Raw genomic sequence first — 50,508 nt, 5'->3', positions numbered from 1 at the left:
GCAAACTCGTCCACACTCTCCTCGAGACGGCCGAGCCCGTCCGCCCCGAGCTCTACCTCACCGCCTGACCATCACCCACCACAGGAAGCAAACGGAGTGACACCACACGACGGGACTTGACCATCATCCCCGCGCGGGCGGGGAGCACTCCGCGCAGCTGGGTGAGCAGCGGCACCCGCGCGGGATCATCCCCGCGCGGGTGGGGAGCACCGATTCGGGCCGGTCGTGGAATTGCGCGGGCAGGGATCATCCCCGCGCGGGCGGGGAGCACGCGCCGATGCGTGAAGGTCTCGGCATGATGGTGGGATCATCCCCGCGCGGGCGGGGAGCACGACGATCCATTGCGCCCCGTCCCGCGCGGGCCGGGATCATCCCCGCGCGGGCGGGGAGCACTGCCCGGAGGATGCGGGGCTGGTGGGGCGCGTGGGATCATCCCCGCGCGGGCGGGGAGCACCCCGCCGCGATCGCGTCGTCTCCAATAGCCATGGGATCATCCCCGCGCGGGCGGGGAGCACCATCACGCGACCGCCTCGACGACAGCGCCGATCGGATCATCCCCGCGCGGGCGGGGAGCACACCGAAGCAACGAACGCACAACTAGCAGAATTGGGATCATCCCCGCGCGGGCGGGGAGCACTCCGCCGCGCCGGGGACTGAGGTCGCGCTGGAGGGATCATCCCCGCGCGGGCGGGGAGCACCGGCGCAGATCCTTGGGGGGGTGCTCTGACGTGGGATCATCCCCGCGCGGGCGGGGAGCACAGCACGCAGGCCGCGTAGAACAGCAGCTGGTCGGGATCATCCCCGCGCGGGCGGGGAGCACGACGAGCACGCCCCCGGGGTTCTCGATCAGGTCGGATCATCCCCGCGCGGGCGGGGAGCACCACGGAGGCCGTAGCGCGTGGTTTCCGACGCAGGGATCATCCCCGCGCGGGCGGGGAGCACGCGGCGCAAGTCCGCGAGTACACGGACAACCTGGGATCATCCCCGCGCGGGCGGGGAGCACGCCATAGCGCGCAGGACGTCCTGCACACCGACGGGGATCATCCCCGCGCGGGCGGGGAGCACTAGCTAGATAATCTGAGCGGGTTTCGTGGGCGGGGATCATCCCCGCGCGGGCGGGGAGCACCCGATATGACGGCGTATTGGCCGCTGGAGAACCGGATCATCCCCGCGCGGGCGGGGAGCACCCTGATTGATCAGGGGTTTATCCGAAAGAATAGAGCATTCGCAATCACTTCTGCTCACGCTTTGTGAGTGCGAACGATCTGCGGTCGTACCGCGCGCAGCCTATTCGGCGCCTCAGGCGGCCAGCGCGTCGTCGATCAGCTGCTGCAGGCGCGCGAGGTCGGTGCCGTCGCCGATCATCTCGAACACCGTGCCGTCGACGACCACGGTGGGCACGTACTGCAGCACCTGCGTGGTGCCCGGGAGCGTGCGGGCGAACCAGAAGTCGCTCGCCCGGTCGGCGAGGTCGCGCCAGGTGTCGCCCGACAGGGCGGCCGACAGATCTGTCTCGATGCCGGCGTCTGCGGCCATCGTCAGCAGCTGCGCGTCGGTCGGCGGGGCAGCATCGCCCTCGGGCTGCTGTTCGAGCATCAGGCGGTAGAGGTCGAGCACGGCATCCGTCTCGCCCGCGTCGGCTGCCGCGAACAGCAGGGCGGCCGAGCGCGTCGAGTATTCGGTCGCGTCGCCATGCTTCTGGCTCACGTAGGTCATGGGGTGAAGCACGAGCGTGATCTCGCCGGCCTCGATGCGCGAGGCAAGGGCCGCTCCGGTGTCGGCCTCGAGCTTCGCGCAGTACGGGCACGACGAGTCGCCGAACAGTGTGACCACGACGGGACCGTCGCCGATGCGGATGCCCGCTTCAATGAACGCGTCGCGCGCTGAGTCCCGCGCGGGGTCGGTGGCGACCGGCGGAGCAGACTCCGGCGCGGCGGCCGAGGCGCAGCCGGCGAGTGAGAGCGACGCGAGGCCGACGACGCCGACCAGCAGTGCGGTGCGCAGGGGGCGTGCGAGTGAGCGTGCGAGCGGCATGTCCCCATGCTAGCGCAAGTGGTCTGACCACACATTTGCAACCCCTCCACATCAGCCGTGACGATGCCGAGACCGCGCCGTGATATGCCCGAGCGGCCATGTGACCTCGCGTACCTTTGACGGATGCTCCGACGACTCGTCTCGCGCGCCTACTGGGCGCTCAGCCGGTGGCGGCTCGTCAGCGAGCCCGCGCCGACCACGCCCACCGTTCTCATCGGAGCCCCGCACACGTCGAACTGGGACTTCGTGCTCATGCTCGGCATCGCCTGGCACCTCGGCATCGACGTGCGGTGGCTGGGCAAGAGCAGCCTCTTCGCCGGATGGCGCGGTCCGATCATGCGCGCGCTCGGCGGAATCCCGGTCGACCGCAAAGACCCGAGCCGCGTCGTCGGCGAGGTCATCGAGCAGGTCCGCTCGGGCGAGGTCTTCGGGCTCGTCGTCACGCCCGACGGCACGCGCGGCGCGAACGAGTACTGGAAGAGCGGCTTCTACCGCATCGCCCGCGAGACCGGCATGCCCGTGACCCTCGGCTACGTCGACCGCACCACGATGACCACGGGCCTCGGCCCGACCCTCGAGCTCACCAGCGACGTCGCATCCGATATGGACCGCATCCGCGCCTTCTACGCCGACAAGGCGGGCTTGCGCCCCGAGCTGCGCACCGAGCCCCGCCTGCGCGACGAGCGTTCGCTCGCGCCCGTCGGCTGAACCGGCCGCCGTCCAGACACGGGGCGGCTGAGTCAGCCGGCTGCGATCACGTCGACGGCGAAGGCTCCGGATGCCGCGGCCCGCCGCTGGTCGTTCGTCCACAGCTCCGCGCACCCGGCGAGCCTGTTGTGCCGGTCAGGCACGTCGACCCGGCCGACAGGCGCGATCCGCGCCACCGGCTTTCGGCGCCGCGTGAGCACGGCTTCCTCCGCTCCGGATTCGACCATCGCGCCGACATGCTTACGACGCCAGCTCCTCGCGAATGATGTTCGTCCCGGCACTGAGCGAGCTCAGCTTCGCCAGTGCGACGTCGCGAGGGAACGGCGCCATTCCGCAATTCGTGCTGGGGATGAGCTTGTCCGCATCGACGAACGCGAGCGCCCTGCGGAGGGTGTCGGCGACCTCCTGCGGGGTCTCGATCGTCTCGCTCGCCACATCGATGGCCCCGAGCATGACCTTCTTGCCACGGATGAGCTCGATCAGGTCCATCGGAACATGGGAGTGCTGGCACTCCAGCGAGACGATGTCGATGGCGGACCGCTGCAGGAGCGGGAACGACTCCTCGTACTGTCGCCACTGCGACCCGAGGGTCGCCTTCCAGTCGGTGTTCGCCTTGATCCCGTATCCGTAGCAGATATGCACAGCGGTCTGCGCGCGCAGCCCTTCTGCCGCTCTCTCCAGCGTCGCGACCCCCCAGTCCTTGACCTCATCGAAGAAGACGTTGAACGAGGGCTCGTCGAACTGGATGATGTCGACGCCCGCCGCTTCGAGCTCTCTCGCCTCCTGATTGAGGATCGTCGCGAACTCCCACGCCAGCTTCTCGCGGCTGCGGTAGTGGTCGTCGTAGAGCGTGTCGACCATCGTCATCGGACCGGGGAGAGTCCATTTGATCGGACGATCCGTCGTTTCGCGGAGGAACCTCGCGTCGTCGACGAACACCGGCCGTTCGCGACTCACCGCCCCGACGACGGTCGGCACGCTCGCGTCGTAGCGATCACGGATGCGCACGGTCTTGCGCTGCTCGAAATCGACTCCGCTGAGATGCTCGATGAACGTCGTGACGAAATGCTGGCGGGTCTGCTCGCCGTCGCTGATGATGTCGATGCCGCGTCGGCTCTGCTCCTGGACGGCGATGAGCAGCGCATCCTGCTTGCCCTCGACCAGCGCGTCACCTTCCAGCTTCCATGGAGACCAGAGCGTTTCCGGCTGTGCGAGCCACGTCGGCTTGGGCAGGCTCCCCACGATCGAGGTCGGCAAGAGCGTGTGCACGGTGGACTCGCCGCTGGTCATGCGACGCGAGCGGCGTAGCCGGCGGCCCACCGCTGGAGTACTTGCCCATGCGGCTTGATGAAGTGCTCTTCGGCGTACTTGCCCTGGGTGATGGCGAGTTGACTGCGTTCGACGCGGTCGTAGCCGATCTGGGTCCGCGAGTAGTCCTGTTCGTTCAGGCTCGGCCGGTAGACGGCGGGGGCGGCGGAGTTCGCGTTGTAGATCTCGGGGCGATAGATCTTCTGGAACGTCTCCATCGTGCTGATCGTGCTGATGAGCTGCAGGTTGGAGTAGTCGCCCAGCAGATCGCCGCGGAAGTAGAAAGCGAGGGGCGCAACGCTGCCGCGAGGCATGAAATACCGCACGCGCAGTCCCATCTTTCCGAAGTATTCATCGGTCAGCGAGAAGGCGTCCTGCTCGTACTCGACACCGAGGATCGGATGATGATTCCCGGTCCGGCGGTAGGTCTTGCTCGTCGAGACGCTGATGCAGATCACGGGCAGTTGCGCGAAGCGCTCCTGGTACGCGGCGGACTCGAGGAAGTGGTTGAACAGCTTTCCGTGCAGGTCGCCGAAGTCCTGGGGGATGACCGACGTGGTCGAGCCGGCGCCGGCTGCGGGCAGCAGCACGCTGAAGTCGAAGTCGCGGATATAGGACGAGAAGTTGTTTCCCACGATCCCGTGGTGGCGGGCGCCGGTCTGCTGGTCGGCGATCCGGGTGTCGAGGACCTCGATCAGCGGGAACTGCTGGTCCTGGCCCTCCGCAGTGAACTGCAGCTGCACGGAGACGATCTCGAGTTCGACCGTGTAGCGGTCCCGGTTGGGGTTGTCCCAGTGTGCGAGGTCGTTGAATCGGCGGTTGATCATCGCCAGTGTGTTGCGGAGGTTCTGCTGGCGGTCCTCGCCTCGGGCCAGATTGGCGAAGTTCGTCGTGAGCCGGGAGTCTTCGGACGGCGAGTAGTTCTCATCGAAGCGGGTGGTGGAGATGCTGAAGGTGAATTCGTCAGCCATGGTGAGCAATCCGGTGGGTGATCGGCCGGGCTCGGCCTGCGAAAGTGGACCCCTCCATGGTGAAGGCGTTCGGAGCATATCGGGTAACTCGGCAAGGCTATGCCTTCATATAGGCTCTGCCTATGGTGCAAATGATGAGCGCGCTGACGCTGCAGCAACTGCGCTACTTCATCGAAGTCGCGGCGGAGGGGTCGATCTCCGCTGCCGCCGACGTGCTCTACGTCGCACAGCCGACCCTGTCCGCGGCGATGAAAGATCTCGAGGCCCGGGTGGGCCGCTCCCTTCTCGTGCGCTCCGCCCGGGGGGTCGCCCTCACTCTCGACGGGGCAGAGTTCCTCGGGTACGCCAGACAGGTCGTCGAGCAGGTGGAGCTTCTCGAGCAGCGCTACCTCGGTCGACCGCCGTCGCGACGCCTGCTCGGGGTGTCGGCGCAGCACTACTCGTTCGCGGTCGACGCGTTCGTCCGCATGGTGAAGGCGACCGGTGCGGCAGAGTATGAGTTCTCCCTTCGGGAGACTCGCACCTGGGACATCATCGAGGATGTCCGGACGCTGCGCAGTGAGATAGGCATCCTCTACCGGAACGACTTCAACCGGAAGGTCATCGACCGGCTGCTGCGCGACTCCGGGCTCGCGTTCCACCGGCTCTTCCTCGCCGAGCCGCACATCTTCATCTCGCGGAACAATCCACTGGCCTCACGAGGGCGTGCGACGCTCGCCGATCTCGAGGGCCTGCCGCGGCTCACCTTCGACCAGGGGGCGAACAACTCGTTCTACTTCGCCGAGGAGATCCTCTCCACCCTGTCGAGTCCGCAGGAGATCCGGGTCTCAGATCGGGCGACGATCTTCAACCTCATGATCGGCCTCGACGGCTACACGATCTCGACGGGCATCATCAGCGACGAGCTCGACCCGGAGATCGTCGCCATCCCGCTGGATGTCGACGAGCGCATCGAGATCGGCTGGATCGGCCACGCCGCGATTCCGCTCACCGAGCAGGCGCGGCGCTACCTCGAGGAGGTGCGGGCTGTCGTCGCCGGTTTCGGCGTAGAGGTGCTCGGATAGCACTCGCCCCGGCATTCGCGCTGTGGGCCGGCGGCAGTGCCGGTTCCGCTGAGATTCTGTGGGCGGTTGCAGGTGCGCGCGGCGATCTGATTGAGTGCGAACATGCCTCTGCCGATCCTGGTCCTGACGCTCGCGACGGGTTTCGCCCTGTGGGTCGGCTCCCTGCTGATCGCGTCGGCGGCAAACCGTGGCATCCGGATGCCGTACTGGACGAACCCGCCCCGCAACCGGCCGCTCGCCATTGCCGTTCGCGCACTCGGCTCGGCACTGCTGGTTCTCGGCGCCAGCTGGCTCGCCGTTGTCGTCGACCCGTGGTGGATGGCGCTGGCTCTGTTCGCGCCGCTGATCGGCATCCCGTTGCTGATCATTCCGCTGCACAACCGTCGGGTGGCCGCGAGAGCGGCGGCGAACGCGAGCGCATAGCTCTGCGCCGGCAGCAGAGCCCTGACGTCAGGCGTCGAAACGCGCGCCCTCCGGCCGTGAGCGGCGGAGTGCGAACAGCAGCAGCAGGACCGTGCCGAGGGGCAGGACGGCAAGCAGCCACCAGAACCCGGACATGTTCGAGTCGTGCAGTCGGCGGATGAGCACTGTGATGCCGGGGATCACGGTCACGATGATCCAGATGCCCGCGACGATCAGAGCGAACGCGGCGACCGGCGAATCCGGTGCGGGTGTGTCGCCGACGGTGAACAGGGGGATGTTCGCGAAGAACAGCGATCCGAACGGGCCGAACAGCATGGTCGGGTTGGGTGTGCGGTCCGAGGTGATCCAGGGGATGACGAACCGGCCGAGACCGACGACCATGAGGTTCACGAGCATCCACCACCAGTATTCGCTGCGGCTGGCGCGCCCGCGGATCCTGAACGCGTGTGAGATGAAGCGCTGCATCGCCTGACCGGCGGATGCGCCCACGAGCGGCTCGCAGTCGAGGTCGGCGGCGCGTACGTCATCGGTCACGAGCGCGAGCCTAGCGTGCTCGCTTGCACGCGCGTTCCCGACAAGAAAGTGCTTGACGGATGCCCCGCCCCGGCCTAACCTACAACCAAATGGTTGTACATACAGAATCCACGAACGATGACATCGACCGCATCTTCCAGGCTCTCGCGGCGGCGACCAGGCGCGACATCCTGGTGCGCACCATCGAGCAGGAGCTCTCGGTGTCGTCTCTCGCGCGTGAGTACGACATGTCGTTCGCGGCGGTGCAGAAGCACGTCGCCGTCCTCGAGGCCGCTGGCCTCGTCGTCAAGCGGGCCGAGGGGCGCGAGCGCCTCGTCCGGGCGGATCCGAACATGATCGTCCGGGCCCGGGCGCTACTGGACCAGTACGAGGCGCTGTGGCGCACGCGCGTCAGCCGCCTCGACGCGATCTTCGCGGCTGAGAGTCCCGCACAGACACCCGCAACAGCACAAGAAACCGCGCAAGACCGCACGACAGAACAAGAAGGAGAGTGACATGCCTGTCACCGCCGTCACCACCGACCCCGAAGCGCTCACCATGACGCTCACGGCCGACTTCGCCGCACCGCCCGAGCGCGTGTTCGCGGCGTTCACCGACCCGCGCCAGCTCGAGCGGTTCTGGGGCCCTCCCGGCTACCCCGCGACTTTCACCGAGTTCGACCTCTCGGTCGGCGGGCGTGCGAGGTATCACATGACCAGCCCGAAGGGCGAGCAGTACCACGGGGCCTGGGAGTTCCTCTCGATCGACGGCCCCGGCAGCCTCGAGGTGCTCGACACCTTCGTCGACGCCGACGGCAACACGGTGCCCGACATGCCCGCGCAGCGCATGACCTTCACGTTCGAGGCATCCGCCACCGGCACCACTATGCGCAACGTGTCGTACTTCACGACCGCCGAGGCGCTCGAGCAGGTCGTCGCCATGGGCGCGGTCGAGGGCTCGACGCTGGCGATCAACCAGCTCGATGCCGTGCTGCAGGGACTGCGCGAGCACGCGCAGGGCAAGGGCACACGCACCGAGATCCTCGACGACCAGCACGTGCGCATCACGCGCCTGATCGACGGGCCGCTCGACCTCGTGTGGCGCGCGCACCAGGAGCCCGAGTTGCTGCAGCAGTGGCTGCTCGGACCCGACGGCTGGGCCATGACCAAGTGCGAGGTCGACTCGCGCGTCGGTGGCCGCTACCTCTACTGGTGGGAGCCCACCGGCGACACCGAGGGCCGGGGCTTCGGCTTCGACGGCGAGACGCTCGTGTTCGAGGCGCCGCGCCGCGCGGTCACGACCGAGCACATGATCGGCACCGACTACCCGTCGACGCTGAACGACCTGAGCCTCTACGAAGAGGACGGCGTCACGCTCGTCACCCTCATCGTCGAGTACGCGAACGCCGAGATGCGCGACGCCGTGCTCGCGACGGGCATGACGGACGGCATGGAGACCAGCTACGCACGTCTCGAAGGCATCCTCGCGACGGTCTGACTCAGACCAGAGGGTGACGGATGCTGCGGCATCCGTCACCCTTGTCTTTGCTGCGGGCGGCACCCGACCGCGGCAGTTTCCTGCGACCGCGCCGTCGCGCGCCGCAGCGCTCGCAGGAAAGTGCCGCGCTCGCCGCCGCCGAGCGAGCCGGCTCAGCGACCCGGACGCGGTGAGGCCGTCGGCAGACCGGCACTGCAGAGGATGTCGTAGAGCCTGCGCGGCGAGCTCAGCTCCGGCATCCGCCAGCGCGAGAAGGCGTTCACCTGGCGGCGGAGCTCGTCCTCGCGATCCTTCTCGGCGATCACGACCTGCTCGGGGGTGCGACCGCGGAGCAGTTGCGGGTCGCGGTACTTGCCGACGCCGTCGAACTCGCCGATGTGGCGGTGCTCCCGCCAGAAGAAGTCCGTGAACGCCTCCCGCCCGTCGGACAGCACGAACCTCGCCTGCAGCTCGGGAGCGGGAAACCCCATGCTCGCGATGAGAACCCGGCTCTGCGACTCGCGAACGCTGTCGGACTTGCTCGATGCGAAGCGCGCGGCGCGCACCGCGCGCGCCGATCCGCGCCCTGTGACACGATCGGATGCCTCGACCAGTTCTGCGGCCGCAACAAGGGCGCCCGAAGGTCGCCTCGCCCACAGCGCCTGATCGGCGACGGCGACGCCCTCGGTGAATCGCAACGCGGCGATGAGGTCGACGGCGGTCTGAAGCGGAGTCGTGACGAAGTGGCGGCCCCAAGGCATGGTGTCGACCAGCGAGAGATCACGAGCATGCCGACGGATGCCGCCGCTGGAACGACCCCCGGAGGCCGACGCGATGCTCACGTCTATCTCTTGCGGCCAGGAACCGAGGATGTCGATCCCGTGCACGGCGGACGCCGCGAAGTGCGACACGAGCGCGCTGTCCCGCATCCGCGCGGCAGCCTCCCACACCCGCTGCGCGTGACGGGCGAGCGGGGTGAGGGACCGCCATTGCGCGCTCGGCGCGAACACGCCGCGCGCGATGCGCTGCACCTCGCCGCTTTCGATTCGCGCGCGCAGCCGCCGGTCGTTGACGGGTTCGCCGTCGTTCTCGCGGCGGCGGAACACGGTCGTAAGCGGAGGGTCGTCGAGCCACATGAACCGAGCTTCGCGCCGCGAGACGAAGCGAGGTCCCCCGAGCCGTCGACTGTGGAATACCCGCGTGACGCGCCGGTCGCCGCCCCGCCTGGGGAGGAGGCGCGTGCAGAGCTGCGTGATACCTGAACGCTGCAGTTTCCTGCGACCGCGCCGTCGCGCGACGCAGCGCTCGCAGGAAAGTGCCGCGCTCGACGCGGATCCGCGCCGGGACGCGGATCCGCGCCGGGGTGCGGCCACGCGTACGCCTGCCGCGGGGTGGTGAGGTTCACGGCATTGAGGATCGGGTTCGCCGTCTGATCGCGATCGGTGAGGGGCCGCCGGCCGTGCAGGCAGCACAGCGAGTTGATGATCGAGCCGTGGTGCATCTCGTCGTGGATCACGGTGCCGGCGTCGGTGTAAGCGCTCACCACGATCGCGGGCACGCGCACTCCCCAGCGGTCGAACGCGAAGCCCTCTCTCCCGGCCGGATGCGTCGTGGCCACCGCAGCGATCGCCGCTCCGGTCGACCCGCCGATCGCGACGCTCGCCGCCGCGACGCTCGCCGCCGCGACGCCCGTCCGCCGCAGGAACTCCCGCCGGGACGTGGTGGCTTCGTCGGGCGGGTGTGCCGCGGCATCCGCTCTGTTCTCGGTCATGACCCCCTCGTACGTGCGCCGATCCCCGCGGGCGGCCATGCACTAGTCTCGCGGCATGGCCCCCGAGCTGAGGTTCGACCGGAGTGCCCGCTGCGGAGCATCGATCGTGGGCATGCTGTTCGCGACCTACCTCGCCATCGCGACCGGCTTCTCGGCCGTCGTGCAGTCGGCGGTGTACGCCGGCACGATCCGCAATGACACCCCGCTGGTGAACATCGTGCAGTTCGTCGTGATCGTGGGGGTCATGGTGACCTCGCTCGTGCGGATGCCTCGGCGCCGGTGGCCTGACGCGTGAACCCGGACTTTCCCCGCGACCTCGTCTTCATCGGCGCGCTGTTCGGGGTGGCCGCCTTCGTGTGGGCGGGCTGGGCGCAGGAGAGCCCGCCGCGGTCGGTGTGGTGGCGCATCCTGCTCGGGGCCCTGTCGCTCGCCGGCCTCGTGCTGGCGGCGCTCACGACCCCGGTGCTCATCGCGAACTGGGGCGAACCCACCGCGATCGACCCCGGAAGCGGCGCCTTCATCACCTACATCGTGGTGTTCTGGGTCGAGCTGATCGCGTGCGCGGTGCTGGCGTACTTCGCGATCCGCGCCCGATTGAACGACCTGGTCTCGCCGCTCGTCCTCGTCGTCGTCGGCATCCATTTCTTCGCGCTCGCGCCGGTGCTGGCGCAGCCGGCGCTGTTCATCCCGGCCGTGCTGCTGACGCTCGTGGCCGTGGTGGCCTTCGCGATGCCGGCATCCGACGTCGCCCGCAGCTTCTGGTGCGGAGTGGTCGGCGCACCCGTCTTCCTCGCGATGGGGGCGTGGGCCGCGGTGGTGGGCACGGCGGCGCTCGGCTCGGGGTGAGACCGGCTGGCTCGCGCGCGGCCCTGGGGCGGCGGGGGGTGTCTGCAGAACTCCGCCGATCTGCGCTCGAATCCCACCGCGACCTGCGAGAATCCGCGGCAGCCTCGGGACCTGGTCGCCGCGATGGAGGAGTTCTGCAGAGGGGTGCGGCGCCACGCCGTGGGCCGACCCGTCAGACGCGGCTCACGCGTCGTCGTCGAGCACCAGCCGGTAGCCCATGCCCGACTCGGTCAGCAGGTGCACGGGGTGGGCGGGGTCGCGCTCGAGCTTCTTGCGCAGCTGCGACACGTACAGCCGCAGGTAGCCGGTGTCGTTGACCTGATCGGTGCCCCACAGGTCCTTGAGCAGCGCCTGCCGCGTGACGAGCGAGCCGGGGTTGCGGGCGAGAAACTCCAGCATGCGCCACTCGGTGGGGGTGAGGTGCACGCGTGCGCCGGCGCGCGTCACGGTCTTGGTCGACAGGTCGACGTCGACGTCGCCGAACCGAACGAAGGGCTGACCGACGGATGCCCCGGCCCGCCGCGTCAGCGCCCGCAGGCGTGCGAGCAGCTCGTCGATCTGGAAAGGCTTGGTGACGTAGTCGTCGGCGCCGGCGTCCAGCGCCTCGACCTTGTCGCCGGAGCCGGTGCGGCCCGAGACCACGATGATCGGCACGTCGCTCCAGCCGCGGAGCGCGGCGATCACCTCGAGGCCGTCGAGGCGCGGCATCCCGAGGTCGAGCATCACGACGTCCGGGTTCTGTTTCGCGGCGGCGGCCACGGCGGCGGCGCCGTCCGGTGCCGCGATGACGTCGTAGCCGTGCGCCGCGAGGGTGATGCGCAGGGCGCGCACGAGCTGCGGGTCGTCGTCGGCGATGAGCACCTTCACGAGTCGGCGCCGTCCGCCCGTGCCAGCGCGATCGTCATGGTGAGCCCGCCGCCGGCGGTGGCCGAGGGCGTGAGCGTTGCCCCCATGCCCTCGGCGAACCCCTTCGACAGCGCGAGCCCGAGCCCGAGCCCGGTGCTGTTGTCGGTGTCGCCGAGCCGCTGGAACGGGGCGAACATGTCGTCGCGGCGCTCGGGCGGTATTCCGGGGCCGCGGTCGGCGACGCGGATCTCGACCCGGTCGGAGCGGGTGGCGGGGGCGGTCGCGGTGACGCGCACGCGTGTGCCCGGGCGCGTGTGGCGCAGGGCGTTGGCGAGCACGTTGACGACCACCCGCTGCAGCAGCACCGGGTCGGCGCTCGCGGCGGGCAGGTCGGAGTCGAGATCGAACTCGACCTCGTCTGGACGCGCGCCCAGTTCGTCGATGGCGGCGACCACGACATCGGCGACGTCGACGGCGCGCAGCGACACCGCGAGCACGCCGGCCTCCACGCGGCTGACATCGAGCAGATCGGTCACGAGCTTCGACAGTGCGGCGAGTGATTCGTCGGCTGTCGCGAGCAGCTCGTCGCGGTCATCGGGCGAGAGAGCCGGTCCCGCCGTGCGCAGCCCGCCGACGGCGGCGATCGCGGCGGCGAGCGGGCGGCGCAGGTCGTGGCTCACGGCCGACAGCAGCGCCGCGCGCACACGGTCCGTCTCGGCCAGCACCTCCGCCTCGCGCGCCGCGTCGGCCAGTTCGGTGCGGTCCAGCGCGGCGCCGAGCTGCGCCACGACGACGTCGAGCAGGCGCTGGTCCGCGGCATCCAGCGTGCCGCCGTGCAGTTCGAGGGTGGCCCCCGTGCCGTGCTCGACCGGCACCGCGATCGACCTGCCGTCCGGCACCGGCTCACCGTCGGTCGCCAGCACCGAGCCGTCGGCGGCCACGAGCCGGACGCCGGTCATGCCGAAAGCCTCGCGTGCCCGCGCGACGAGGGCGGGCACCGCGCCTTGGCCGCGCAGCACGCCGCCGGCGACCGCGGTGAGCAGCTCCGCCTCGGCGGTCGCGCGCCAGGCCGCGCGTTCGCGACGCGCGGCCTGGTCGACGATGTAGCTGACGAGCACGGCCGTGACGACGTACAGCAGCAGCGCCTGCAGGTGAAGGGGGTCGGCGATGGCCACCTCGAACTGGGGCGCGACGAACAGGTAGTCCAGGGTCAGACCCGACAGCACAGCGGCGAACACCGCCGGCCAGATGCCGCCGATCAGCGCTGCGACGACCACGAGCAGCTGATATGCGAGCACTTCGGTCGTGATCGACTGCGGAGTGCGCAGCGCATACAGCAGCCACGTGAGCAGCGGGCCGCCCGCACCCGCGACGACGAACCCGAGAACGATGCGCCGTCGGGCCAGCGCGCCGCCCGACATGCGGGGAAGCGCGCGGAGCGGGTCGGTCTTCGGCCGGTCGGTGGCCTGCACGCCTGAATCCTAAGTCGACTGATGCCGCGGCGCGGTGCCGTACGGGTGGTGCTCACGGAATCCATGCGGAAAAGGTCACTACTCACTCTTGCCACGTACCCGGTATTCAGTGTTACTGTCTACTGGTAGTCATCAACAATGAGTACCGAGGGGAGGTCACTCGATGGGCAAGCAGGAGACCGAGATGCTCAAGGGCATCCTCGAGGGCATGGTGCTCGCGATCCTCGCGTCCAGGCCCGCGTACGGGTACGAGATCACCGCGTGGCTGCGCGAGCAGGGCTTCGCCGACATCGCCGAGGGCACCGTGTACGCGCTGCTCGTGCGGGTGGAGCAGCGCGGGCTCGTCGACGTCGAGAAGGTGCCGTCCGAGAAGGGGCCGCCCCGCAAGGTGTACACCCTCAACGCGCAGGGCACGCAGTACCTCGACGGGTTCTGGAAGACGTGGAGCTTTCTCTCGGACCGGCTCGAAACGCTGCGCACCCCGCACGCAACGCAGACCCCGCAGACCGAAGGAGAGAACTGACATGGCCGGCAAGTGGTACGAGATCGTGACCGGCTCGCTCGAGCAGAAGAAGCAGTACAAGCAGGCCAAGGCGCGCATCGAGGCGCTGCCCGAGCCCTACGCCGCAGTCGCAAAGGCCGTCGAGCGCTACCTCGCGTACGCGGGCGGAGTCGTCGACGGCGGCACGCTCGTCGCGATGCACAGCGACCTCGCCGACCTATGGGAGCGCGCGGCCGCCGACGGCACGCCGGTGCGCGATGTCGTGGGCGATGACCCGGCCGCCTTCGCCGAGGAGTTCGCCGCCGCCTACAGCGGCAAGCAGTGGATCGACAAAGAGCGCGCACGGCTCGCCAAGGTCGTCGAAGACGCAGAACGGGAGCAGGAGTCGTGACCGCTCTCACCGCAGCCGCCATCGAGGTCCGCGGCATCGAGAAGTCGTTCAAAGACCTCCACGTGCTGCGCGGGGTCGACTTCGCGGTCGAGCGCGGCTCGATCTTCGCGCTGCTGGGCTCGAACGGGGCCGGCAAGACCACGCTCGTGCGCATTCTGTCTACACTCCTCAGAACGGATGCCGGCACCGCCGTCGTCTCGGGCTTCGATGTGTCGTCGCACGCCGCCGAGGTCCGCGAGGCGATCAGCCTCACCGGGCAGTTCGCCGCCGTGGACGAGGTGCTGACCGGCCGCGAGAACCTCGTGCTGGTCGCCCAGCTGCGCCACCAGAGGAACCCCGCAGCGATCGCCGACGCCCTGCTCGACCGCTTCGGTCTCAGCGAGGCGGGCGCGCGCCGCGCGGGCACGTACTCCGGCGGCATGCGCCGCCGGCTCGACATCGCGATGAGCCTCATCGGCGACCCGCCGGTGGTGTTCCTCGACGAGCCGACGACCGGACTCGACCCCGAGGCCCGCCTCGAGGTGTGGGCGGCGGTGCGCGAGCTCGCGCGCGGCGGCACGACGGTGCTGCTGACCACGCAGTACCTCGACGAGGCCGAACAGCTCGCCGACCGCATCGCGATCCTGCACGAAGGCACGATCATCGCCAACGGCACGCTCGACGAGCTCAAGCGCCTGCTGCCGCCCGCGACGGTCGAGTACGTCGAGAAGCAGCCCACCCTCGAGCAGATCTTCCTCACCCTGGTCGGCGACAAGAGCGACAAGGCTCGCGAGAAGGGAACCGCATCATGACCACCCACGCCCTCGGCGACACCGCCGTTCTCACGAAGCGTTCGCTGCGGCACATTCTGCGAAGCCCCGACACGATCATCACCACTGCGGTCATGCCGATCGCGATCATGCTGCTGTTCGTGTTCGTGTTCGGCGGCGCCATCGACACCGGCGGAGTGTCGGACTCGTACATCGACTACATGCTGCCCGGCATCCTGCTCATCACGATCGCCTCGGGCGTCGCGTACACCTCTTACCGGCTATTCCTCGACCTGCAGGGCGGCATCTTCGAGCGCTTCCAGTCGATGCCCATCGCCCGCTCGGGTGTGCTGTGGGCACACGTGCTCACGTCGCTCGTGGCGAACCTCGTATCGCTCGCGATCGTCGTGGCGGCCGCGGTGCTGTTCGGCTTGCGCACGGGCGCCTCGATCGGCGCGTGGCTGGCGGCGGCCGGCATCCTGATCCTGTTCACCCTGGCCATGACCTGGCTCGCGGTCGTCGCAGGGCTCAGCGCCAAGACCGTCGACGGCGCCAGCGCGTTCTCGTACCCGCTGATCTTCCTGCCGTTCATCTCGTCGGCGTTCGTGCCGACCGAGTCGATGCCCGGCCCCGTGCAGTGGTTCGCCGAGAACCAGCCGGTCACACCCATCGTGAACACCCTCCGCGCGCTGTTCGACGAGCAGCCCGTCGGCGGCCAGATCTGGATCGCGCTCGCGTGGCTCGTCGGAATCCTCGTCGTCGCCTACGGCCTCGCGATCGCGCTCTACCGCCGCCGCATGAGCTGACGCAGTGCTGCAGAACTCCTCCGATGGATTCGGGCCGTGGCCGTTCTCGGGTGCTCTGCTCCGATCCCGCTCGGATTGGAGGAGTTCTGCAGCTGCCCGACCTTCACCATCAGGCCCGCGCGAGCGCGTCCTCGAACGCGACCCACGCGAGCATCGCGCACTTCACGCGCGCGGTGTACCTCGAAACGCCCGACAGGGCGGCGGCGTCGCCGAAGACCTCCTCGTCGAGGGGCAGCTCGCCGCGCGAGCGCAGCGCCTCGCGAAAGCGGTCGATGAGAGCGGATGCCTCGGCCCGCGGCATCCCGCCGTCTTCTTCGATCAGCGCGGCGAGCATCGACGCCGACGCCTGCGAGATCGAGCACCCGGCGCCGTCCCAGGTGACATCTGTGACCCGGTCGCCCTGAACGCGAACCCCGAGCGTGATCTCGTCGCCGCAGATCGGGTTGCGCTGGTGGCTGGTCGCCGCCGCGTCGGGCGCGAGCCCGCGACCGTGCGGGCGCTTCGAATGGTCGAGAATGAGCTCCTGATACAGCGACTCGAGCCCGCTCACGAGGTCACCCCGAAGAACGGGCGGATGCCCGCCACCGCGTCGAGGAACCGGTCGATCTCGTCGGGCGTGTTGTAGAGCGCGGCGGATGCCCGCACCGACGCGGTCAGGCCGAAGCGGCGGTGCAGCGGCTGGGCGCAGTGGTGCCCGACGCGCACCGCGATGCCCCGTGAGTCGAGGAACTGCCCCGCGTCGTGCGCGTGCACCCCGTCGACGTCGAACGCCCACAGCGCGACACGCTCCGCGCCCGGCGCATCGCCGAGCAGCCGGATGCCCGGGATCGTCCGCAGCCCCTCGCCCATGCGCTCGCCGAGGGCGGTCTCGTGCGCGTGCACGGCGTCCATGCCGACCCGGTCGAGGTACCGCACGGCGGCGGCGAGGCCGATCGCCTGCGACACCGGCTGCGTTCCGGCCTCGAACCGCTGCGGCGGCGGCAGGTACTGGGCCTCGTCGAGCGTGACGGTCGTGATCATCGACCCGCCGGTGAGGAACGGCGGCAGGGTCTCGAGCACCTCCGACCGGCCGTAGAGCCCGCCGATCGCGTACGGCCCGAGCATCTTGTGCCCCGAGAAGACGGCGAGGTCGACGCCGAGGGCGGGCAGGTCCAGCGGCAGGTGCGGCGCCGACTGGCACGCGTCCATCACGGTCAGCGCGCCGACTCCGTGCGCGAGCGAGACGAGCGCGGCGACCGGGTTGACGATGCCCAGCACGTTCGACACATGCGGGAAGGCGACCAGGCGCGTGCGGTCCGAGATGACGGATGCCGCGGCATCCGTGTCGATCGTGCCGTCGTCGTGCACCGGGATGTGGCGCAGCACCGCGCCCGTGCGGCGGGCGAGCTCCTGCCACGGGATGAGGTTCGCGTGATGCTCGGACTCGGTCACGACGATCTCGTCGCCGGGGCGCAGCGTGCCGGCGTTGCCGAGGGAGTACGCGACGAGGTTGATCCCCGCCGTCGCCCCGCTCGTCCAGACGAGCTGCTCGGGGCGGGCGCCGACGAACTCCGCGACCGTCGCGCGGGCCTGCTCGTAAAGCTCGGTCGCCTCGGCCGCGAGCGTGTGCGCGCCGCGGTGCACGGCCGCGTTCGACCGCGTCAGGAACGCCACCTCGGCGTCGATCACCGCCTGCGGCTTCTGGCTGGTCGCCGCAGAGTCGAGGTAGACGAGCGGATGCCCGTCGACCGTCACGTCGAGCAGCGGAAAGTCGCCCCGCACGGAGGTCGCGTCGAGACTCGTGGTCATCCCTCCAGGCTACGCCGCGCCGCGGGGATCGGCGCCGACCCGCACAACGCAGGAACCACGGGGATCGGCGCCGACCCGCACAACGCAGGTACCGCGGGGATCGGCGCCGACCGGCACAACGCAGGAAGATCGGCGGCGCGAAGCGCGCGCCGCCGCGTCATATCGGCCGTCGCCGCATACCCGGCCACAGCATGTCCTGCGTTGTGCACGCGGGCCCGGGCCGGGGGCCGGGCCGGGGACGGGGGACGGGGGAGGGGGTCAGTCCGGGCGGTCCGTGCGTTCGAGGCTCGACTTCGACGCCAGCATCACCGGATCGTCGAAGTGGTCGAAGCCGCGGCCGGCCCGTTCGTCGCCGGGAAGCGGCCGCGAACGGCGCCCGTAGATGAGTTCCGTCGAGTCCAGCAGCCACGGCACGAGGGTGATCGTGACGCCGTGGATGAGCATGAGCTGCTGCCCGATGCGGCGCGAGCGGCGGTTGTGCAGCAGCGACTCCCACCAGTGCCCGACGATGTACTGCGGCAGGTAGACGGTCACCACTGACGATCCGTGCGACTCGCGGTAGGTCTCGATGAACCGCGCGACCGGGGCGGCGTAGTGGCGGAACGGCGACTCGATGATGACCAGGGGCACCGGCATCCGGTGCTCTCTCCACTGCTCCTGCAGGGTCTGGGCGTCCTCCTTCGACACGGCCACGTGCAGCGCGAGGGTCTTGTCGTGCTTGGCTGCCAGCGCGTAGTCGATGGCCTTCACGATCGGCTTCTGCAGCCGGTTCACGAGGATCAGCGCGAGGTCTCCCGACGAGCCGAAACGGGTCGAGTCGTCGACGGCGATCTCGTGCTCGACGTCGCGGTAGTAGCGGTTCACGCCGATCATGAGCGTCGCGAGGATCGGGATCGCCAGGAACACCAGCCACGCGCCGTGCGTGAACTTCGTGATCGTGACGATCGCGAGCACCGACACGGTGAGGGTCGCCCCGAGCGAGTTGATCACGAGACCCTTGCGGTACGAGAGCGCTTCAGAGCGCACGGATGCCTCGGCCCGCGCCTCGGGCCGGTAGCCCCTGATCGTCTTGAGCCCTCGCAGCCAGTGCCGGATCATGCCGATCTGCCCCAGCGAGAACGACACGAACACGCCGATGATGTACAGCTGGATGAGGTTCGTGAGGTTCGCCTGGTAGACGATCAGCACGAGGATCGCCGCGAGCCCGAGGATCACCATGCCGTTGGAGTACACCAGCCGGTCGCCGCGCGTGTTGAGGGCCTTCGGGGCGTAGCCGTCGCGCGCGAGCACCGCCCCCAGCAGTGGGAAGCCGTTGAACGCGGTGTTGGCCGCGAGCAGCAGCACCACCGCGGTCGCCGCCTGCACGATGAAGAACGGGATCGACCCCATGCCGAACGTGGCCGCGGCGATCTGGGCCATGAGGCTCGGCTGCGGCGCGCTTTCGCAGTCGAAGCCGATCAGGTGGCACGGGTTCTCGGCGTAGTGCACCCCCGACACGAGCGCGAGCAGCGTGAGTCCCGAAAACAGCAGGATCGCGATCGTGCCCATCAGCGCCAGAGTCGTCTGGGCGTTTCGCACCTTGGGCTTGCGGAAGGCGGGCACGCCGTTGGCCACGGCTTCGACGCCGGTGAGGGCGGAGCATCCACTCGAGAACGCCCGCAGGATCAGCAGGATCACCGCCGCCTGCGAGAGCGACTCGGCCTGCACCGCGTAGTCGGCGCTGGAGGCCACGGGCGGATCGCCCATGACGATGCGCGTCACCCCAACGACGATCATGACGGCGACCGAGCCGATGAAGATGTAGGTCGGCAGGGCGAAGACGAGGGATGCCTCGCGCACGCCCCGCAGGTTCACCAGGATGATCACCACGACGAAGCCGACCGCGAGCTCGACCCGGCCCGAGTCGAGCTGCGGGATCGCCGAGATGATGTTGTCGACGCCGGAGGCGACCGACACCGCCACGGTGAGGACGTAGTCGATCAGCAGCGCCGCGGCGACCACGACCCCCGGCACCTCGCCGAGGTTCGTGCGGGCGACCTCGTAGTCGCCGCCGCCGGAGGGGTAGGCCTTGATGAGCTGGCGGTAGCTGATCACGACGACCACCAGCAGCACCACGACCGCCGCGGCCACCCAGGGGCTGAACGCGAGGAACGCGGTGCCGCCGATGAGCAGGATCATGAGCAGTTCCTGCGGGGCGTAGGCCACCGACGACAGCGCGTCGGACGCGAAGATCGGCAGCGCCAGGCGCTTGCGCAGCAGGTGTTCGTCCTGCGCGGCTGTCGCGAGAGGATCCCCGATCAGGAGGCGTTTCGCGATCGGCGTCTCTTCGCTCGGCTCACGGCTGTCGTTCGTCACGTCCGGCGATACTACGCGCGAGGATTTCGTCAGGACGAACCCGTTCGGGCATCCTCACGGAATCCATGCGGGCCCGCAGGCGGGCTCGAACGCCCGTTGTCTCGTCTGGGAGACTCGACCCGTGACGGACAGGGTGGGGCTCGGCATCCTCGCGATCCTCGTCGGCATCGCGGCGGCGGCCGTGCTGTTCGTGCCGTTCGTCGCCGTCAGCTATCGCCGTCACGGCAGGCTGAGCGTCGCACGGGCGGTGCTGTGGGGCTCGGGCCTCGTCTATTTCTGGGCGCTGTGGGCCTACACGCTGCTGCCGCTGCCCGACCCCGGCGCGATCGTGTGCGTCGGAACGAACGGCGATCTGTTCGCGTTCGTCGACGACGTGCGCGACGCGCTCGCGGCCGGCGGTTCGTTCGTGACGCGGCCGGCGGTGCTGCAGCTGCTGCTGAACGTGCTGCTCTTCGTGCCCCTCGGCTTCTTCGTGCGGGTGCTCGGCGGTCGAGGGGTCGTCGTCGCGGGTCTGGTCGGCCTCGCCGTCTCGGCCTTCGTCGAGACCACCCAGCTCACCGGTGTGTGGGGCCTCTACCCGTGCGCGTACCGGGTCTTCGACGTCGACGATCTGCTCACCAACACCACGGGCGCGGTGATCGGCTCGGTGCTCGGACTGCTGGTACCGGCGCGGTTGCGCGGCAGCGAGCGCATGCCGGGGGCCGACCTCCCGCGCCCCGTGACGCGTCGGCGGCGCCTCCTCGCGATGGTGTGCGACCTCGTCGGAGCGTGGCTCACCGCGCTCGCGGTGGGCGTTGTCATGCAGGCCGCGCTGCTTGCGCTGGGCGCCCGAGAAGAGGTGGAGGACGGCTCGGCGTCGGCACTGGTCGGCGACGTCGTCACGATCGTCGTGTGGCTCGTCGTCGTGCTCGCGACGGGTCGCACCGTGGGCGACCTCGCCGTGCGGCTGCGGTTCGAGGGCGGCCCGCTGCCCGTCGCGCTCGCGCGCGTGCTGCGGCTCGTCGGCGGGATCGGCGGCTACCTCGTGCTGTCGGCGCTGCCCGGCGCGTGGGGCCTGGCCGCCGCGGTGTTCGCCGTCGCGTCGCTCGCGCTCGTGCTCACGACCGACGACCGGCGGGGGCTTCCCGGCCTCGTCTCGGGGCAGCGGCTCTTCGACGCGCGCGTGCGCGAGCTGCTCGAGAACGGGTGAGGGAGTCCGGGTCGTCGTTTCGTCTCGCTGCGCTCGCTCAACGACCGGTGGGCGGGGGCTTCGCTTCCGCGGGTGGTTGTTTCGTCTTGCTGCGTTGGCTCGACGACCGGTGGGCGGGGGCTTCGCTTCCGCGGGTCGTTGAGCGAGCGACCGCAGGGAGCGAGACGAAACGGCGACCTGAGCCCGGGACGCCTTATCACTCGCGTGGTCCGTCACTCCACAACGAGGACCCAGACCCCTTCGATCCCGATCTCGGAATAGACACGTTCACCAGCGGTGAGATTGACGGTCGGAGAACCGGTGGACGGGGCGAAGGTGTACGACACTCCCTCTGCGTCCTCATACGGCTCCACGAAGTCGGTATACCCAGCCGTGATAAAGGCGTTGTAGATCGCAGAATAGTCCGCAGAGTCCCATCCCAACGCCGTCTGCGTCTGCCCGTTGCCGAGCACGACGCTGAACGCGCACCCTGGCACCGACGGGAGCGTAACCCCTCCGACCTCGGTGTAATCTGACGGGTCGAGTTCTTGTGGCGAAGCGACGGAGAACGCCTCGAGCTGCGCGTTGTAATACTTATCGCATACGTCCCACGCGGACTGGTCAGCGGGCTCACTGACAGCATCAGCCGAGTCATTGTCCGATGACTTCGCGAAGAGGAAGCTCTCTACGACGGGATAGGCCGTGGCCTCTTCGACGTTGATCCTGTGGCCCGCAGCGTCCTTGGGGAAGACGAGCGTCAGCCCATCCGGAATCGTCGCCTCGTTCAATGTCACCGTATACGGGGCGGGTGCGGGAAGCATCGACCCCCAACGACCGTCGCCATCGGTGCAGATCACCGTCGTGAATCCATCGCCGGAGACCGTGACGTGCACGCCCTCGACACCTTCCCCTGCTTCGAAGTCATCGCCGGCCTTGACGAATCCTCGTATCGGCCACTCGTCCGTGTCGATGTCCGAGTCCGAGGTGAACATAGGCATGGTCTCGAGCGACGGATCGCTGCCGGTGACGTCACAGCTTTCACTCGCGGGGCTCATCGCCCCCGTGGCGTTGCACCCAGCAAGGGCTAGGAGGAGGACTGCCAGAGCCGTCGCCGAAAGTGTCTTGCTCGTCACGATTCCCCATCTCGTAAGTTGCCGCCCAAAGCGACACCCAGCATAGTTGCCTGTCCATCACGGACAGGACGAGAGACGTCAGCACCTCGAGCCTTCATGAACGTCAGGGGGTCGTGTGCTCAGGGGGCCGACGGCGCTTCGTCTCATTGCGCTCGCTCGACGACTCGCGTGAGGGGCGGGACGGCCGCCCGGCCCGCGATTCAGCCGAGGAACTCCCGCGCCGCGACCACGAGCGTCTCGACGCCGCGCTCGATCGTCGGGTGCAGCACCGGCGCGAAGAACGGCGAGTGGTTCGTCGGGATGTCGCTGTCGAGGGTGTCGGCGGCCTTCGCCGCGGCGTACGCCTCGGGGTCGACGCCGCCCCAGAACCAGTACACGAGCGGCACGCCCGCGTCGCGCGCGAACCACGAGACGTCCTCGCTGCCGGTGAACATTCCGGGGTCGACGACGCTGCCGTCGCCGAACGCCGACTCGAACGCCCGCGTGAGGCGCGTGGTGGCGTCTGCGTCGTTGATCGTGGGCGGCAGGGAGTGGTCGGTGACGATCGTCGGGGGCACCTCTGCTCCGGATGCCGCGGCCTCGGCCCGCACGACCCGCTCGACGCGTGCGAGCACGCGCTGGCGGGCGTCGTCGTCGGGGTAGCGCAGGCTCAGCTCGAGGGTCGCCTCGGCGGGGATGATGTTGTTCTTGAGCCCCGCGTGGATCGATCCGACAGTGACGACGGCGACGTCGCGCGGGTCGACCTCGCGCGACACGATGGTCTGCAGCCGCATGACGGTGGCCGCCGCCATGACGACCGGGTCGATGGTCGAATGCGGGCGCGAGCCGTGGCCGCCGCGGCCGAACAGCTTCACGGTGAGACCGTCGGATGCCGCCATCTGCGTGCCCGGTCGCACGCCGATCTGTCCTGCTGGCAGCGGAGTCAGGTGCTGTCCGAGCACGATGTCGGGCTTGGGGTAGCGTTCGAGCACACCCGCGTCGAGCATCGCCCGCGCGCCCGACCCGTACTCCTCGGCGGGCTGGAACACCGCCACGATCGTGCCCGACCACTCGTCCTTCGTCGCGGCGAGGCGCTCCAGGGCGCCGAGCATCGCAGTGACGTGCATGTCGTGGCCGCACGCGTGCATGACGGGCACGTCGTTGCCGGCGGGGTCGGTGCCGCGCGCGGTGCTCGCGTAGGCGAGGCCGGTGCGCTCTTCGACGGGCAGGCCGTCCATGTCGGCGCGCAGCCACACGACGGGTGCGTCGCCGTTGCGGATGACGGCGACCACGCCGGTCTGGCCGACGCCCTCTTCGAACTCGATGCCCAGATCCATCAGGTGCGCGGCGACGATCCCCGCGGTGCGCGTCTCCTGGAACGAGAGCTCAGGGTGGCGGTGCAGGTCGATGTACAGCGCTTCGAGGTCGAGGGTCATGGGGTCGAGCCTACGCGGAGAGCGCACCGGTCGATCCCCGCACGATCAGTTCGAACGGCAGCCGCCCCGGCTCGTGGTGCGGGGCGGCCTCGGCGCCGGATTCGAGCTCGGCCAGGATCGCGTCGGCCGCCCGCTCGCCCTGGCGCAGCGGGAACTGGTCGACCGTCGTGAGGCGGAAGAACTCGCCGAGCTCGTGGCCGTCGATGCCGATGACCGACAGATCGTCGGGAACGCGGATGCCGAGTTCGCGCGCCGCGAGGATCGCGCCGATCGCCATCTCGTCCGACGCGACGAAGATCGCCGTCGGCCGGGCGCCGGGGCGCCCCAGCAGCCGCTGCGCGGCGCGGAACCCGCCCTCGATCGTGAAGTCGGCCGGCTCGAACAGGGCGGGATGGGCGGGGACTCCCGCATCCGCCATCGCCTGCTCGAAGCCCTGTCGGCGGCGCGTCGGAATGTGGAAGTCGATGTCGAACTCGGGGCTCGCCCCGATGTGGGCGATGTCGCGGTGACCGAGCGCGAGCAGATGCGAGGTCGCCAGCCGCGCCATCGCGACGTCGTCGACGGTCAGCGTCGTCAGCCGCGGGTTGGGACCGCCGATCGCGATCACCGGCAGGTCGAGCTCGCGCAGCCGCTCGGTCTCTTCGTCGCCGAGCTCGATCGAGATGGCCACGACCCCGTCGACGCGCCGGCGGCGCAGGAAGTCGGCGAACACGCTGCGCCGCTGCTCGCCGTCGGCCGTGAGGCTGTACAGCGTGATGTCGTACCCGCGGCGCATGAGCGCGGAGGCGATGCCGCTGAGCACCGTCGAGAAGAACCACCGGTCGAGGAACGGCACGATCACCCCGATGTTGCGGGTGCGGCCGGACGCGAGGCTCGACGCGGTGGACGACACGACGTAGCCGAGGGACTTCGCCGCCGTCTCGACGCGCTCGCGCGTGGGGGCCGAGACCTGCCCCCGCCCGCTCAGCGCGCGGGACACCGTCGCCGTCGACACGCCGGCGAGCCGGGCGACCTCATCGATGCTCACCATGTGCGCTCCTTCAAGGCCCGGTGGGACGGGTCTCAGTCGTTCACGAGCCAGATCGTGGTGTCGACGGGCACGAAGTCCCCGTCGAGCGGGCCGCTGGCGATGAGCACGACGCCCTCGGGCCGCCGGATCGGAACCTCGCCGAGGTTGGCGAAGACCGTCACGGTCGCGTTTCGGAGCGCGAGCACACCGGGTGCGGACTCGAGCCACTCGACCGCACCGGCGCCGAGGCCGCGTCCGCGTCGAGCGGACAGCAGCATGCGATACAGCGAGAGGGTCGAGGCGGGGTCGGCGGTCTGAGCGTCGCGCGCGAGCGCGGCCCACTCGGCCGGCTGCGGCAGCCAGGATTCGCCGGTGGCGCTGAAGCCGTAGGCGGGGGCATCCGCCGTCCAGGGGATCGGAACGCGGCACCCGTCGCGGCCGTAGCGCTCACCGTCGGTGCGGAACCACGTCGGATCCTGCCGCGCCTCGCCGGGGATGTCGATGACCTCGGGAAGGCCCAGCTCCTCACCCTGGTAGAGATAGGCGGAGCCGGGGAGGGCGAGCATGAGCGTCGTCGCGGCGCGCGCGCGGCGCAGGCCGACCTCGGGGATCGGCTTGCCGGGGGAGTCCGGCCCGATGCCGTGGCCCTGCGGGTTCTCGGCGGTGAGCGCGAGGCGCGACGCGTGCCGCACGACGTCGTGGTTCGACAGCACCCACGTCGACGGGGCGCCGACCGCGGCGTAGGCGGCGAGCGACTCGTCGATCACCGCGCGGAGTTGTGCGGCATCCCACCCGGTCTCGAGGTAGTTGAAGTTGAACGCCTGGTGCATCTCGTCGGGACGCACCCACAGCGCTGTCTGCGCGACGGTCGGCAGCCACGCCTCGGCGCACAGCGCGCGGTCGCCGGCGTACTCGGCCAGCAGGCGGTGCCAGTCGCGGTAGATCTCGTGTACGCCCTCCTGGCCCCAGAACGGCACCTCGCCATGCTGGCCGCCCATCGCGTCGACCTCGTGGCCCGGGTGCGCGTAGTCGGGCAGGCCCTCGGCCTTGACGAGCCCGTGCGCGACGTCGACGCGGAAGCCGTCGACGCCGCGGTCGAGCCAGAACCGCAGGATGCGACGGAACTCGCCCTGCACCTCGGGGTTGGTCCAGTCGAAGTCGGGCTGCGACGTGTCGAACAGGTGCAGGTACCACTGGCCCGGCTCGCCGTCGGCCTCGACGATGCGCGTCCACGCGGGACCGCCGAACACAGAGTCCCAGTTGTTCGGGGGCAGCTCGCCGCCTGCGCCCTTGCCGTCGCGGAACATGTAGCGGGCACGCTCGGGGCTGCCCGGGGCTGCGGCCAGTGCCTGCTGGAACCACTCGTGCTGGTCGGACGAGTGGTTGGGCACGAGGTCGACGATGACCCGGATGCCGCGGCGGTGCGCTTCGGCGAGCATGTCGTCGAAGTCGCGCAGGCTGCCGAACAGCGGGTCGACATCGCAGTAGTCGGCCACGTCGTAGCCGGCGTCTTTCTGCGGCGACCGGTAGAACGGGCTCAGCCAGATGGCGTCGACTCCAAGATCGACCAGATCGTCGAGGTGCGCGGTGATGCCGGGGAGGTCGCCGATGCCGTCGCCGGTCAGGTCGGCGAAGGAGCGGGGGTAGATCTGGTAGATGACGGCGGTGCGCCACCACTCGGCGCCGGGGAGGGTGGTCATGGTCATCGATCTTACTGCAAGCGCTTGCAGGGGACGGATGCCGGGTGCCCGCGGCTAGGGTGGGCGCGTGGTCATCGCCGAATCCCTCGCCCGTGCCGAGTCGCTCATCATGTCGATCCCGGACTACCCGGAGCCCGGCGTGCTGTTTCGCGACATCACGCCGCTGCTCGCCGACCGCGACGCGCTCGCGGTCACGATCGAGGCGATGATCGAGCCCTTCGCGGGCACCTTCGACATGGTGGCCGGCATCGAGGCGCGCGGGTTCCTGCTCGCCGGCGCCGCCGCGATCGCGGCGGGGGTGGGCCTGGTGCCGATCCGCAAGGCCGGCAAGCTGCCGCGGCCCGCGGCATCCGTCTCATACAAGCTCGAGTACGGCACCGCCACGATCGAATGCCACGACGATTTCGCCCCCGGCACCCGCGTGCTGCTGATCGACGACGTGCTGGCGACCGGCGGCACCCTCGCCGCTGCGCACGAGCTGGTCGCACGCCTGAGCGGGGTCGCGGTCGGCACGACGGTGCTCATGGAGCTCGAAGGTCTCGGCGGTCGCGAACTCGTCGGCGACGTGCACGCGGTGTTCACGGCCTGACCGGGCGGATCGCGCGGGCGTAACCCCAGCGCAACACGGGTGCGTCATGATTCATTCATGTCGATCCGCGTCGCGCTCGAGCATCGCACGAGCTATGACTTCGAGCGTCCGGTGACGGTTCACCCGCATCTGGTGCGGCTGCGGCCCGCGCCGCACTCGCGCACGCCCATCGAGGCGTACTCGCTCGAGATCAGCCCGAAGAACCATTTCGTGAACTGGCAGCAGGACCCGTTCGGCAACTGGGTGGCGCGCGTCGTCTTTCCCGAGAAGGTCAGCCGGCTCGAGATCACGGTGGGCCTCGTGGCCGACCTCATGGTGATCAACCCGTTCGACTTCTTCATCGAGGCCTACGCCGAGCGCTTTCCGTTCGCGTACGCGCCCGAGCTCGCCGCCGACCTCGCCCCGTACCTCGCGCCGGTGCACGACAGCGCGGCGGCGGACGAATGGATGCGGCAACTCCCCCCGCTCGCCGGCGACGGCGTGCCCACGGTGGGCTTTCTCGCCGACCTCAACCGGGCCGTGCACGCCTCCGTCGCGTACGACGTGCGCATGGAGGCGGGGGTGCAGTCGCCCGACGAGACCCTCGCTCGCGGAATCGGCTCGTGCCGCGATTCGGCGTGGCTGCTGGTGAGCCTGCTGCGCTCGTACGGCCTGGCCGCCCGCTTCGTCTCGGGGTATCTCGTGCAGCTGGCCGCCGATCAGGCGTCGATCGACGGCCCCAGCGGTCCCGTCGCCGACTTCACCGACCTGCACGCGTGGGCCGAGGTGTTCGTGCCCGGCGCCGGCTGGATCGGGCTGGATGCCACCAGCGCACTGTTCGCCGGAGAAGGGCACATCCCCCTGTCGGCCACGCCGCACCCGAGCTCGGCCGCCCCGATCGAGGGGGCGACCGAGCCGGCGCGGGTGGAGTTCTCGTTCCACAACGAGGTGCGTCGCGTGCACGAGGACCCGCGCACGACGAAGCCCTACACCGCCCAGCAGTGGGAGCGCGTCGACGCGCTCGGCGAGGCCGTCGACGAGCGCCTGCGCCGCGGCGACGCGCGGCTCACGATGGGCGGCGAGCCGACGTTCGTGGCGCTCGACGACGCCACCGCACCCGAGTGGAACACCGCCGCCGACGGTCCGCGCAAGCGGGAGCGGGCCAACGAACTCGCCGAACGCCTGCGCGTCGCGTACGCGGCGGGCGGGGTCGTGCACCGCGGCGACGGCAAGTGGTACCCGGGCGAACCCCTGCCGCGCTGGAACATCTCGCTGCAGTGGCGCGCCGACGGCGAGCCGATCTGGCATCGCCCGGACCTGTTCGCCGACCCGTGGACCGGCACGCCCGACCCGGACGCCGCCGCGCACGCCGAGGCGGTCGCGCGGAGCATCGTGTCGGTGCTGGGCCTGCCTCGCGAGCAGCTGCTCCCCGCGTACGAAGACCCGCTCGTCGCGCTCGCCGCCGAGGTGCGCAAGCCCGCCGGCCCGCGCCCGGACGCCGAGGGCCCCGACCTCGAGGGGCTCGCCGCGCTCGACGCATCCGTCGGCCTGCCGACCGGATGGGTGCTGCCGCTGAACACCGACAACGGCTGGATCAGCCCCGCATGGCGCTTGCGCCGCGGGCGCCTGGTGCTCATCGCCGGCACGAGCGCGGTCGGGTTCCGTCTGCCGCTCGACGCCGTCGCGTGGAACGACCCCGAGTATGTCGGCGAGCCGTCGTACCTCGAGGGCGAGACGCTTTCCGCGCCCGGCATCCCGCCGGTGCGCGTCGTCGACCCCGAGGCCGCGCCGCGCACGGCGCTCGCGGTCGAGGCCCGCGGCGGGTTCGTGCGCGTCTTTCTTCCGCCGACCACGGGGCTCGAGGCCTACCTCGACCTGCTGGCGGTGGTCGAGACGGCCGTGACCGCCGTCGGGACGCCCATCGTGTTCGAGGGGTACGGCCCGCCCCCCGACGCGCGCCTCACGCAGCTCACGGTGACGCCCGACCCCGGCGTGATCGAGGTCAACGTGCAGCCGACCCACTCGTGGGCAGACCTGCGCGACCTCACGCTGACGCTCCACGAGCACGCGCGCCACGCGCGCCTCACGACCGAGAAGTTCGAGCTCGACGGGCTCCACACCGGCACCGGCGGCGGCAGCCACCTCACCCTCGGCGGCGCCCAGCCCGTCGACTCGCCGCTGCTGCGCCGGCCGGATCTGCTGGCCAGTCTGGTGGCGTACTGGCAGCGGCATCCGTCTCTGTCGTACCTGTTCTCGGGACGCTTCATCGGCCCGACCAGCCAGGCGCCCCGCTTCGACGAGGGCCGGCCCGAGGCCGTCTACGAGATGGAGATCGCGCTGCAGGAGGTGCGGCGCCTTGCGACGGTGGCCGATGATCCGGATGCCGCGGCCCTGCCCTGGCTCATCGACCGGGCGCTGCGGCACCTGCTCACCGACCTCACCGGCAACACGCACCGCGCCGAGTTCTGCGTCGACAAGCTCTACAGCCCCGACTCCAGCCGCGGCCGGCTGGGCCTGTTGGAACTGCGCGGGTTCGAGATGCCGCCTCATCCGGAGCTGGCGCTCGTGCAGGCGCTGCTCGTGCGCAGCCTCGTGGCGATGTTCTGGGAGAAGCCGTACGCGGCGCCGCTCGTGCGGTGGGGCACGCGCCTGCACGAGGACTTCCTGCTGCCGCAGGGCGCGACCGCCGACATCAACGCGGTCGTCGCCGACCTGCGTGCCCACGGCATCGCGTTCGAAGAGACCTGGCTCGACCCGTTCACCGAGTTCCGGTTCCCGCGCATCGGCATGACGCGGATCGCCGGCGGACCCGGCCTGGGCATCGAGCTGGAGCTGCGTCAGGCGATCGAGCCGTGGCACGTGCTCGGCGAGGAGGCGACCGCGGGCGGCACGGCGCGCTACGTCGACTCGTCGGTGGAGCGCGTGCAGGTGCGCGTTCGGGGCGTCGACCCCGAGCGGCACCTCGTCACCTGCCAGGGCGTGCCGGTGCCGCTCACCTCGACCGGGCACCTCGGCGAGTACTACGCCGGGGTGCGCTACCGCGCGTGGCAGCCGTGGTCGGCGCTGCATCCGTCGATCCCCGTGCACGCGCCGCTCACGTTCGAGGTGGTGGATGTCGCGGCCGAGGCGAGCCTGGGCGGGGCGACCTACCACGTCGTGCACCCGGGCGGCCGGGCGTACGACCGGCCGCCGGTCAACGCGAACGAGGCCGAGGCGCGGCGCGCCAGCCGCTTCGAGGCGCGCGGGCACACCGCGGGGCATCTCGACATCGCCGCGATGCGCGAGGCCGCGCGCCGCGCGTCGAGCCCCGACTATCCGCACACTCTCGACCTGCGGAGGGTGGCGCAGTGAGCATCCTGCACGAATACGCCGCCGGACTCACCGCAGCGACGCTTCCGATTCCGGGCGCCGGGGCGATCGACGCCGTCGCCCGCTACGACGAGGTGATCGGTCCCGAGGGGGCGCTGCGCCCGGCGTGGAAGGCGCTCGCGTCGGCGACGGTGAACCTCACGGCGGCAGAGCTGTCGAGGGTGGATGCTGAGATCTCGGCGGCCCTCGCCGACGACGGCGTGACCTACACCCACCGCGACGGTCCGCTCGCGTGGCGCCTGGACCCGTTCCCGCTCGTGCTCGACGCGGCGACGTGGACGCAGCTGAAGGTCGGCCTCGCCCAGCGCACCGAACTGCTCAACGCCATCATGGCCGACCTCTACTCCGACCAGCGCCTGCTCGCCGACGGGGTGATTCCCGCCGCCGCGGTGGTCGCCCACCCCGGCTTCGTGCGCCCGATCGCGCGGCGGACCGTGAGGAGCGGGCATCCGCTCGTGCTGTCGGCCACCGACCTCGGGCGCGACGTCGACGGCGAGTGGCGCGTGCTCGCCGACCAGGTGCAGGCCCCCGCCGGGCTCGGGTACGCGATGGAGAACCGCCAGGTGGTCTCGCGGCTGCTGCCCGAGCTGTACCAGGAGGCGCAGCTGCACCGGCTCGAGCCGTTCTTCGCGGCGTTCCGCGACGCGCTGCTGAGATGCGGTCACGGCGACGACGCCGACCCGCGCGTCGTGGTGCTCACCGCCGGCACACGGTCCGAGACGTCGTACGACCAGGCGTTCATCGCCAACACGCTCGGCTTCCCGCTGGTGCAGGGCAGCGACCTCGTCGTGCACGAGGGGAGCGTATGGATCAAGCCGTCGCGCTGGCCGCGCGTGAAGCCGGTCGACCGGGTGGACGTCATCCTGCGCGGTGTCGGCGCGACGTGGTGCGACCCGCTCGAGCTGCGCGGCAACTCGAGACTCGGCGTCGCGGGCCTCGTCGAAGCCGTGCGCCGCGGGCGCGTGCAGGTCGTGAACGGCCTCGGAGCCGGGGTGCTCGAAAACCCCGCGCTGCTCCCGTTCCTGCCGGCCGTCTGCGAACGGCTGCTCGGCGAGCAGCTGCGGCTCGCGGCGGCGCCGGCGTGGTGGTGCGGCGACGGCGGCCTCGCCATCGTGCGCGAGCGGCTGCGCACCGACCCCGACTCGGTCATCGTGCGCACGCTCGACGGCAGTGCGGTCGCCGCGTCGAGCCCCCAGGAGCTCGAAGCGCGGATCGTCGCGCAACCGTACCGCTACGTTGGCGTCGGGCGCATCGCCCTGTCGCAGGCGCCGGTGTGGGGATCGGGCGGCACGGCGCACGCACGGATGCTGTCGCTGCGCACGTTCACGCTGCGCTACGGACCCGCCTACCGCCCGCTCGCGGGCGGTCTTGCCACGCTGGTCGGCGACGATGACGGCGCGCCGCTCACCAAGGACGTGTGGGTGCTGAAGTCCGACGCGGCAGAACCCGACCAGGGCCTGCCCGCAGCCGAGCCGATGCAGATGATCCCCTCGATCCCGGCGTTCTCGCCCCGCGCCCTCGCCGACATGTTCTGGGCGGGTCGCTACGCCGAGCGGGCCGAGGACGCGCTGCGCCTGGTCGTGGCCACGAACCAGCACGTCGCCCACGCGCGCGGCGGACGCTCGGTCGCCGGTGAGGTGCTGCTGGACGTGCTGCGCGAACTCGCGGGCATGCGCCACATCGAGGTGGATGCCGAGCTGCGGTCCCTGCTCGTGGACGCCGAGCGCCCCGGGTCGGCCGCGCACGGTCTGGCGGGCATGCGCGGAGCGCTCGAGGGCGTGCGCGACCAGCTCTCGGGAGACACCTGGCGGGTGTTCTCGATCGCTGATCGCGCGGCGCGGGCGCTGCGCGAGTCGGTGCACGCGCCGCAGATCGCCGACGCCGCCGAGCGGATGCTGACCGCGGTGCTGTCGATGCACGGCGTGACGGCGAACATGATCCGCGACGACGGCTGGCACATGTTCGAGGCCGGGCGCTATCTGGAGCGCGCGGTGCAGCTGTGCACGGTGCTTCGGGCGACGACGGCCTCGCGCAACGCCGCCGCCGACCGCGAGGTGCTGGACGGCGTGCTGCTGGCATCCGAGAGCCTCGTCACCCACCGCCGTCGCTACCGCGGCTACGGCGGCACGCGCAGCGTGTTCGCGCTGCTGCTGAAGGACGAGGACAACCCCCGCTCGCTGGCGTTCTGCCTCGCCCGGCTGCAGGAGCACCTCACGGCCCTTCCCGACTCGACCGGGTCGACCCGCCCCGAGCGGCTGCGCCACGAGATCGCCGACGCGCTGGCCGCGGTCGATGTCGCCGCGCTCGCGGCGAAGTCGTCGAACCGGCGCCGCACCGCGCTGGCCGACTACCTCGACGACACCGCCCACCTCGTCGCGCAGCTCGCCGACGCCATCGCCGCGCTGCACTTCGAGGCCGGTCCGCCGGCGCTGGAGATGTCGGCGCTGTCGCTGATCGAAGAGATGACCCGATCGTGAAGACCTACCAGCTCAGCCACCGCACCGAGTACACGTACGACCGGCCCGTGCGCAACAGCCTCGGCACGTATCACCTGCGCCCGCGGCAGCTGCCGTGGCAGCGGGTGGCCTCGCACGAGGTGTCGGTCGCACCGCTGCCCGGCGACCTCGGGGTCGACACCGACTACTTCGGAAACTCGGCGACCTACTTTCACGTCACCGAGCCGCACTCGCACCTCGTGATCGAGGCGGCGAGCGAGGTGTCGGTGTTCACGCCCGCATACGATCCCGACGCGCTCGCGCAGGCGTGGGAGCGGGCCCGTCCGCTCGAGGACGGGGGCGGGGGCGACGCGTGGGCGGCGACGGAGTTCGCCCTCGAGTCGCCCCGCGTCGCGCACATCCGAGAGGCCGCCGAGTACGGCGCGGTGTCGCTCACTCCGGGTCGCCCGATCGGCGAGGCCGTGACCGACCTCATGCATCGCATCCACGCCGACTTCGACTACGACACGAAGGCGACCACGGTCACCAGCACCGTCGCCGACGCGATGCGCAAGCGCGCGGGGGTGTGCCAGGACTTCGCCCACGTGGCGCTCGCGTGCCTGCGCAGCCACGGCGTCGCCGCCCGGTACGTGAGCGGGTACCTCGCGACGCAGCCGCCGCCGGGCAAGGAGCGGATCGTCGGGGCGGATGCCTCGCACGCGTGGCTCGCGGTCTGGGTGCCGGCGGGACCCACCCGGCGCGAGGCTCCGCGCAGCGCGTCGGCGATGCGCGGCCAGGACGAGGGGGCCGGTCAATGGCTGCACATCGACCCGACCAACGACCAGTGGGCCAACGACCGCTACATCACCGTCGCGTGGGGCCGCGACTACGCAGACGTGGCACCGGTGCGCGGCATCATCTGGTCGAAGGCGAAGAAGTCCACGCTGCGGGTCGCGGTCGACGTTGCTCCGGTTCCCGAGGCGGGCGTGCCCGTGGGGGTCTGATGAAGGCGTTCCGGTGCCGCGTGTGCGACGCGCCGCTGTACTTCGAGAACTCGGTGTGTGTGTCGTGCGGGTCGGCGCTGGGCTACTGGCGTGAGGAGCGTGCGATCGTGCCGGTCGATGCCGAGGGCCGCTACGTCGCGGCCGACGGGTTGATCTGGCACGTGTGCCGCAACCTCAACCTGTCGGGCTGCACGTGGCTCGCGCGCCTCGAGGGCGGGCAGTGCGAGGCATGCGACCTCACGCGCGTGCGGCCGAACGACGCCGACCTCACGGGGCTTGCGAACTTCGTGCCCGCCGAGCGGGCGAAGCGCCACCTCGTGGCCGAGCTCGACCGGCTCGGTCTGGGCACCGAGGGCCTCGCGTTCGACCTGCTGTCGAGCGAGCGGCAGCCGGTCGTCACCGGGCACGTCGACGGCGTGATCACGATCGACCTCGCCGAGAGCGACACCGCGCATCGAGAGGGCCTGCGCGCGCAGCTCGCCGAGCCGTACCGCACGCTGCTCGGGCACTTCCGGCACGAGATCGGGCACTTCTTCCAGTGCAGGCTGGTGCGAACGGATGCCGCGCCCGCCCGATTCCGCGAACTGTTCGGCGACCCCGACGCCGACTACCGGGCCGCGCGCGACCGCCACTATGCCGAGGGGCCGCCCGCCGACTGGCCGGTGTCGTTCATCTCGGCCTATGCCGCGATGCATCCGTTCGAGGACTTCGCCGAGACGTGGGCGCACCTGATGCACATCCTCGACACGGTCGACACCGCAGTCGCATACGGGCTGGTCGACGAGGCGCGGGTGACCGGGATCGACCTGCGGATGCTGGTGACGAAGGTCTGGGTCCCGCTGTCGACCGCGCTCAACCTCGTCAATCGCTCGATGGGCAAAGACGACCTGTACCCCTTCGCGATCCCCGCTCCGGTGCTCGACAAGCTGGAGTTCGCGGCGTCGCTGCTGCCCTTCGACCGCTGAGCGAACGGCAGCCGGCGCCCTCACACGAACGTCGGCACATCGGTCCAGGCATCCGGGGCCGGCGCAGCGCCGTCGCGCACGATGGTGCCCTCGATGAGACCGTACGGGCGGTCGGCGGCGTAGAAGACCTCGTTGGGGTTGTCGAGGCCGAACGGTGAGAGGTCGTAGGCGAAGTGGTGCTTGTTCGGCATCGCGAAGCGCACCTCGGCGATCTCGGAACGCGCCTCGATCGCGGCCTTGCCCATCGCGAACAGGGTCTGCTGCAGGGCGAGCGAGTGCACGGTCGCGAAGGTCGACAGCAGCACCGAGAGCACGTCGGCGTACAGCCCGTTGTAGTCGATGCCGGCCTCGACGGCCTCGGGCAGAAACCGCCAGCGCCCGGTCACCGAGGTCGCCATGATGCGGTCGTGGGCCTCGGCGAGGGTCGTGTACCGGTCGCGCGGAAAGCCCGCGAACTCGCTGCCGGTGGATTTCAGCACGACGAGGTCCTTCACGCCGCCGGTGACGTGGGTGGCTCCGCCGATCTTCTGCACGGTGGCCAGGCGCGTGCCGGCGCTGCGGCGCACGAACGAATGGTCGTGCGGACGGCCGTCGACCGTGATGCGCTCCCACTCGTACTGCTCGGCTTGCCAGAGGCCCCCCTCGATCCAGTCGAACGCGTCTGTGAAGTGCGCGCCGAGGGTCAGCAGGTACTCCTCGGGCGAGGGGATGCCGTGCTCCTTCGCGAACGCGAACGCGGTGTTCTTCTGGGTGTCGGTGGCCACCACGAGACTGTTGTCGCCGTCGAGGTACGACGAGGCCAGTGCCGCGCCGCTCAGCTGCGAGGTCACGTTCAGGTCGACGATCTCGTGCCGCGGGGTGTCGCGATAGATGCGGACGATCCGGTTCTCGGCCTTGCCGTACTTGTTGTCTCCGAGACTCACCGACACCATGACTAGCTCCCTCTGTAGGTCGAGTACGCGAACGGGCTGAGCAGCAGCGGCACATGCAGGTGCCGGTCCGTGTCCGAGACGGTGAAGGTCACGGTCACGAGCGGATAGAACGAGCGGATGCCGCGGCCTTCGAACCACGCCCCGGTGCCGAACGTGATGGCGTACATGCCGGGTTCGAGCGCGTCGGGGCCGAGCGCGAGGCGGCCGTCCGTGTCGGTGAAGCCCTGCGCGACGCCCTCGACGGCGCCGCCGGGCAGGTGCCGGGCCAGCGAGACGACGACGTTCACCGCGGGCGTGCCGGTCGTCGCGTCGAGCACGTGGGTGGTGAGGTGGCTCATGCGGGGACTCCTTCGTCCGCGGGGGAATCGGCGATCGCACCGCGCAGGCGCAGCAGCGCGATCTCTGCGAGCTGCCCGGTCGCCTCGCGCGCCTCGGTCTCGTCGTCGTTGCCGAGGCGCCGGTCGAGCTCGGCGAGCATCTCTTCGGCCGTGCGCCCCGCCGCACGGATCAGGAACACGCGCCCGAAGCGCTGCTCGTACGCGGCGTTCCCCGCGGCGATGCGGGTCGACACGTCGGGCGAGGCATCCGTCATCGACGCCTGCTCCCGAACGGATGCCGCGGCCCCCGCCCCTTCGCCGCGCGGCCGCTCGCCGATGCGGGGGTGGTGCGACAGCGCCTGGTCGAGGTCGGCGCGGGTCCACCCGACGGCGAGCCCGGCCGCGGTCGCCGCGAGCGCGTCGACGGATCCGTACGGGCGCCCGGCGACGACGGCGTCGACCCACGCCGGGATCGCGGCCCATACTCCGACGAGGTCGCGCGCGGCTGCGGCATCCGATCGGTCGAACTGGTCGATAAGCACGCGCCCAAGCTAGCGGGCCGTCGTTTCGGCCGCATGAAGGAGACGTTGCACGCACGCGGTTCACGAGGCTGAAACGTGATGCGCACGTGCATGAGACATCCATCCGACAGGCTGTGCGATGAGGAAGGGGGGCCAGCATGCGTGCATCGGCCGCGCGTCGCTTCGTCATCCGTGCGGCGAGGGCGTTCATCGAAGGATCGTTCCAGCCCGCGGGGGTCGTCGTCGAGGGCGATCGCATCGTCGACGTGCTGGGTCCGCGCGACCGGGTCGCGGGGGCTCTGGCGACACTCGTGCCCGACGACGCGGTGCTGCTGCCGGGACTCGTGGACTCGCACGTGCACGTCAACGAGCCCGGCCGCACCGAGTGGGAGGGGTTCCGCTCGGCGACCCTCGCCGCCGCGGCCGGCGGCATCACGACCCTCGTCGACATGCCCCTGAACTCGATCCCGCCGACGACGACTCCCGAGGCGCTCGAGGTCAAGCGCTCCGTCGCGGGCCCGTCCGCGTACGTCGACCTGGGGTTCTGGGGCGGGGCGGTGCCCGGCAACCTCGGGTCGCTGCGCCCGCTGCACGAGGCGGGCGTGTTCGGCTTCAAATGCTTCCTGTCGCCGTCGGGCGTCGACGAGTTCGCGCACCTCGACCGCGCGCAGTTCGCCTCGGCCATGGAAGAGGTCGCGGCGCTCGGCTCGCGGCTCATCGTGCACGCCGAGGACCCGGCGCTGCTGCGGGCCGACGGCGCGCTCGGGCGCGAGTACGCGGCGTTCCTCGCGTCGCGGCCGGCCGAGAGCGAGGCGTCCGCGATCCGGCTGGTGATCGACCAGGCGCGCCGCACGGGCGCCCGCGCGCACATCCTGCACCTGAGCGATGCGGGGTCGCTGCCCGCGATCCGCGAGGCGAAGGCATCCGGTGTGAAGCTCACCGTCGAGACCTGCCCGCACTACCTGACCATCAGCGCCGAGCAGATCCCCGACGGCGCGGGCGAGTTCAAATGCTGCCCGCCGATCCGAGATGCGGCAAGCCGCGACCTGCTGTGGGCGGGCATCGTCGACGGCACGATCGACGCGATCGTGAGCGACCACTCGCCGTCGACGGTCGACCTCAAGCGCTCCGGCGGCGGGGACTTCGGCCTCGCGTGGGGCGGGATCGCGGGACTGCAGGTGGGACTGTCGGCGGTGTGGACCGAGGCGCGGGGTCGGGGCATCCGTCTCGAGACCCTCGTGCCCCTGTTCACGACCGGGCCCGCCGCCGTCGCCGGTGTGCCGGACGCCGGGGTCATCCGCCCGGGCGCCCCGGCGAACCTCACCGTGTTCGGCCTGCACGACACCTATGTGATCCACGCCGATCGGCTGCTGCACAAGAACCCGATCACCGCGTACGACCGCCGCATGCTGTCAGGACGCATCCGCCGCACGTGGCTGCACGGGGCGACGGTGTTCGATGTCACCGAGGGCGGCGCGGGCGAGGCGCCGCACCTGCGCGGTGCGCCGCGCGGGCGTCTGCTGTCGGCGCCCGTCGGCGTGGCACGATGAGGGGCATGGCGACCAGTGTCGCGGTGCTGCAGCCGGGTGAGGGTCCGATAGACGGCGACCACTATCTGCCCGCCACGCCGGCGACGGTGCGGTGGGGGCGGCTGCCGAGCAGAGCGGATGCCGCAGCCCTCGAGATCTCGCCGGGTGAGACGGTCACCATCGACACCGTGAGCCATGAGGGCATCCTCGAAGACCAGGGCAAGGACCCGCTCGCGTTCTTCGGCGGGCACGGCGTGGACCCCGCCGCGGTGCTGCGCGACGCGGTCGAGATCGCCTCGGCGCTGTCGCGCGACCCCGCGGTCGACGGACCGCACGTCGTCACCGGGCCGATCCGGGTGGCGGGTGCGATGCCGGGGGATCTTCTGAAGATCACCGTGCTGACGCTCCGGCCGCGCGTGCCGTACGGCGTGATCTCGAACCGGCACGGCAAGGGCGCCCTGCCCGGGGAGCTTCCCCGCGGCGAGGCGAACGTCAGCGTCTTCACGCCGGTGGCCGAGCGCGCGGGCGGACTCGTCGGCGTGCTGCCGGTGGTCGACGCGGGCCCCGCGGCGGTGGAGTTCCCGCTCGCGCCGTTCCTCGGCACGATGGGCGTCGCCGTCGACGCGGACGAGCGCCCCCACTCGGTGCCGCCCGGCGCGCACGGCGGGAACATCGACATCAAGCTGCTCGTCGAGGGCACGGTGCTCTACCTGCCGGTGCAGGTCGAGGGTGCGCTGGCCTACGTCGGCGACCCGCACTTCGCGCAGGGCGACGGCGAGGTCGCCCTGACCGCGCTCGAGGCATCCCTTCGTGCCACCCTGCGGTTCGATGTCGTGCCGCGCGAGGTCGCGCTCGCCGAGTTCGGCGAGGTGCGCGGCCCGCTCGTGCGCACGCCCGAGCACCTCGTGCCGACGGGACTCGACCCCGACCTGAACGTCGCGATGCGCAACTGCGTGCGCGCGGCGCTGTCGCTGCTGCAGGCCCGCTACGGCATGCAGGAGCACCTCGCCTACGCGTACCTCAGCGCCGCGACCGACTTCGACATCTCGCAGGTCGTCGACATCGTGTGCGGGGTGCACGCCAGAATCCGCGAGGCGGACTTCGCGGGAGTGCCGGGAGTCACCAGAACAGGAGAAATCGCGAAACGAGGAGGATTCGGCCCCGGTCGTCCTCGATTGGCGACTTCCCCTCATCTCACGACAGGCGTGGGGCAGAGCACAGCGCCCTTCGACGGGTCGATCTGGCGGCTCGTCGGCGACCCGCTGCTCGAAGGCGCCGGGTCGGGGCCGCTCGCGGGGCTGTCGGTCGCGGTCAAGGACCTGTTCGCGATCGAGGGCCACCGCATCGGCGCGGGCAACCCCGCCTTTCTCGCCGGCGCCCGGGTCGAGACGACGACCGCCCCCGCGATCTCGGACCTGCTGCGCGGGGGAGCGTGGGTTCGGGGTATCGCCCGCACCGACGAGTTCGCGTACTCGATCGCCGGCGACAACGCGCACTACGGCACCCCGCCCAACGCCGCCGTGCCCGGCGCGCTGCCGGGCGGGTCCTCGAGTGGTCCGGCATCCGCCGTCGCCGCCGGCCACGCCGACCTCGGGCTCGCGACCGACACGGCAGGTTCGATCCGCGTGCCCGCGTCGTACCAGGGACTGTGGGGACTGCGCACGACGCACGGCCTCGTTCCGCGTCAGGGTCTTCTGCCGCTGGCGCAGTCGTTCGACACGGTCGGCTGGCTCGCGCGCGACGGCGATACGCTGCAGCGCGTCGCGGACTGGTGCCTGAGCTGCGGCTCGGAGCCGACCGAGAACCTGCTCGGGGCGTCCGACCCCGGGCTGCCGTGGCGGTTCGTCGTGCCGCAGGAGGCGCTCGCGGCCGCCGAGCCGGCGACCCGCGCGGCGTTCGAGGCGCTGCTGGCCGCGCTCGCGGCATCGGTCGACGCGCCCGCGATCGAGTCCGTGTCGATCGGACCCCTCGACGACTGGTTCGAGCCGTTCCGCACGGTGCAGGCCGCCGAAGCGTGGCGCAACGACGGCGCATGGTTCGAACAGCACCCGGATGCCGTCGGCCCGGCGATCGCCGAGAGGCTGCGGGGTGCGGCATCCGTCACCGCCGCCGCCGAGGCGGGCGCTCGGCGCGCGCTCGAGCCGCTCGCCGAGCGCCTGCGCGCCCTCGTCACGGACGCGGTGCTGGTGCTTCCGACCGTGCCCGGCCCTGCGCCTGCGCGATCGAGCCACGGGGCCGCGATCGACGCGGTGCGCGCCGCGACCCTGCGAATGACGACCCCCGCCGCGGCCGCGGGCCTGCCGGCGCTGTCGATCCCGCTGCTGACGGTGCCGTCGCGGCTCGGTCCTGCGCCGGTCGGCGTGTGCGCCGTGGCCCGCGCCGGCGCCGACATCGCGCTCGTGCGGCTCGGCCGACGCCTGGAAGGAGCCCTCGCATGACCGCAGCCGCCATCCCCGGCCCGATCGACCCGCCCGCGCGCCTGCTCATGGGTCCGGGGCCGATCTCGGCGTACCCGAGCGTGCTGCAGGCGATGTCGGCGCCGCTCGTGGGGCAGTACGACCCGTTCATGACCGCGACGATGGCCGAGACTCAGGATTTGTACCGCGGTGTGTGGGCGACGCGCAACGACGCGACGCTGCTCATCGACGGCACATCGCGCGCGGGGATCGAAGCCGCGCTGGTGTCGCTCATCCGCCCCGGCGACCGCGTGCTCGTGCCCGTGTTCGGGCGCTTCGGGCATCTGCTCGCCGAGATCGCCGAGCGCGCGATGGCCGAGGTGCACACGATCGAGACCGAGTGGGGGCAGGTGTTCCCGGTGCCGGTGATCGAGGCGGCGATCGAGCGCGTGCGGCCGACGCTGCTCGCGCTCGTGCAGGGCGACACGTCGACCACGATGTGCCAGCCGCTCGACGAGATCGGTGCGCTGTGCGCCAAGCACGGCGTGCTGTTCTACACCGACGCGACCGCGTCACTGGGCGGCAACGCGTTCGAAGCCGACGAATGGGGGCTGGATGCCGCGACCGCGGGCCTGCAGAAATGCCTCGGCGGTCCTTCGGGCTCGGCGCCGCTGACGCTCAGCGACAAGGCCGTCGAGGTCGTCAGATCGCGGGCGAAGGTCGAGGCCGGCATCCGCGAGCCCGGCGACCCGGATGCGGCGGACTTCGTTCGCTCGAACTACTTCGACCTCGGCATGATCCTCGAATACTGGGGGCCGCGACGGCTCAACCACCACACCGAGGCGACCTCGATGCTGTACGCCGCGCGCGAGTGCGCCCGCGTACTGCTGGTCGAGGGACGTGAGGCCGTGATCGAGCGGCACCGCCTCGCCGGTGCGGCGATGCTCGCTGGCGTGCAGGCGCTCGGGCTCGACGTCTTCGGCGACGTCGCGCACAAGATGAACAACGTGGTGGCGGTCGAGATCCCGTCCGGGGTGCCGGCAGATGCGGCGCGCGCCGCGCTGCTCGAAGACTTCGGCATCGAGATCGGCACCTCGTTCGGTCCCCTCCACGGACGCGTGTGGCGCATCGGCACGATGGGCTACAACGCCCGCGAAGACGCCGTGCTGACGACCCTCGCGGCGCTGGAGACCGTGCTCGCCCGGTACGGCGTGCCAGTGCCGGCAGGCGGCGGGACGGATGCCGCGACCGACGTGTTCCGGGGGGCGTGAGCCGTGGCATCCGCCCTGCTCGTCACCGGCCCCGACCGCATCGCGGCCGCCGCGCACCGCGTCATGGCGCGGTGCGACGAACTCGCGCGCGTGTCGGCGGCGACCGGCGGCATCGAGCGCGTGTACCTCTCGCCCGAGCACGCCCGCGTGAACCGGCTCGCAGCCGAGTGGATGCGCGAGCTCGGCATGACCACGACGCAGGATGCCGCGGGCAACCAGGTCGGCAGGCTCGAGGCGCACTCGCCCGACGCTCCCGCGCTGCTGCTGGGCTCGCACCTCGACACCGTGCCCGACGCAGGGCGCTTCGACGGGATCGCGGGCGTGCTCATGGCGCTCGAGGTGGTGCGCCTGCTGCGCGTGCCCGCCGACGCAGACCGGTGGCGCTCGCCGCTGCCCTTCGCGCTGGAAGTCGTCGCCTTCTGGGACGAGGAGGGCACGCGCTTCGGCAAGGCGCTGCTGGGCTCGTCGGCCGTGGCGGGCGTGTGGCACGACGATTGGTGGGCGTTGACCGATGCCGACGGCACGACGCTGCGCGAGGCGTTCGTCGAGTTCGGGCTCGACCCCTCTCGCATCGGCGAGGCCGCGCGCCGACCGGACGAGCTGGTCGGCTACCTCGAGGCGCACATCGAGCAGGGGCCCGAGCTCGACCAGCGTGGCGAGTCGCTCGCGGTGGTGTCGTCGATCGCGTCGGCGAGGCGCTTCCAGCTCGTCGTCGAGGGCGAGGCCCGGCACGCCGGCGGCACGCCTTATGAGCGGCGCCGCGACGCGCTGCTCGGCGCATCGGAGGCCGCCCTCGCCGTGGAGCGCGTGTGCCGCGCCGAGCACCACGTCATCGGCACCGTCGGGCAGCTTGAGGCCTACCCCGGCGCGGTCAACATCGTGCCCGGCGAGGCGCGGCTCTCGCTCGATCTGCGCGGCGAGTTCGACGGCTCGCGCGACCGGGTGTGGTCCGCCCTCTCGCACGAGTTCGACGTCATCATGGGCCGCCGCGGCCTGCGCTGGTCGGCGCGCGAGGTGCACGCGGCACCGGCGGTGTTCTGCGCCCCGACGCTGCAGGGCGCGTTGCGCGCGGGCATCGTGTCGACCCTGCCGTCAGGCGCTGACGAGCCCGCCGTCCTGTTCAGCCGCGCCGGCCACGACGGCATGGTGATCGGTGAGGTCGCCGACGTCGGAATGCTGTTCCTGCGCAACCCCGACGGCATCAGCCACCACCCCGACGAGGCGGTGTCCGAGGCCGACGTGGGCTTCGGCATCCGTGCCCTCGCCGAAGCGGTGCTGCAGCTGGCCGCCGACCGCTGAACGGATCAGTTCGACGAGGTCGCCATGCCCATGCGGTTGAGCGCGATGTTCTCGATCACCTGCACGACGTTGTAGAACAGCAGCGTCACGATCGTGATGAGCGCCACCGAGGCCCACAGCTCGTCGAAGCGGGCCGAGGCGGTGAACTTCACGATCATGCCGCCGATGCCCTGACCGGTCGAGAGCCACTCCGCAAGCAGCGCCCCGGTGACGGCGGCCGGCACCGACACGCGCGCGGCGGCGAACAGCGACGGCAGCGCCCCCGGGATGTTCACCTTGCACAGCTGCGTCGCCCGGCCCCCGCCGTACACGTGCACGAGATCGAGGCTCTCCTTCGAGGCACGGCTCAGGCCGAACATGATCGACGCGAGGGCGGGGAAGAGCACCACGATCGAGCCGATGACGGCGACGGATGCCGGTGTCCCGCGTCCCGTGATGAGGATGATCACCGGGGCGATCGCCACCAGCGGCACCGAGCGCAGCAGCAGCGCGAGGGGCATGACCCCCATCTCGACCGACCGCGACAGCGAGAACACCAGCGCCAGGACCGTCGCGATGATCATGCCGACGACGAACCCCAGCGCGGCATCGGCGAGCGTCTGCCACAGCAGCGGCACGAGCGCGGCGCGGTTGTCGGCGGCCTCGGGTTCGACGAAGAGGAAGCTCCAGACCTCGACCGGGCCCTTGGCGACGTACGACGAGATGCCGGTGAGGTTCACGACCGCCCACCACAGGGCGAGGATGATCGCGAAGGTCAGCAGCGCGTTGACGAGCGAGCGGCGCAGGGCGCGTGCGAGAGCCGCGTTCATACGGTCACCGCCCGCCCGGACACCCACGGGGTCACCGCTCGCGCGAGGAGCCCGACGAGCGCGTACCCGATGAGCGCGACCACCGCCGACAGCAGGAACACCGCCCACACCCGCGGCGAATCGAGGTCGCCCTGCAGCTTGATGAGCGTGATGCCGACGCCGCGGTCGATGCCGCCCATGTACTCGCCGAGGATCGCGCCGAGGAACGCCGACGGCACGGCGATCTGCAGGGCGGTGAGGATCGCCGGCAGCGCCGCGATCAGCCGCACCTTGCGCAGCTGCGTGAAGCGCGTGCCGCCGTAGACCCGCACCACATCGAGGCTCGCGCGGTCCGATGAGCGCAAGCCCAGGAGCGCGCCGACCACGGTCGTGAAGAACACCGCGAGGGCGGCGAGGAAGATCGCGGTCGCACTCGGGTCGCCGGGGCGCTTCGCGCCGCCGAGCACCACGATCGCGATGCCGCCGACCGCGACCACCGGCAGGCAGTAGCTCACGACGGCGATCTGCGTCACGACGGTCTCGATCTTCGGGGCCAGCAGCACCGTCGCCGCCAGCAGCAGCGCGAGGGCGTTGCCCCACGCGAACCCGATGAGCGCCTCGGTGATCGTGACCTGGAACACCGTCCAGTACGGGGCCAGGCCGTCCTGCCAGATCGTCTGGAACACGACGAACGGCGACGGCACCGGCGTGAACGTCGTGCCCGGCGGCGGGCGGAAGATCGTCACCGAGAACAGCCACCACGCGACGATCAGCGCGGTGACGCCGATGATCGCGGCGAGCCAGCCCGGAATGCGGCGCGCGCGCATCAGGACTCCGCGTCGGCGCGGCCGTCGGCTCCGAACAGCAGTTCGGACGCCTGGTCCACGAGCGCGTGGAACTCAGGGCTGCGCTGCAGATCGGGCGTGCGCGGATGCGGCAGGTCGACCTCGATGATCTCTTTGATGCGTCCCGGGCGCGGCGACATCACCGCGACCCGGTCCGACAGGAAGATCGCCTCCGAGATGCCGTGCGTGACCAGCAGCGTCGTCGCCGGCTTCTCGGTCCAGATGCGCAGCAGCTCCAGGTTGAGGTTCTGGCGCGTCATGTCGTCGAGCGCGCCGAAGGGCTCGTCGAGCAGCAGCACCGAGGGCTTGAGGGCGAGGGCGCGGGCGATCGACACGCGCTGGCGCATGCCGCCCGACAGCTGTGCGGGCTTGGCCTTCTCGAAGCCGGTGAGCCCCACGAGGGAGATCAGCTCGTCGATGTACGCCTTGTCGGCGCGGCGCCCGGCGACCTCGAAGACGAGCTTGATGTTGGCGTAGACGCTGCGCCACGGCAGCAGCGCGTGGTCTTGGAACGCGATGCCGAGCTGTGAGTCGCGGCGCAGCTGCGCGGGGGTCTTGCCGTCGACGTAGACCTCGCCGGTGGTGGGGGTCTCGAGGTCGGCGAGGATGCGCAGGATCGTCGACTTGCCGCAGCCAGACGGTCCGAGCAGAGCCAGGAACGAGCCCTTGTCGGTGTGCAGGTGGGTGTCCTGCAGGGCGGTGACGGTCTTTCCGCGGCCGCTGTCGAAGGTCTTCGACAGGCCGTCGATGCGGATGCCGGTGCCCGCCGCCGACGCCGGCGACAGGATCTCTCCCGTCGCCGGCGCCGTGGCCGCGGCATCCGTCTTCTGAATGTCGGTCATTTCGCTGAAACTGCGTCTCGTGGGCCTCGGGCTACGGCTGGTAGGCCTTGAGCTCGGGGTTTTCCTTGTAGATCTCGTCGATGATCGTCGTGTCGAACAGGTCGGAGGTCGACACCTCCCAGCCGGCGGCCTTCAGTGACGCCACGGTCTGCTCCTTGAGGTCGTCAGAGATCGTGAACAGGCCGTTGGCTTCGGTCTCGTCGGTCGAGATGAGCAGCTTCTCGGCCTCGAGGCCCTTGCCGGTCTTGACCGGGTCGAGCGCGCCGAAGACCGCCTCGAGGCCGTCCGCGGACTCGGACGCCGCCTGGTTGTAGTACTTCTCGATCAGGGTGACGGTGTCGTCGGTGGGCTCGGCGAACACGTCGGTCCAGCCCTTGATCTCGGCGATGAGGAACGCCTTCAGAAGGTCTTTGTTCTCGGCGAGGAACTGGTCGGTGACGCTGTAGGTCTCGGCCACGTACGGCACGCCGTTGTCGGCGTACGCGAGGTTGGTGACCTCGTACCCGGCGAGCTCGACCGTGAGCGCCTCGTTGGTGAGGTAGGCCATGAAGCCGTCGACGTCGCCGTTCATGAGCGGCGTCGGGTCGAAGTCGACCGGGACCACCTCGACGTCTGCCGGGTCGATGCCGTTCGCGTTCAGCAGCGCGGCGAACACCGACGCGTTGGAGTCCTGCACGCCGATCTTCTTGCCGATGAGGTCTTCGGGCTTCGTGATGTTCGCGCCGTCAGCGAGCGACAGGATCGTGAAGGGGTTCTTCTGGAACGTTGCGCCGATGATCTTGAGCGGTGCGTCCTCTTCGGCGATCGCCGCGCCGATCGAGGCGGCGTCGCTGAGGGCGACCTGCACGCTGCCCGACAGAAGCTTCGCCACGCCCGTGTCAGGACCCGAGATGCCGATGACGTCCGAGAAGCCGGCCTCGTCGTAGTAGCCGTTCTCGTACGCGTAGAACTCGCCTGCGAACTCCTCGTTCTTGATCCACGAGTACTGCACGCTGATCTCGCCGAACGAGTCGGCGCCCGCCTCGGCCTGGCCCGGCTCCGTCGTGCCCCCACCCGAGGCGCAGCCGCCGAGGACGAGCGCGGTCGCCACGGCCGCCGCCGCGATCGCGCCCAAGCGCGCGACTGTGCTGTGTGATGCCATCAGGAACCTCTTTCTGAAACGCTGTGCCGGCACCGCTCGGGTGACGCGCCGTGCCGTGGTGAAACGCTGTGTTGACCAGACGGTACGCGAGGCACGTTTCACACCGACGGTCACGGTGTTTCGATGATGTGACGAGTGCGCCCGGTCAGCCGTCGCGGTCGTTCAGCAGCCGCCACACGCGCTCGCGCGTGAACGGCTGCCGGAACGGGCGGCGCCCCACGGCGCGGGCGATGGCGTTGCCGAGCGCCGCCGGGACCGGGTTGTACGGCGACTCGCTCATCGACTTCGCACCGAACGGTCCCACCGCGTCGAACGTCGAAGCGAAGTACACCTCGGTGTCGGGCACGTCGGCGGACTGCGGCACGCGGTACAGCCGGAACACGGGGTTCGCCACGGCTCCGCGCTGGTCGATCAGCACCTCTTCGTACAGCGCCGCGCCGAGACCCTGCGCGGCGCCGCCCTCGACCTGGCCGCGCACCTGTGCGGGGTTCATCAGGAATCCGGCATCCGCCGCCTGGATCGACTGCAGCACCCGCACCGTGCCCGTCTCGGGATCGACGGCCACGCGTGCGGCGTGCACATTGAACGCGACGGTGCGCACGGTGCCGTCCTCGTGCCCGTGCCCGACGAGTCCAGGTCTTTCGCCCTCGCGCTCGATCTCGGCGCGCAGCGCGACGCATGCGCGGTACAGCGCTTTGCCGGCCGACATCATTCCGGCCGACGCGAAGGCCCCGGTGTCGTGCGGCACGAGATCGGTGTCTGAAGCCCGCAGCACGAGCCGGTCGCCAGAGACCCCGAGAACGGATGCCGCGATCTGGCGGTGCACCGTCGCGGTGCCGTTGCCGAACTCGGCGGTGCCGACCGACAGCTCGTACCTGCCGTCGCCCCGCAGCCGCGCCGACGCGTGCGCGACGTGGCCGCCCGGCGCCATCGACGCGATGAACGACAGCGCCATGCCCTCGCCGACGAGCCAGCCGTCGGGAGCCTCGACGCCGTTGCCGCGGCACAGCGCGTCCTGCGCGAGATCGAGGCACTCGTCGAGGCCGTGGCTGCCCCACACGATGTCGGGTTCGGCGTCGTCCCACACGGTGAGCAGGGCGTCGCCGTCGCGCACGGCGTTTCGGCGCCGCAGGTCGAACGGGTCGATGCCGAGCTTCTCTGCCAGCAGGTCCATCGCCGACTCGACGCCGAGGATGACCTGCCCGAGCCCGTACCCGCGGAACGCCCCGGACGGGATGTTGTTCGTGTACACGACCTCGGCGTCGACCCGCTTGACCGGACAGCGGTACACGTTGATCGACTCGGCGACCCCGTGGAACAGCACGCCGATGCCGTGGTTGCCGTACGCGCCGGTGTCGCTCAGCGCGTCGACCGCGAGCGCCGTGAGGATGCCGTCGCTGGTCGCGCCGAGCGTCACGCGCACGCGGAACGGATGCCGCACCGTCGAACGCCGGAACTCGTCACCGCGCGTGAACTCGTAGGCGACCTTGCGGCCGGTCTTCAGCACGGCGAGCGCGAGCAGGTCCTCGACGAACATCTCCTGCTTGCCGCCGAAGCCCCCGCCGACGCGCGCCGCGAACACCCGCACGCGCTCGCGGTCGAGCCCGAAGACGTGGGCGAGTTCGTCGCGCACGAGGAACGGCACCTGCGTGCTCGAACGGATCACGAGGCGCCCGTCGTCGTCGAGCCAGCCGATCGCCCCGTGCGTCTCGAGCTGCGCGTGCGAGACGCGCGAAGTCTGCCACTGGCCGGTGACGGTCACCTCGCTCGCGGCGAGCGCGGCGGCGGCATCCCCGCCGATCCCCTCGTGCAGCGACGCGATGACGTTGCGGGAGGCTTCGGCCACGCGATCCTCGGGCGTGCGGTCCGGGTGTACGAGCGGGGCGCCGGGGGAGCGGGCAGCCTCAGGGTCGAACACCGCGGGCAGCACGTCGTACTCGACACCGACCAGCCGCACCGCGCGGTCGGCCGCTTCGGCCGTCTCGGCGACGACCGCCGCGACCCGCTGCCCGACGTGCCGCACGACGTCGTCGAGCACGCGGGTGTCGTCGGGGTCGTCCTCGCGGTGCTCGTGGCGGGCGGTCGAGTAGCGGATCGCGGGGGCGTCGGCGTGGGTGAGGACGGCGATGACCCCGGGCACCGCCAGCGCCGCGGTCGTGTCGATCCAGGCGATGCGCGCGTGCGCGTGGGGGGACTCCACGACGCGCAGCACCGCGGATGCCGTCGTGTCGGTGTCGAACGTGAACGGCTCGAGTCCCTGCACCAGGCGCCGCGCGGGCTCGGGCACGACGGATTCGCCGATGCCCGCGGCATCCGTGCGTGGCCCGGTCTCGCGCACCGGGCCCAGCACCGACCGGCGGATCGCCTCGCGGATCGGGCGGTAACCGGTGCAGCGGCAGAGGCTGCCCTTCAAGCGCCGGTCGAGGTCGGGCAGATCGCCGGGGGTGAGGGTCGAGGCGGTCACCGCCATGCCGGGCGTGCAGAACCCGCACTGGTACCCGAAGCAGTCGATCAGGGCCTCCTGCACGGGGTGCAGCTCATCGCCGGGGGCCAGGCCCACCGCGGTCGTGACGGCTCGGCCTTCGACCCGCATCGCGGGGATCAGGCACGAATGCACGGGCTTGCCGTCGAGGATCACCGCGCACGCGCCGCAGTCGCCGGCGTCGCATCCCTTCTTGACCTCGTGGTGGCCGCACTCGCGCAGCAGGGTGCGCAGGCACTGGCCCGCGCGCGGCTCGGCGTCGACGGGGTCGCCGTTGACCTCGAACCTCATGGTGCGCGCCTGTCGCCCGCGAGCTCGCGGCGGATGCGCTCGGCCAGGACGCCGCTGACCGCGCGGCGCCAGTCGGCCGCGCCGAGCGGGTCGGAATAGCAGGGGATCGTCGCGATGTCGGCGGCGAGGGCGGCGGCATCCGGAAGCCGTTCGTACCGCCGCACGACCGGGAACTCGGTGGCGGCGGTCACGGCGAACGTCGCGGCGCCGCCGATGTCGAGGCGGCCGGTGACAACCGCGGCGGAGCGGCCGAGCTCGGCGAGGGCGATCTTCTTCAGGAGCGCGTGCGAGCGCAGGGCGGATGCGGGGATGTCGATCGCGCGGAGCACCTCGCCGGGGGCGAGCGACGTGCGGCCGGCGCCGATGACGAGGTCGGCGACCGCGAGTCGGCGGGCGCCGCCGTCGGGCGTCCACACCTCGGCGGTCGCGTCGAGGGCGACCGCGAGCGACACCATCGCGGCGGCGGGGAACGCCCGGCAGATGTTGCCGCCGACGGTGGCGGTGTTCCAGATCTTGAACGAGGCCAGCAGCGCGTTCGCGGCATCCGGGATCATGCTCGTCGCGACCCAGCCATCGGGAACCGGGATCGCGAGGCGCCCATGCGCCCACGCGACGAGGTCGGCGATCGTGCAGGTCGCGGCGATGCGCAGGCCGTCTGCGGTGATCTCGAGCGGGTCCCAGCTCATCGTGGTGAGATCGACGAAGCCGGATGCCTCGGCAAGCGGCTCGCTCATGAGCCATGTGCCGCCCGCGAGGAAGATCTCGCCGGGCGCGAGGGCGAGGTCGTCGCGCGTGCGCGCGGCGCGAAAGCTCTCGACGGTCGTGATGTCCATGGCTCGCCCCCTCTGGCCGGTCAGTCAAGCAAACGGGGGTTTCGACGGTGTTTCACAGCGTTGCCGAAACGGGTGGGGGGGTGCAACGGGGGCGGTCGCCCACGACCCTCTAGATGAGTGAGTCCGTTTGCCCTGATCGTCGTTGATGCGGCGTGGACGCTGTTAATGGCTGGCGGAGGGTGTTAACCCCGGTGTGTGAAAACTGAACTCAACACCCTCCTGATCACACTGT

At 70.8% G+C, this 50,508-nt stretch carries 45 protein-coding genes, 2 pseudogenes and 1 CRISPR repeat array; of the genes and pseudogenes, 23 read left to right on the top strand and 24 right to left on the bottom strand.

The annotated features are described in order from the left end of the window. Positions 1-119 precede the first annotated feature (119 nt). Positions 120-1,187: direct repeats of the CRISPR family, unit length 29 nt; unit sequence GGGATCATCCCCGCGCGGGCGGGGAGCAC. A gap of 112 nt (positions 1,188-1,299) precedes the next feature. Beyond that, positions 1,300-2,034, bottom strand: a complete 735-nt coding sequence (locus AB1K54_RS15765) for a DsbA family protein (protein ID WP_371203707.1) — start codon at positions 2,032-2,034, stop codon at positions 1,300-1,302. Between the two features lie 123 nt (positions 2,035-2,157). Between AB1K54_RS15765 and AB1K54_RS15760 the strand changes: the two genes are divergently transcribed. Next, a complete protein-coding gene (locus AB1K54_RS15760; protein WP_371203706.1) occupies positions 2,158-2,742 on the top strand; it encodes a 1-acyl-sn-glycerol-3-phosphate acyltransferase in 585 nt (194 codons plus the stop codon). A 32-nt stretch (positions 2,743-2,774) separates the two neighbouring features. Here AB1K54_RS15760 and AB1K54_RS15755 read toward each other — a convergent pair whose 3' ends face one another. The 3 genes from AB1K54_RS15755 to AB1K54_RS15745 are packed head-to-tail and all read right to left on the bottom strand — an operon-like array spanning position 2,775 to position 5,021. Beyond that, positions 2,775-2,969 (bottom strand): hypothetical protein, encoded by a 195-nt coding sequence (locus AB1K54_RS15755; protein WP_371203705.1) that lies wholly within the window; start codon positions 2,967-2,969, stop codon positions 2,775-2,777. Positions 2,970-2,982: 13 nt separating this feature from the next. After that, a complete protein-coding gene (locus AB1K54_RS15750) occupies positions 2,983-4,011 on the bottom strand; it encodes a methionine synthase (protein ID WP_371203710.1) in 1,029 nt (342 codons plus the stop codon). Between the two features lie 17 nt (positions 4,012-4,028). Then, positions 4,029-5,021, bottom strand: a complete 993-nt coding sequence (locus tag AB1K54_RS15745) for a DUF1852 domain-containing protein (protein WP_371203704.1) — start codon at positions 5,019-5,021, stop codon at positions 4,029-4,031. A 122-nt stretch (positions 5,022-5,143) separates the two neighbouring features. Between AB1K54_RS15745 and AB1K54_RS15740 the strand changes: the two genes are divergently transcribed. Both AB1K54_RS15740 and AB1K54_RS15735 read left to right on the top strand, forming a co-directional pair. Further along, a complete protein-coding gene (locus AB1K54_RS15740; RefSeq protein ID WP_371203703.1) occupies positions 5,144-6,085 on the top strand; it encodes a LysR family transcriptional regulator in 942 nt (313 codons plus the stop codon). Between the two features lie 102 nt (positions 6,086-6,187). Continuing rightward, positions 6,188-6,508 carry a hypothetical protein gene (locus AB1K54_RS15735; RefSeq protein WP_371203702.1) on the top strand — a complete coding sequence of 107 codons (321 nt, stop codon included), beginning with the start codon at positions 6,188-6,190 and terminating at the stop codon, positions 6,506-6,508. A gap of 27 nt (positions 6,509-6,535) precedes the next feature. Here AB1K54_RS15735 and AB1K54_RS15730 read toward each other — a convergent pair whose 3' ends face one another. Next, positions 6,536-7,042: a DUF805 domain-containing protein gene (locus AB1K54_RS15730; protein WP_371203701.1), complete on the bottom strand. Its 507-nt coding sequence runs from the start codon at positions 7,040-7,042 to the stop codon at positions 6,536-6,538. 89 nt (positions 7,043-7,131) lie between these two features. Here AB1K54_RS15730 and AB1K54_RS15725 point away from each other — a divergent pair, with 89 nt between their 5' ends. Next, on the top strand, positions 7,132-7,536 hold the full coding sequence (locus AB1K54_RS15725; protein ID WP_371203700.1) for an ArsR/SmtB family transcription factor: 405 nt from the start codon (positions 7,132-7,134) through the stop codon (positions 7,534-7,536). Between the two features lies 1 nt (position 7,537). Then, entirely contained in the window at positions 7,538-8,518 is a 981-nt protein-coding gene (locus AB1K54_RS15720; protein WP_371203699.1) for an SRPBCC domain-containing protein, read from the top strand. Positions 8,519-8,670: 152 nt separating this feature from the next. Here AB1K54_RS15720 and AB1K54_RS15715 read toward each other — a convergent pair whose 3' ends face one another. Further along, positions 8,671-9,633, bottom strand: coding sequence for a hypothetical protein (locus tag AB1K54_RS15715; RefSeq protein ID WP_371203698.1), 963 nt, complete (start codon positions 9,631-9,633; stop codon positions 8,671-8,673). 474 nt (positions 9,634-10,107) lie between these two features. On the opposite strand from AB1K54_RS15715, the gene AB1K54_RS15710 reads away from it, so the two are divergent. Genes AB1K54_RS15710 through AB1K54_RS15700 form a run of 3 tightly spaced genes read left to right on the top strand, consistent with a single transcriptional unit; the run spans position 10,108 to position 11,114 of the window. After that, on the top strand, positions 10,108-10,314 hold the full coding sequence (locus tag AB1K54_RS15710) for a hypothetical protein (RefSeq protein ID WP_371203697.1): 207 nt from the start codon (positions 10,108-10,110) through the stop codon (positions 10,312-10,314). 9 nt (positions 10,315-10,323) lie between these two features. Continuing rightward, complete coding sequence (locus AB1K54_RS15705; RefSeq protein WP_371203696.1) at positions 10,324-10,563, top strand: hypothetical protein; 240 nt, start codon at positions 10,324-10,326, stop codon at positions 10,561-10,563. Continuing rightward, the gene (locus AB1K54_RS15700) at positions 10,560-11,114 is read left to right on the top strand and encodes a hypothetical protein (RefSeq protein WP_371203695.1); all 555 of its coding nucleotides are present in this window, start codon (positions 10,560-10,562) and stop codon (positions 11,112-11,114) included. The genes AB1K54_RS15705 and AB1K54_RS15700 overlap by 4 nt, the downstream gene beginning before the upstream one ends. Before the next feature lie 183 nt (positions 11,115-11,297). Here AB1K54_RS15700 and AB1K54_RS15695 read toward each other — a convergent pair whose 3' ends face one another. Together AB1K54_RS15695 and AB1K54_RS15690 are read right to left on the bottom strand one after the other, a co-directional pair. Beyond that, positions 11,298-11,981 carry a response regulator gene (locus tag AB1K54_RS15695; protein WP_371203694.1) on the bottom strand — a complete coding sequence of 228 codons (684 nt, stop codon included), beginning with the start codon at positions 11,979-11,981 and terminating at the stop codon, positions 11,298-11,300. Continuing rightward, a pseudogene (locus AB1K54_RS15690) lies at positions 11,978-13,390 on the bottom strand (ATP-binding protein); the annotation flags it as partial. The pseudogene AB1K54_RS15690 and the gene AB1K54_RS15695, both read right to left, overlap by 4 nt. Positions 13,391-13,595: 205 nt before the next feature. Here AB1K54_RS15690 and AB1K54_RS15685 point away from each other — a divergent pair. Genes AB1K54_RS15685 through AB1K54_RS15670 form a run of 4 tightly spaced genes read left to right on the top strand, consistent with a single transcriptional unit; the run spans position 13,596 to position 15,880 of the window. Further along, positions 13,596-13,955 carry a PadR family transcriptional regulator gene (locus tag AB1K54_RS15685; protein ID WP_371203693.1) on the top strand — a complete coding sequence of 120 codons (360 nt, stop codon included), beginning with the start codon at positions 13,596-13,598 and terminating at the stop codon, positions 13,953-13,955. 1 nt (position 13,956) lies between these two features. Then, entirely contained in the window at positions 13,957-14,325 is a 369-nt protein-coding gene (locus AB1K54_RS15680) for a DUF1048 domain-containing protein (protein WP_371203692.1), read from the top strand. After that, positions 14,322-15,116: an ABC transporter ATP-binding protein gene (locus AB1K54_RS15675; protein ID WP_371203691.1), complete on the top strand. Its 795-nt coding sequence runs from the start codon at positions 14,322-14,324 to the stop codon at positions 15,114-15,116. Before AB1K54_RS15680 ends, AB1K54_RS15675 begins: the two co-directional genes overlap by 4 nt. Then, on the top strand, positions 15,113-15,880 hold the full coding sequence (locus AB1K54_RS15670) for an ABC transporter permease (protein WP_371203690.1): 768 nt from the start codon (positions 15,113-15,115) through the stop codon (positions 15,878-15,880). The genes AB1K54_RS15675 and AB1K54_RS15670 overlap by 4 nt, the downstream gene beginning before the upstream one ends. A gap of 109 nt (positions 15,881-15,989) precedes the next feature. Here the strand turns inward: AB1K54_RS15670 and sufU are convergent, their stop codons facing one another. From sufU to AB1K54_RS15655, 3 genes are all read right to left on the bottom strand, one after another. Continuing rightward, on the bottom strand, positions 15,990-16,430 hold the full coding sequence (gene sufU, locus AB1K54_RS15665; RefSeq protein ID WP_371203689.1) for a Fe-S cluster assembly sulfur transfer protein SufU: 441 nt from the start codon (positions 16,428-16,430) through the stop codon (positions 15,990-15,992). After that, positions 16,427-17,668, bottom strand: coding sequence for a cysteine desulfurase (locus tag AB1K54_RS15660; RefSeq protein WP_371203688.1), 1,242 nt, complete (start codon positions 17,666-17,668; stop codon positions 16,427-16,429). The genes sufU and AB1K54_RS15660 overlap by 4 nt, the downstream gene beginning before the upstream one ends. Positions 17,669-17,926: 258 nt before the next feature. After that, positions 17,927-20,023, bottom strand: a complete 2,097-nt coding sequence (locus AB1K54_RS15655; RefSeq protein WP_371203687.1) for an APC family permease — start codon at positions 20,021-20,023, stop codon at positions 17,927-17,929. Positions 20,024-20,144: 121 nt separating this feature from the next. Between AB1K54_RS15655 and AB1K54_RS15650 the strand changes: the two genes are divergently transcribed. Beyond that, complete coding sequence (locus tag AB1K54_RS15650) at positions 20,145-21,212, top strand: VanZ family protein (protein WP_371203686.1); 1,068 nt, start codon at positions 20,145-20,147, stop codon at positions 21,210-21,212. 212 nt (positions 21,213-21,424) lie between these two features. On the opposite strand, the gene AB1K54_RS15645 is transcribed toward AB1K54_RS15650, so the two are convergent. The 4 genes from AB1K54_RS15645 to AB1K54_RS15630 all read right to left on the bottom strand — a co-directional run bounded on the left by AB1K54_RS15645 (position 21,425) and on the right by AB1K54_RS15630 (position 26,448). Further along, the gene (locus AB1K54_RS15645; protein ID WP_371203685.1) at positions 21,425-22,324 is read right to left on the bottom strand and encodes a hypothetical protein; all 900 of its coding nucleotides are present in this window, start codon (positions 22,322-22,324) and stop codon (positions 21,425-21,427) included. A gap of 200 nt (positions 22,325-22,524) precedes the next feature. Next, positions 22,525-23,739 carry an amidohydrolase gene (locus AB1K54_RS15640; protein WP_371203684.1) on the bottom strand — a complete coding sequence of 405 codons (1,215 nt, stop codon included), beginning with the start codon at positions 23,737-23,739 and terminating at the stop codon, positions 22,525-22,527. A 10-nt stretch (positions 23,740-23,749) separates the two neighbouring features. Then, a complete protein-coding gene (locus tag AB1K54_RS15635) occupies positions 23,750-24,769 on the bottom strand; it encodes a LacI family DNA-binding transcriptional regulator (protein WP_371203683.1) in 1,020 nt (339 codons plus the stop codon). Between the two features lie 32 nt (positions 24,770-24,801). Further along, the gene (locus AB1K54_RS15630; RefSeq protein ID WP_371203682.1) at positions 24,802-26,448 is read right to left on the bottom strand and encodes a glycoside hydrolase family 13 protein; all 1,647 of its coding nucleotides are present in this window, start codon (positions 26,446-26,448) and stop codon (positions 24,802-24,804) included. 73 nt (positions 26,449-26,521) lie between these two features. On the opposite strand from AB1K54_RS15630, the gene AB1K54_RS15625 reads away from it, so the two are divergent. The 5 genes from AB1K54_RS15625 to AB1K54_RS15605 are packed head-to-tail and all read left to right on the top strand — an operon-like array spanning position 26,522 to position 34,789. After that, complete coding sequence (locus tag AB1K54_RS15625; RefSeq protein WP_371203709.1) at positions 26,522-27,037, top strand: adenine phosphoribosyltransferase; 516 nt, start codon at positions 26,522-26,524, stop codon at positions 27,035-27,037. Between the two features lie 57 nt (positions 27,038-27,094). Further along, entirely contained in the window at positions 27,095-30,367 is a 3,273-nt protein-coding gene (locus AB1K54_RS15620; protein WP_371203681.1) for a DUF2126 domain-containing protein, read from the top strand. Further along, entirely contained in the window at positions 30,364-32,862 is a 2,499-nt protein-coding gene (locus AB1K54_RS15615) for a circularly permuted type 2 ATP-grasp protein (RefSeq protein ID WP_371203680.1), read from the top strand. The genes AB1K54_RS15620 and AB1K54_RS15615 overlap by 4 nt, the downstream gene beginning before the upstream one ends. After that, positions 32,859-33,824 carry a transglutaminase N-terminal domain-containing protein gene (locus tag AB1K54_RS15610; RefSeq protein WP_371203679.1) on the top strand — a complete coding sequence of 322 codons (966 nt, stop codon included), beginning with the start codon at positions 32,859-32,861 and terminating at the stop codon, positions 33,822-33,824. Before AB1K54_RS15615 ends, AB1K54_RS15610 begins: the two co-directional genes overlap by 4 nt. Continuing rightward, positions 33,824-34,789 carry a putative zinc-binding metallopeptidase gene (locus AB1K54_RS15605; RefSeq protein WP_371203678.1) on the top strand — a complete coding sequence of 322 codons (966 nt, stop codon included), beginning with the start codon at positions 33,824-33,826 and terminating at the stop codon, positions 34,787-34,789. Before AB1K54_RS15610 ends, AB1K54_RS15605 begins: the two co-directional genes overlap by 1 nt. A gap of 20 nt (positions 34,790-34,809) precedes the next feature. On the opposite strand, the gene pucL is transcribed toward AB1K54_RS15605, so the two are convergent. From pucL to uraD, 3 genes are read right to left on the bottom strand one after another with little or no spacing between them, the layout of a single operon-like run. Beyond that, positions 34,810-35,721, bottom strand: coding sequence for a factor-independent urate hydroxylase (pucL, locus tag AB1K54_RS15600; protein WP_371203677.1), 912 nt, complete (start codon positions 35,719-35,721; stop codon positions 34,810-34,812). Positions 35,722-35,723: 2 nt separating this feature from the next. Next, positions 35,724-36,059 (bottom strand): hydroxyisourate hydrolase, encoded by a 336-nt coding sequence (uraH, locus tag AB1K54_RS15595; protein ID WP_371203676.1) that lies wholly within the window; start codon positions 36,057-36,059, stop codon positions 35,724-35,726. Continuing rightward, positions 36,056-36,580: a 2-oxo-4-hydroxy-4-carboxy-5-ureidoimidazoline decarboxylase gene (gene uraD / locus AB1K54_RS15590; RefSeq protein ID WP_371203675.1), complete on the bottom strand. Its 525-nt coding sequence runs from the start codon at positions 36,578-36,580 to the stop codon at positions 36,056-36,058. Before uraD ends, uraH begins: the two co-directional genes overlap by 4 nt. A 137-nt stretch (positions 36,581-36,717) precedes the next feature. On the opposite strand from uraD, the gene allB reads away from it, so the two are divergent. From allB to AB1K54_RS15565, 5 genes and pseudogenes are all read left to right on the top strand, one after another. Then, positions 36,718-38,109, top strand: a complete 1,392-nt coding sequence (allB, locus tag AB1K54_RS15585; RefSeq protein ID WP_371203674.1) for an allantoinase AllB — start codon at positions 36,718-36,720, stop codon at positions 38,107-38,109. A 5-nt stretch (positions 38,110-38,114) separates the two neighbouring features. Continuing rightward, positions 38,115-39,209: pseudogene (locus AB1K54_RS15580) on the top strand (acetamidase/formamidase family protein); the annotation flags it as partial. After that, positions 39,198-40,526, top strand: coding sequence for an amidase family protein (locus AB1K54_RS15575; protein WP_371203708.1), 1,329 nt, complete (start codon positions 39,198-39,200; stop codon positions 40,524-40,526). The pseudogene AB1K54_RS15580 and the gene AB1K54_RS15575, both read left to right, overlap by 12 nt. Beyond that, a complete protein-coding gene (locus AB1K54_RS15570) occupies positions 40,523-41,755 on the top strand; it encodes an alanine--glyoxylate aminotransferase family protein (protein ID WP_371203673.1) in 1,233 nt (410 codons plus the stop codon). The genes AB1K54_RS15575 and AB1K54_RS15570 overlap by 4 nt, the downstream gene beginning before the upstream one ends. Before the next feature lie 3 nt (positions 41,756-41,758). Next, the gene (locus tag AB1K54_RS15565; RefSeq protein WP_371203672.1) at positions 41,759-43,054 is read left to right on the top strand and encodes an allantoate amidohydrolase; all 1,296 of its coding nucleotides are present in this window, start codon (positions 41,759-41,761) and stop codon (positions 43,052-43,054) included. 5 nt (positions 43,055-43,059) lie between these two features. Here the strand turns inward: AB1K54_RS15565 and AB1K54_RS15560 are convergent, their stop codons facing one another. The 6 genes from AB1K54_RS15560 to AB1K54_RS15535 form a co-directional block, all read right to left on the bottom strand. After that, positions 43,060-43,863 (bottom strand): ABC transporter permease, encoded by an 804-nt coding sequence (locus tag AB1K54_RS15560; RefSeq protein WP_371203671.1) that lies wholly within the window; start codon positions 43,861-43,863, stop codon positions 43,060-43,062. Continuing rightward, positions 43,860-44,669 carry an ABC transporter permease gene (locus tag AB1K54_RS15555; protein WP_371203670.1) on the bottom strand — a complete coding sequence of 270 codons (810 nt, stop codon included), beginning with the start codon at positions 44,667-44,669 and terminating at the stop codon, positions 43,860-43,862. Before AB1K54_RS15555 ends, AB1K54_RS15560 begins: the two co-directional genes overlap by 4 nt. Continuing rightward, positions 44,669-45,529 carry an ABC transporter ATP-binding protein gene (locus AB1K54_RS15550; protein ID WP_371203669.1) on the bottom strand — a complete coding sequence of 287 codons (861 nt, stop codon included), beginning with the start codon at positions 45,527-45,529 and terminating at the stop codon, positions 44,669-44,671. Before AB1K54_RS15550 ends, AB1K54_RS15555 begins: the two co-directional genes overlap by 1 nt. A 31-nt stretch (positions 45,530-45,560) precedes the next feature. Continuing rightward, positions 45,561-46,670, bottom strand: coding sequence for an ABC transporter substrate-binding protein (locus tag AB1K54_RS15545; protein WP_371203668.1), 1,110 nt, complete (start codon positions 46,668-46,670; stop codon positions 45,561-45,563). Positions 46,671-46,815: 145 nt separating this feature from the next. Continuing rightward, positions 46,816-49,443: a molybdopterin-dependent oxidoreductase gene (locus AB1K54_RS15540; RefSeq protein ID WP_371203667.1), complete on the bottom strand. Its 2,628-nt coding sequence runs from the start codon at positions 49,441-49,443 to the stop codon at positions 46,816-46,818. Beyond that, the gene (locus tag AB1K54_RS15535) at positions 49,440-50,276 is read right to left on the bottom strand and encodes an FAD binding domain-containing protein (protein ID WP_371203666.1); all 837 of its coding nucleotides are present in this window, start codon (positions 50,274-50,276) and stop codon (positions 49,440-49,442) included. Before AB1K54_RS15535 ends, AB1K54_RS15540 begins: the two co-directional genes overlap by 4 nt. Positions 50,277-50,508: the final 232 nt, after the last annotated feature.

The sequence above is a fragment of the Microbacterium sp. BWT-B31 genome, assembly GCF_041379855.1.
Classification (GTDB): Bacteria; Actinomycetota; Actinomycetes; order Actinomycetales; family Microbacteriaceae; genus Microbacterium.
The sequence above is the reverse complement of the archived record's forward strand: the minus strand, read 5'-3'. Positions and strand labels throughout refer to the sequence as shown.

Bases quoted from the DNA above. Each gene is read 5' to 3' on its own strand.
- AB1K54_RS15715 (WP_371203698.1), bottom strand. From the start codon at position 9,633: ATGTGGCTCGACGACCCTCCGCTTACGACCGTGTTCCGCCGCCGCGAG.
- AB1K54_RS15740 (WP_371203703.1), top strand. From the start codon at position 5,144: ATGGTGCAAATGATGAGCGCGCTGACGCTGCAGCAACTGCGCTACTTC.
- allB (WP_371203674.1), top strand. From the start codon at position 36,718: ATGCGTGCATCGGCCGCGCGTCGCTTCGTCATCCGTGCGGCGAGGGCG.
- AB1K54_RS15550 (WP_371203669.1), bottom strand. From the start codon at position 45,529: ATGACCGACATTCAGAAGACGGATGCCGCGGCCACGGCGCCGGCGACG.
- AB1K54_RS15660 (WP_371203688.1), bottom strand. From the start codon at position 17,668: ATGACCACGAGTCTCGACGCGACCTCCGTGCGGGGCGACTTTCCGCTG.
- AB1K54_RS15685 (WP_371203693.1), top strand. From the start codon at position 13,596: ATGGGCAAGCAGGAGACCGAGATGCTCAAGGGCATCCTCGAGGGCATG.
- AB1K54_RS15640 (WP_371203684.1), bottom strand. From the start codon at position 23,739: ATGACCCTCGACCTCGAAGCGCTGTACATCGACCTGCACCGCCACCCT.
- AB1K54_RS15560 (WP_371203671.1), bottom strand. From the start codon at position 43,863: ATGAACGCGGCTCTCGCACGCGCCCTGCGCCGCTCGCTCGTCAACGCG.
- AB1K54_RS15545 (WP_371203668.1), bottom strand. From the start codon at position 46,670: ATGGCATCACACAGCACAGTCGCGCGCTTGGGCGCGATCGCGGCGGCG.
- AB1K54_RS15635 (WP_371203683.1), bottom strand. From the start codon at position 24,769: ATGGTGAGCATCGATGAGGTCGCCCGGCTCGCCGGCGTGTCGACGGCG.
- AB1K54_RS15745 (WP_371203704.1), bottom strand. From the start codon at position 5,021: ATGGCTGACGAATTCACCTTCAGCATCTCCACCACCCGCTTCGATGAG.
- AB1K54_RS15760 (WP_371203706.1), top strand. From the start codon at position 2,158: ATGCTCCGACGACTCGTCTCGCGCGCCTACTGGGCGCTCAGCCGGTGG.
- AB1K54_RS15670 (WP_371203690.1), top strand. From the start codon at position 15,113: ATGACCACCCACGCCCTCGGCGACACCGCCGTTCTCACGAAGCGTTCG.
- AB1K54_RS15680 (WP_371203692.1), top strand. From the start codon at position 13,957: ATGGCCGGCAAGTGGTACGAGATCGTGACCGGCTCGCTCGAGCAGAAG.
- uraH (WP_371203676.1), bottom strand. From the start codon at position 36,059: ATGAGCCACCTCACCACCCACGTGCTCGACGCGACGACCGGCACGCCC.
- AB1K54_RS15630 (WP_371203682.1), bottom strand. From the start codon at position 26,448: ATGACCACCCTCCCCGGCGCCGAGTGGTGGCGCACCGCCGTCATCTAC.
- AB1K54_RS15720 (WP_371203699.1), top strand. From the start codon at position 7,538: ATGCCTGTCACCGCCGTCACCACCGACCCCGAAGCGCTCACCATGACG.
- AB1K54_RS15705 (WP_371203696.1), top strand. From the start codon at position 10,324: ATGGCCCCCGAGCTGAGGTTCGACCGGAGTGCCCGCTGCGGAGCATCG.
- AB1K54_RS15535 (WP_371203666.1), bottom strand. From the start codon at position 50,276: ATGGACATCACGACCGTCGAGAGCTTTCGCGCCGCGCGCACGCGCGAC.
- AB1K54_RS15555 (WP_371203670.1), bottom strand. From the start codon at position 44,669: ATGCGCGCGCGCCGCATTCCGGGCTGGCTCGCCGCGATCATCGGCGTC.
- AB1K54_RS15605 (WP_371203678.1), top strand. From the start codon at position 33,824: ATGAAGGCGTTCCGGTGCCGCGTGTGCGACGCGCCGCTGTACTTCGAG.
- AB1K54_RS15755 (WP_371203705.1), bottom strand. From the start codon at position 2,969: ATGGTCGAATCCGGAGCGGAGGAAGCCGTGCTCACGCGGCGCCGAAAG.
- AB1K54_RS15540 (WP_371203667.1), bottom strand. From the start codon at position 49,443: ATGAGGTTCGAGGTCAACGGCGACCCCGTCGACGCCGAGCCGCGCGCG.
- pucL (WP_371203677.1), bottom strand. From the start codon at position 35,721: ATGGTGTCGGTGAGTCTCGGAGACAACAAGTACGGCAAGGCCGAGAAC.
- AB1K54_RS15765 (WP_371203707.1), bottom strand. From the start codon at position 2,034: ATGCCGCTCGCACGCTCACTCGCACGCCCCCTGCGCACCGCACTGCTG.
- AB1K54_RS15735 (WP_371203702.1), top strand. From the start codon at position 6,188: ATGCCTCTGCCGATCCTGGTCCTGACGCTCGCGACGGGTTTCGCCCTG.
- AB1K54_RS15570 (WP_371203673.1), top strand. From the start codon at position 40,523: ATGACCGCAGCCGCCATCCCCGGCCCGATCGACCCGCCCGCGCGCCTG.
- AB1K54_RS15725 (WP_371203700.1), top strand. From the start codon at position 7,132: ATGGTTGTACATACAGAATCCACGAACGATGACATCGACCGCATCTTC.
- AB1K54_RS15620 (WP_371203681.1), top strand. From the start codon at position 27,095: ATGTCGATCCGCGTCGCGCTCGAGCATCGCACGAGCTATGACTTCGAG.